Annotated in this window: 57 protein-coding genes (2 of these 57 cut by a window edge); 12 read left to right on the top strand and 45 right to left on the bottom strand. The window is 73.9% G+C overall.

Features of this window, described 5'->3' with window-relative positions; translation table 11 throughout:
• The 6 genes from VFG42_RS14285 to VFG42_RS14260 form a co-directional block, all read right to left on the bottom strand.
• Nucleotides 1–409, bottom strand: partial view of an amidase gene (locus VFG42_RS14285; RefSeq protein WP_324909407.1) — the 5' end (the start) only. 1,022 nt of this gene lie to the left of the window's left edge; 409 of the gene's 1,431 nt are visible here — the first part of the coding sequence; the start codon lies at nucleotides 407–409; its stop codon lies off the left edge, out of view.
• Nucleotides 406–1,638: an ABC transporter substrate-binding protein gene (locus VFG42_RS14280; RefSeq protein WP_324909406.1), complete on the bottom strand. Its 1,233-nt coding sequence runs from the start codon at nucleotides 1,636–1,638 to the stop codon at nucleotides 406–408. Before VFG42_RS14280 ends, VFG42_RS14285 begins: the two co-directional genes overlap by 4 nt.
• Before the next feature lie 109 nt (nucleotides 1,639–1,747).
• Nucleotides 1,748–2,437, bottom strand: a complete 690-nt coding sequence (locus VFG42_RS14275; protein WP_324909405.1) for a winged helix-turn-helix domain-containing protein — start codon at nucleotides 2,435–2,437, stop codon at nucleotides 1,748–1,750.
• A gap of 9 nt (nucleotides 2,438–2,446) precedes the next feature.
• Entirely contained in the window at nucleotides 2,447–3,262 is an 816-nt protein-coding gene (locus tag VFG42_RS14270) for a GntR family transcriptional regulator (RefSeq protein ID WP_324909404.1), read from the bottom strand.
• A gap of 73 nt (nucleotides 3,263–3,335) precedes the next feature.
• Nucleotides 3,336–3,950 (bottom strand): TetR/AcrR family transcriptional regulator, encoded by a 615-nt coding sequence (locus VFG42_RS14265; protein ID WP_324909403.1) that lies wholly within the window; start codon nucleotides 3,948–3,950, stop codon nucleotides 3,336–3,338.
• A 25-nt stretch (nucleotides 3,951–3,975) separates the two neighbouring features.
• A complete protein-coding gene (locus VFG42_RS14260; protein WP_324909402.1) occupies nucleotides 3,976–4,764 on the bottom strand; it encodes an enoyl-CoA hydratase/isomerase family protein in 789 nt (262 codons plus the stop codon).
• Nucleotides 4,765–4,955: 191 nt separating this feature from the next.
• Between VFG42_RS14260 and VFG42_RS14255 the strand changes: the two genes are divergently transcribed.
• On the top strand, nucleotides 4,956–6,179 hold the full coding sequence (locus VFG42_RS14255) for a LuxR C-terminal-related transcriptional regulator (RefSeq protein WP_324909401.1): 1,224 nt from the start codon (nucleotides 4,956–4,958) through the stop codon (nucleotides 6,177–6,179).
• On the opposite strand, the gene VFG42_RS14250 is transcribed toward VFG42_RS14255, so the two are convergent.
• From VFG42_RS14250 to VFG42_RS14235, 4 genes are read right to left on the bottom strand one after another with little or no spacing between them, the layout of a single operon-like run.
• On the bottom strand, nucleotides 6,176–7,420 hold the full coding sequence (locus tag VFG42_RS14250) for an acetyl-CoA hydrolase/transferase family protein (RefSeq protein WP_324909400.1): 1,245 nt from the start codon (nucleotides 7,418–7,420) through the stop codon (nucleotides 6,176–6,178). The two genes, VFG42_RS14255 and VFG42_RS14250, sit on opposite strands and share 4 nt — an antisense overlap.
• A gap of 4 nt (nucleotides 7,421–7,424) precedes the next feature.
• Nucleotides 7,425–8,603: a thiolase family protein gene (locus VFG42_RS14245; protein WP_349260423.1), complete on the bottom strand. Its 1,179-nt coding sequence runs from the start codon at nucleotides 8,601–8,603 to the stop codon at nucleotides 7,425–7,427.
• Nucleotides 8,604–8,644: 41 nt separating this feature from the next.
• Entirely contained in the window at nucleotides 8,645–9,388 is a 744-nt protein-coding gene (locus VFG42_RS14240; RefSeq protein ID WP_324909398.1) for an SDR family NAD(P)-dependent oxidoreductase, read from the bottom strand.
• A complete protein-coding gene (locus tag VFG42_RS14235; protein ID WP_324909397.1) occupies nucleotides 9,388–10,557 on the bottom strand; it encodes an acyl-CoA dehydrogenase family protein in 1,170 nt (389 codons plus the stop codon). The genes VFG42_RS14240 and VFG42_RS14235 overlap by 1 nt, the downstream gene beginning before the upstream one ends.
• Nucleotides 10,558–10,673: 116 nt before the next feature.
• Here VFG42_RS14235 and VFG42_RS14230 point away from each other — a divergent pair, with 116 nt between their 5' ends.
• From VFG42_RS14230 to VFG42_RS14220, 3 genes are read left to right on the top strand one after another with little or no spacing between them, the layout of a single operon-like run.
• A complete protein-coding gene (locus VFG42_RS14230; RefSeq protein ID WP_324909396.1) occupies nucleotides 10,674–11,810 on the top strand; it encodes an acyl-CoA dehydrogenase family protein in 1,137 nt (378 codons plus the stop codon).
• Nucleotides 11,811–11,842: 32 nt separating this feature from the next.
• The gene (locus VFG42_RS14225) at nucleotides 11,843–12,979 is read left to right on the top strand and encodes an acyl-CoA dehydrogenase family protein (RefSeq protein WP_324909395.1); all 1,137 of its coding nucleotides are present in this window, start codon (nucleotides 11,843–11,845) and stop codon (nucleotides 12,977–12,979) included.
• Between the two features lie 14 nt (nucleotides 12,980–12,993).
• Complete coding sequence (locus VFG42_RS14220; protein ID WP_324909394.1) at nucleotides 12,994–13,890, top strand: SDR family oxidoreductase; 897 nt, start codon at nucleotides 12,994–12,996, stop codon at nucleotides 13,888–13,890.
• Here the strand turns inward: VFG42_RS14220 and VFG42_RS14215 are convergent.
• The 4 genes from VFG42_RS14215 to VFG42_RS14200 all read right to left on the bottom strand — a co-directional run bounded on the left by VFG42_RS14215 (nucleotide 13,887) and on the right by VFG42_RS14200 (nucleotide 17,747).
• Nucleotides 13,887–15,518: a class I adenylate-forming enzyme family protein gene (locus tag VFG42_RS14215; protein ID WP_324909393.1), complete on the bottom strand. Its 1,632-nt coding sequence runs from the start codon at nucleotides 15,516–15,518 to the stop codon at nucleotides 13,887–13,889. The genes VFG42_RS14220 and VFG42_RS14215 overlap by 4 nt on opposite strands.
• 102 nt (nucleotides 15,519–15,620) lie before the next feature.
• On the bottom strand, nucleotides 15,621–16,043 hold the full coding sequence (locus tag VFG42_RS14210; protein WP_324909392.1) for an SDR family oxidoreductase: 423 nt from the start codon (nucleotides 16,041–16,043) through the stop codon (nucleotides 15,621–15,623).
• A 58-nt stretch (nucleotides 16,044–16,101) separates the two neighbouring features.
• Nucleotides 16,102–16,755, bottom strand: coding sequence for an AMP-binding protein (locus VFG42_RS14205; protein WP_324909391.1), 654 nt, complete (start codon nucleotides 16,753–16,755; stop codon nucleotides 16,102–16,104).
• Entirely contained in the window at nucleotides 16,752–17,747 is a 996-nt protein-coding gene (locus VFG42_RS14200) for an MBL fold metallo-hydrolase (protein WP_324909390.1), read from the bottom strand. The genes VFG42_RS14205 and VFG42_RS14200 overlap by 4 nt, the downstream gene beginning before the upstream one ends.
• Nucleotides 17,748–17,808: 61 nt before the next feature.
• Between VFG42_RS14200 and VFG42_RS14195 the strand changes: the two genes are divergently transcribed.
• Nucleotides 17,809–19,479 carry an AMP-dependent synthetase/ligase gene (locus tag VFG42_RS14195; protein ID WP_324909389.1) on the top strand — a complete coding sequence of 557 codons (1,671 nt, stop codon included), beginning with the start codon at nucleotides 17,809–17,811 and terminating at the stop codon, nucleotides 19,477–19,479.
• Here VFG42_RS14195 and VFG42_RS14190 read toward each other — a convergent pair.
• The 6 genes from VFG42_RS14190 to VFG42_RS14165 are packed head-to-tail and all read right to left on the bottom strand — an operon-like array spanning nucleotide 19,452 to nucleotide 24,868.
• A complete protein-coding gene (locus VFG42_RS14190; protein WP_414642395.1) occupies nucleotides 19,452–20,495 on the bottom strand; it encodes a phosphotransferase family protein in 1,044 nt (347 codons plus the stop codon). The two genes, VFG42_RS14195 and VFG42_RS14190, sit on opposite strands and share 28 nt — an antisense overlap.
• The gene (locus VFG42_RS14185; RefSeq protein ID WP_324909387.1) at nucleotides 20,492–21,310 is read right to left on the bottom strand and encodes an enoyl-CoA hydratase/isomerase family protein; all 819 of its coding nucleotides are present in this window, start codon (nucleotides 21,308–21,310) and stop codon (nucleotides 20,492–20,494) included. The genes VFG42_RS14190 and VFG42_RS14185 overlap by 4 nt, the downstream gene beginning before the upstream one ends.
• A 41-nt stretch (nucleotides 21,311–21,351) precedes the next feature.
• Nucleotides 21,352–22,164 (bottom strand): enoyl-CoA hydratase/isomerase family protein, encoded by an 813-nt coding sequence (locus VFG42_RS14180; RefSeq protein WP_324909386.1) that lies wholly within the window; start codon nucleotides 22,162–22,164, stop codon nucleotides 21,352–21,354.
• A gap of 21 nt (nucleotides 22,165–22,185) precedes the next feature.
• Nucleotides 22,186–23,229: an LLM class flavin-dependent oxidoreductase gene (locus VFG42_RS14175; protein ID WP_324909385.1), complete on the bottom strand. Its 1,044-nt coding sequence runs from the start codon at nucleotides 23,227–23,229 to the stop codon at nucleotides 22,186–22,188.
• Entirely contained in the window at nucleotides 23,226–24,401 is a 1,176-nt protein-coding gene (locus VFG42_RS14170; protein ID WP_324909384.1) for a CaiB/BaiF CoA-transferase family protein, read from the bottom strand. The genes VFG42_RS14175 and VFG42_RS14170 overlap by 4 nt, the downstream gene beginning before the upstream one ends.
• Complete coding sequence (locus tag VFG42_RS14165; RefSeq protein ID WP_324909383.1) at nucleotides 24,398–24,868, bottom strand: MaoC family dehydratase; 471 nt, start codon at nucleotides 24,866–24,868, stop codon at nucleotides 24,398–24,400. The genes VFG42_RS14170 and VFG42_RS14165 overlap by 4 nt, the downstream gene beginning before the upstream one ends.
• 115 nt (nucleotides 24,869–24,983) lie before the next feature.
• On the opposite strand from VFG42_RS14165, the gene VFG42_RS14160 reads away from it, so the two are divergent.
• From VFG42_RS14160 to VFG42_RS14150, 3 genes are read left to right on the top strand one after another with little or no spacing between them, the layout of a single operon-like run.
• Nucleotides 24,984–26,651, top strand: a complete 1,668-nt coding sequence (locus VFG42_RS14160; protein ID WP_324909382.1) for an AMP-dependent synthetase/ligase — start codon at nucleotides 24,984–24,986, stop codon at nucleotides 26,649–26,651.
• A 16-nt stretch (nucleotides 26,652–26,667) separates the two neighbouring features.
• Nucleotides 26,668–28,032, top strand: a complete 1,365-nt coding sequence (locus VFG42_RS14155; RefSeq protein WP_324909671.1) for an MFS transporter — start codon at nucleotides 26,668–26,670, stop codon at nucleotides 28,030–28,032.
• A gap of 10 nt (nucleotides 28,033–28,042) precedes the next feature.
• Nucleotides 28,043–29,356 (top strand): acyl-CoA dehydrogenase family protein, encoded by a 1,314-nt coding sequence (locus VFG42_RS14150; RefSeq protein WP_324909381.1) that lies wholly within the window; start codon nucleotides 28,043–28,045, stop codon nucleotides 29,354–29,356.
• Here the strand turns inward: VFG42_RS14150 and VFG42_RS14145 are convergent.
• The 3 genes from VFG42_RS14145 to VFG42_RS14135 are packed head-to-tail and all read right to left on the bottom strand — an operon-like array spanning nucleotide 29,340 to nucleotide 32,912.
• Nucleotides 29,340–30,362: a phosphotransferase family protein gene (locus tag VFG42_RS14145; protein WP_324909380.1), complete on the bottom strand. Its 1,023-nt coding sequence runs from the start codon at nucleotides 30,360–30,362 to the stop codon at nucleotides 29,340–29,342. The genes VFG42_RS14150 and VFG42_RS14145 overlap by 17 nt on opposite strands.
• Nucleotides 30,359–32,092 (bottom strand): AMP-dependent synthetase/ligase, encoded by a 1,734-nt coding sequence (locus tag VFG42_RS14140; protein ID WP_324909379.1) that lies wholly within the window; start codon nucleotides 32,090–32,092, stop codon nucleotides 30,359–30,361. The genes VFG42_RS14145 and VFG42_RS14140 overlap by 4 nt, the downstream gene beginning before the upstream one ends.
• A gap of 16 nt (nucleotides 32,093–32,108) precedes the next feature.
• A complete protein-coding gene (locus tag VFG42_RS14135) occupies nucleotides 32,109–32,912 on the bottom strand; it encodes an SDR family NAD(P)-dependent oxidoreductase (protein ID WP_324909378.1) in 804 nt (267 codons plus the stop codon).
• Between the two features lie 125 nt (nucleotides 32,913–33,037).
• On the opposite strand from VFG42_RS14135, the gene VFG42_RS14130 reads away from it, so the two are divergent.
• The 3 genes from VFG42_RS14130 (at nucleotide 33,038) to VFG42_RS14120 (ending at nucleotide 35,622) form a co-directional block, all read left to right on the top strand.
• Nucleotides 33,038–33,802: an SDR family NAD(P)-dependent oxidoreductase gene (locus VFG42_RS14130; protein ID WP_324909377.1), complete on the top strand. Its 765-nt coding sequence runs from the start codon at nucleotides 33,038–33,040 to the stop codon at nucleotides 33,800–33,802.
• 78 nt (nucleotides 33,803–33,880) lie between these two features.
• On the top strand, nucleotides 33,881–34,642 hold the full coding sequence (locus tag VFG42_RS14125) for a crotonase/enoyl-CoA hydratase family protein (protein ID WP_324909376.1): 762 nt from the start codon (nucleotides 33,881–33,883) through the stop codon (nucleotides 34,640–34,642).
• 5 nt (nucleotides 34,643–34,647) lie between these two features.
• Entirely contained in the window at nucleotides 34,648–35,622 is a 975-nt protein-coding gene (locus VFG42_RS14120; protein ID WP_324909375.1) for an NADPH:quinone oxidoreductase family protein, read from the top strand.
• 124 nt (nucleotides 35,623–35,746) lie between these two features.
• Here the strand turns inward: VFG42_RS14120 and VFG42_RS14115 are convergent, their stop codons facing one another.
• From VFG42_RS14115 to VFG42_RS14010, 22 genes are all read right to left on the bottom strand, one after another.
• Entirely contained in the window at nucleotides 35,747–36,736 is a 990-nt protein-coding gene (locus VFG42_RS14115; RefSeq protein ID WP_324909374.1) for an NADPH:quinone oxidoreductase family protein, read from the bottom strand.
• A 3-nt stretch (nucleotides 36,737–36,739) separates the two neighbouring features.
• Nucleotides 36,740–37,729 (bottom strand): NADPH:quinone oxidoreductase family protein, encoded by a 990-nt coding sequence (locus VFG42_RS14110; protein ID WP_324909373.1) that lies wholly within the window; start codon nucleotides 37,727–37,729, stop codon nucleotides 36,740–36,742.
• Entirely contained in the window at nucleotides 37,729–38,436 is a 708-nt protein-coding gene (locus tag VFG42_RS14105; protein ID WP_324909372.1) for an SDR family NAD(P)-dependent oxidoreductase, read from the bottom strand. Before VFG42_RS14105 ends, VFG42_RS14110 begins: the two co-directional genes overlap by 1 nt.
• Nucleotides 38,433–40,283: a helix-turn-helix domain-containing protein gene (locus VFG42_RS14100; RefSeq protein WP_324909371.1), complete on the bottom strand. Its 1,851-nt coding sequence runs from the start codon at nucleotides 40,281–40,283 to the stop codon at nucleotides 38,433–38,435. The genes VFG42_RS14105 and VFG42_RS14100 overlap by 4 nt, the downstream gene beginning before the upstream one ends.
• Nucleotides 40,280–40,744 carry a MaoC/PaaZ C-terminal domain-containing protein gene (locus tag VFG42_RS14095; RefSeq protein WP_324909370.1) on the bottom strand — a complete coding sequence of 155 codons (465 nt, stop codon included), beginning with the start codon at nucleotides 40,742–40,744 and terminating at the stop codon, nucleotides 40,280–40,282. The genes VFG42_RS14100 and VFG42_RS14095 overlap by 4 nt, the downstream gene beginning before the upstream one ends.
• A gap of 3 nt (nucleotides 40,745–40,747) precedes the next feature.
• Nucleotides 40,748–42,664 carry an AMP-binding protein gene (locus VFG42_RS14090; protein WP_324909369.1) on the bottom strand — a complete coding sequence of 639 codons (1,917 nt, stop codon included), beginning with the start codon at nucleotides 42,662–42,664 and terminating at the stop codon, nucleotides 40,748–40,750.
• Nucleotides 42,665–42,674: 10 nt separating this feature from the next.
• The gene (locus tag VFG42_RS14085; protein ID WP_324909368.1) at nucleotides 42,675–43,076 is read right to left on the bottom strand and encodes a MaoC/PaaZ C-terminal domain-containing protein; all 402 of its coding nucleotides are present in this window, start codon (nucleotides 43,074–43,076) and stop codon (nucleotides 42,675–42,677) included.
• Nucleotides 43,073–43,516 carry an FAS1-like dehydratase domain-containing protein gene (locus tag VFG42_RS14080; protein ID WP_324909367.1) on the bottom strand — a complete coding sequence of 148 codons (444 nt, stop codon included), beginning with the start codon at nucleotides 43,514–43,516 and terminating at the stop codon, nucleotides 43,073–43,075. The genes VFG42_RS14085 and VFG42_RS14080 overlap by 4 nt, the downstream gene beginning before the upstream one ends.
• Nucleotides 43,513–44,295 carry an enoyl-CoA hydratase/isomerase family protein gene (locus VFG42_RS14075; RefSeq protein WP_324909366.1) on the bottom strand — a complete coding sequence of 261 codons (783 nt, stop codon included), beginning with the start codon at nucleotides 44,293–44,295 and terminating at the stop codon, nucleotides 43,513–43,515. Before VFG42_RS14075 ends, VFG42_RS14080 begins: the two co-directional genes overlap by 4 nt.
• Nucleotides 44,296–44,305: 10 nt before the next feature.
• Nucleotides 44,306–44,998, bottom strand: a complete 693-nt coding sequence (locus VFG42_RS14070) for an ABC transporter ATP-binding protein (RefSeq protein ID WP_324909365.1) — start codon at nucleotides 44,996–44,998, stop codon at nucleotides 44,306–44,308.
• Nucleotides 44,995–45,702, bottom strand: coding sequence for an ABC transporter ATP-binding protein (locus VFG42_RS14065; RefSeq protein ID WP_324909364.1), 708 nt, complete (start codon nucleotides 45,700–45,702; stop codon nucleotides 44,995–44,997). Before VFG42_RS14065 ends, VFG42_RS14070 begins: the two co-directional genes overlap by 4 nt.
• Nucleotides 45,699–46,787, bottom strand: a complete 1,089-nt coding sequence (locus VFG42_RS14060; protein ID WP_324909363.1) for a branched-chain amino acid ABC transporter permease — start codon at nucleotides 46,785–46,787, stop codon at nucleotides 45,699–45,701. The genes VFG42_RS14065 and VFG42_RS14060 overlap by 4 nt, the downstream gene beginning before the upstream one ends.
• A 23-nt stretch (nucleotides 46,788–46,810) precedes the next feature.
• The gene (locus VFG42_RS14055; RefSeq protein ID WP_324909362.1) at nucleotides 46,811–47,665 is read right to left on the bottom strand and encodes a branched-chain amino acid ABC transporter permease; all 855 of its coding nucleotides are present in this window, start codon (nucleotides 47,663–47,665) and stop codon (nucleotides 46,811–46,813) included.
• Nucleotides 47,666–47,677: 12 nt separating this feature from the next.
• Nucleotides 47,678–48,931 carry an ABC transporter substrate-binding protein gene (locus tag VFG42_RS14050; RefSeq protein WP_324909361.1) on the bottom strand — a complete coding sequence of 418 codons (1,254 nt, stop codon included), beginning with the start codon at nucleotides 48,929–48,931 and terminating at the stop codon, nucleotides 47,678–47,680.
• Between the two features lie 155 nt (nucleotides 48,932–49,086).
• On the bottom strand, nucleotides 49,087–49,845 hold the full coding sequence (locus VFG42_RS14045; protein ID WP_324909360.1) for an SDR family NAD(P)-dependent oxidoreductase: 759 nt from the start codon (nucleotides 49,843–49,845) through the stop codon (nucleotides 49,087–49,089).
• 5 nt (nucleotides 49,846–49,850) lie between these two features.
• Nucleotides 49,851–50,588, bottom strand: a complete 738-nt coding sequence (locus VFG42_RS14040) for a VOC family protein (protein ID WP_324909359.1) — start codon at nucleotides 50,586–50,588, stop codon at nucleotides 49,851–49,853.
• A gap of 20 nt (nucleotides 50,589–50,608) precedes the next feature.
• Nucleotides 50,609–51,112: an aromatic-ring-hydroxylating dioxygenase subunit beta gene (locus VFG42_RS14035; RefSeq protein WP_324909358.1), complete on the bottom strand. Its 504-nt coding sequence runs from the start codon at nucleotides 51,110–51,112 to the stop codon at nucleotides 50,609–50,611.
• Nucleotides 51,109–52,434: an aromatic ring-hydroxylating dioxygenase subunit alpha gene (locus VFG42_RS14030; protein WP_349260418.1), complete on the bottom strand. Its 1,326-nt coding sequence runs from the start codon at nucleotides 52,432–52,434 to the stop codon at nucleotides 51,109–51,111. Before VFG42_RS14030 ends, VFG42_RS14035 begins: the two co-directional genes overlap by 4 nt.
• Nucleotides 52,431–52,604, bottom strand: a complete 174-nt coding sequence (locus VFG42_RS14025) for a hypothetical protein (protein ID WP_324909670.1) — start codon at nucleotides 52,602–52,604, stop codon at nucleotides 52,431–52,433. Before VFG42_RS14025 ends, VFG42_RS14030 begins: the two co-directional genes overlap by 4 nt.
• A complete protein-coding gene (locus tag VFG42_RS14020; RefSeq protein ID WP_324909356.1) occupies nucleotides 52,592–52,924 on the bottom strand; it encodes a hypothetical protein in 333 nt (110 codons plus the stop codon). The genes VFG42_RS14025 and VFG42_RS14020 overlap by 13 nt, the downstream gene beginning before the upstream one ends.
• 126 nt (nucleotides 52,925–53,050) lie before the next feature.
• Nucleotides 53,051–53,851, bottom strand: a complete 801-nt coding sequence (locus VFG42_RS14015; RefSeq protein ID WP_324909355.1) for an enoyl-CoA hydratase-related protein — start codon at nucleotides 53,849–53,851, stop codon at nucleotides 53,051–53,053.
• 47 nt (nucleotides 53,852–53,898) lie between these two features.
• Nucleotides 53,899–54,651: an SDR family NAD(P)-dependent oxidoreductase gene (locus VFG42_RS14010; protein ID WP_324909354.1), complete on the bottom strand. Its 753-nt coding sequence runs from the start codon at nucleotides 54,649–54,651 to the stop codon at nucleotides 53,899–53,901.
• Between the two features lie 137 nt (nucleotides 54,652–54,788).
• Between VFG42_RS14010 and VFG42_RS14005 the strand changes: the two genes are divergently transcribed.
• Nucleotides 54,789–55,435 carry the 5' portion of an acyl-CoA dehydrogenase family protein gene (locus VFG42_RS14005; protein ID WP_324909353.1) on the top strand. The gene runs 448 nt beyond the window's last position, so the window shows 647 of its 1,095 coding nt (coding positions 1–647); the start codon lies at nucleotides 54,789–54,791; its stop codon lies off the right edge, out of view.

Here is a 55,435-nt window from a genome sequence, read left to right as displayed (position 1 = left end):
CGTCGGGCAGCCCGACCGCGTACTCCATCGTCGAGGTCTTGCCCATGACGATCGCGCCGGCGTCGCGCAGCCGCGCCACCGCGACCGCGTCCTCGTCCACGCCCCACTCGGGGTCGGTCACGAGGCTCTGCGCGGTCGTCGGGCCCTCGCGCGTGGCGAGGATGTCCTTGACCGCCACCGGCACGCCGTGCAGCGGCCCGAGCGGGCGGCCCTCGGCCACCGCGGCGTCCGCCGCCCGCGCCGCCGCGCGCGCCGCGTCGTCGAAGCGCGAGATGTAGGTGCCGATGACGTCGTCCCACGCGTCGGCGGCCGCGATCGCCTCCTCGACCAGCCGCGCGCTGGTCACCGTCCCGTCGCGGACGGCGCCCGCCGCGTCGCTCAGCGTCCGCGCCGCGCTCGCCGCGCTCACGCCCGGCACTCCGGGCTGACGGCCGGCGTCGTGATCCTCGCCGGCGTCTCGGCGACGATCTTGAAGCCCAGCCCGCCCGGGCCGCCGGCCTTCTTGACGACCTGCCCGACGTAGGAGGACCGCAGCAGCTGGTGGTCCCGCGGGCGCACCGTCACCGTCCCGGCGATGCTGTCGTAGGACGCGCCGGAGAGCGCCTCGCGGACCTTGTTGGGGTCGGTGCTGTGGGCGCGCTCGATGCCCTCGAAGAGCATCTGCGCCGCGAGGTAGGTGTCGGCCGGGACGTAGTACGGCGCGCTGCCGTACTTCTTGGTCCACGCGGCGACGAACGCCTGGTTGTCCTTGTTGGTGGCGTCGACGTCGTAGTTGACCTGGTTGTAGAAGCCGAGGATCTTGTCCTTCAGCGCCGGGAAGAGCGGCTCGGAGACCTGGTTGAACCCCAACACGGTCTTCAGCGTGTCGAACAGCTTGAACTGCGCGCCCTGGTTGATGAGCGCGACCGCGTCGGCGCCGAAGGTCACGCTGAACAGCGCGTCCGCGCCGCTGTTCTTCAACTTGGTGATCTGGCTGCCGAAGTCCGTCGTGCCCAGCGGCGTGAACTGCGTGAAGACGACCTGCTTGCCCGCCTTCGCGGCCGCCGCCTTGAACGCGTCGGCGGCGCTGTGGCCGATCGAGTAGTCCACCGCCTGGATCGCCCAGCGCTTGCCCGGGAGCGACTTGAGGGTGTTGACGATCCCGTTCATGTCCATCTGCGCCGACTGCACGGCGCGGAACGCGTTGGGGCTGCACTCCGCCTCGCCGAGCACGTCGTCGTTGGCGGTGGCGTTGAACAGCAGCGCGTTCATCGCCGGCAGCTGCTTCTGCAGCGCGGAGTTCTCCGGCCCGGTCATCACCGCGCCGAGGAAGTGCGCGCCGTGCTTGCTGAGCGCCTGCCGGGCCAGCCGCACGGTCGTGGACGGCGAGCCGTCGGTCGCCGACGTCACGATCTTGACCGGGTGGCCGTCGACGCCACCGCGGGCGTTGGCCTCGTCGGCCGCGAACTGCCAGGCGCGGACGGTGTCCTTGCCGAACTCGCCCAGGGCACCGCTCAGCGGCGGGACGAGCGCGACGGTGATCGGGCCATGGTCGCCGCCCGACGAGCCGCCGGAGCCTCCGGACCCGCACGCCGTGGCCCCGAGGGCGAGGGTCAGCGCGGCCACCGTGCCGCCGATGCGCAAGTGCTTGCGGTTCATCTCGCCATCGTCCATCCGGTCGGAGGCAGGACCGGCTCCGCCCGTTTACGCCGCGGTTACGCCGCCGCGAGCCCTTGCGGCGCCTGGCCTCGCGTCGCGCTCCGCCGTCTCAGGACGCCAGGCGGTAGCCCACCGCGCGCACGGTCTCGATCCGCGCGCCGTACTCGGCCCCGAGCCGCGCGCGCAGGCGCCGCACCTGCACGTCGACCGTGCGGACGGCACCGTAGTGCGCGTGGCCCCAGACGCGGTCCAGCAGCGCCTCGCGCGTGAAGACCCGGTCGGGGTGCAGCAGCAGGAACCGCAGGAGCCGGTGCTCCATCGGCGTCAGCTCGACCACGCGGCCGTCGATCGTCGTCGTGTGCCGGGCGGGGTCCAGCCGCAGGCCGTCGAGCGCGAGCACCTCGCCCTCGACCGCCGCCCCCGCGCGCTGCCACGCCCGCGCGATCCGCAGCGCCAGCTCGTCGAGCGCGCCGCCGACGACCACGATCTCGTCGACCGTCCGCGGCGCGGGCCGCGCGGCGAGCGCGGCGCCCTCCACCGCCAGCACGAGCGGCAGCGCGCTCAGCGCGGTGCACCCCCGCAGCGCGTCGGCGACCGCGAGCGCGCGCTCCAGCGTCGCGACGTCGTCGGCGACCAGGAACGCGACGTCGGGCTCGGCCCGGGCGGCCAGCGCGGCCATCGCCGCGGCCGGATCGCCGTCCCGGGCCGCGTGGCGCGTCGCGTAGCCCAGCTCGGAGAGCCCGGCGGCCAGCGACGCCGTGGCCGGCCCCTCGCCGCCCCAGACCCACGCCTCGCGCACGCGGCTCCCCTACGCGCCCGGCACGGCGCGGCCGATCCGCAGCTGCGACGTGTCGCCCATCGCGAAGCGCCCGACGCTGGAGACGAACGTGTGGCGGTCGGCGCGGAAGTAGCAGATGGCGAAGTCGTAGATCCGCCCCGTGATGTCCCAGATGACCTCCTGGGCCAGCATCACGGGCGCGCCCGGCTCGACGTCCAGCAGCGAGGCGACGGAGGCGTCGGCGAGCGTCGCGTTGAGGAACCACTTCGAGCCGCCGAGCGTCAGCCCGGCGCGGTCGAGCAACCCGTACCACTCGGTCGTGAACGGCGTGCCGCGCAGCGCCTCGCCCTCGGGCAGCCGCACGTAGTTGGTGGCCAACCACACCACCAGGCCGTCGACCCAGCCGAGGTACTCCAACAACAACACCGGCTCGCCCGGCGCGACGCCCAGCCGCCACGCGACCGCGTCGGGCGCCGGCACGATCCGCGAGTCGATCACCTCGGGCCGCGCGCGGCGGCTCTCGGCCTCCTCGCCGACCTCGCCGTGCATCTCCTGCAGGGTGATCGCGTAGCGCTGCTCGCCGATCGCGAACGTCCCGACGCCGCGGACGCGCTCGACGACCCGCTCGGCGCAGAGCATCGCCAGCGCCTCGCGCACGACCGCGCGCGCCACGCCGTAGGTGGCCATCAGCTCGTTCTCGCCGGGCAGCAGCCCGTCGGCGTACACGCCGCCCAGCGTGTTGTCGCGCAGCACGTCCCGGAGACGGCGCGCCGTCCCGTCCTCGCGCCCGCGCCGCTGCGCCATCCGTCGCGCGACGGCGACCTGCCTGCGGTCCGGTCCGTTCACGGGCCAACGATATGCGGCCGCGGCGCGCCGCGCCGGCGACGGGTTGGAGGAACCTCCAACGCCGGGGCGCCGCTCAGCGACGGCGTGAGCGCGTGGCGACCGGCACGGCCTCGGCGGCATCGGCGTCGGCGTCGACCGGACGGCCGAGCGTCGCCAGCCCCTCGTCGACGAGCCGCGTGACGATGTCGGCGAGGTTGTCGGTCTTGAGCACCTGCGGCGGCCAGAAGGTCACCGAGTGGATGAGCCCGATCGCCGCCTGCGTCGCGACCGCGATGCGCTCGGACGACGCGTCCGGGAAGCTGCGCGTGATCGCGTCCTCCCAGCGGGAGGCGTACTGCTGCATGCGGCGCGTGTACTGGCGGCGCCACGGGTCGACCAGCGACCGGACCTCGCGCTGGTAGACGTTGACGAGGTGGCGATGCTCGATCGAGAACTCGACGTGATGGCGGATCAGCCGCTCGAGGTCCGCCCGCGGGTCGTCGTACATCGGCGCGGCCGCCGTGATCAGCTCGTCGAGCGTCTCGTTGAGCAGGGTCGCGAGGATCTCGTCCTTGCCGCTGAAGTGCCGGTACAGCGCCGGGCCGCTGATGCCCACGCGCTCGCCGATCTGGTCCACGCCGACGCCGTGAAACCCCTTCTCATAGAACAACGCCGCGGCGGCGTCGAGGATCTCCCGATCTCGGCTCACGCAGCGAAGCTAGCAGGGCCGGGGGTCATCGGCCGTTCCACACCGGCTCGCGCTTCTCGAAGAAGGCTGCGACACCTTCCTGCATGTCGTCGGTCGCGAACGCGATCGTCAGCTGCGCGCGCAGGAAGTCCCACGCGTCCTCGGCGGCGAGGTCGTTCTGACGCCAGAGCGCGTCGCGCCCGAGCTTCATGAGCAGCGGGGACTTCGCGGCGAGGCGGCCGGCCCACTCGCGCACCGTCGCGGCGTGGTCCTCGCGCGGCACGACGACGTTGACGATCCCGAGGCGCTCGGCCGCGCGCGCGTCGAGGCGGTCGCCCATCAACATCAACTCGGTCGCCTTCTTGCGCGGCAGGTTGCGGTAGATGAGCACGGCGATCATGAAGGGGAACACGCCGACGTTGATCTCGGGCGTCCCGAACGTCGCGGCGTCCGAGGCGATGATCAGGTCGCACGCGAGCGCGAGCCCGAACGCGCCGGCCAGGCAGTGCCCGTCGACCGCCGCGATCACCGGCTTGCCCAGCTCGCCGATCAGCGTGAACAGCTCGGGGAAGCGGCCGTTGGCCACGTGCTTGTGGGCGAGCGGGACGTCGGAGGCGAAGCCGCCGAGGTTGCCGCCCGCGCTGAAGGTCGTCGGGTGCGTGGACGCGAGCACGACGCAGCGCACCGCGTCGTCGTCCCGCGCGGCGGCGAACGCCGCCAGCAGGTCGGCCATGACCGCGTCCGACAGCGCGTTGCGGCTGTCGGGCTCGTCGAGCGCGATCGTGGCGACGCCGGCGTCGACGGTGAGGCGCAGCGTGTCGAAGGACGGGCTCACGCTCGGCGACGATAGCAGACCTCTGTGAACGTTGGTTAACACACGCGGTTGTCCACTCGACCTCAGCCATTGCGGCTAGACGCGGGGCGAATCGGGGATTAGACTGAGCGTTGGTTAACGTCACCAGGGTCGGTTACGGTCTACCGAAGGAGGAGAGAGCGCGCGCACCCGAGCGCGTGCTGGGTCACGCCATGAGCACCGTGGAACGTCCGCGCGCCCGCCCAGCGGCCGCCTTGCACACCGCCCTCGCCCGCCGTCGCGCGGGCCTCGTCCGCCGTGGCCGCCGGCTGCTGCGATCGACCGAGCGCCTGCTCGCCACCAGCGACCAGCACGCCTACGAGGACGCGGAGGACCTCGACGTCCTCGTCGCACAGCTCGACGTGCTGATCGCCGACGTCGTCGAGCGGCTCGCCGCCGGGCGGCCGGACCCCGACGGCGGCGCGACGCTCGGCGACCTGGGCAGCGCGCTGATCGAGCTGCAGAGCTTCCGGTCCGAGGTCCACGACCACGACGTCCACGAGCGCCTCGACCGCCTGTCGGCGATCGAGGCGGGCCTCGCCCCGCTGCGCTTCGTCCACGACCCCGACGAGCTGCTGGCCAAGGCCTGCGAGACGGTCGTCCACAGCTGCGGCTTCGACCGCGCGCTGCTCTCGCGCGTGGAGGACTCGACCTGGCGCCCGTGGAAGGCCTATGCCCTGAACGAGGGCGAGGGCGAGCGCGGGTTCCGCGAGTGGATGGCCACCAACCCGCAGATCGGGCTCGACCACCTCCTGCTGGAGAGCGAGATGGTCCGCCGCCACGCGCCGGCGCTCGTCGACGACCCCGAGTCCGACCCGCGCGTCTACCGGCCGCTGATCAAGGCCTCCGGGAACACGCCCTACGTCGCCGCGCCGATCATGCCGACCGGCCGCGTCATCGGCTTCCTGCACGCCGACCACGAGTCGGGCCTGGTCACCGAGCTGGACCGCGACATCCTCGGCGCGTTCGCCGACGGCTTCGGGCAGATCTTCGAGCGCGCGGTGCTGCTGCGGCGCCTGCGCTACCAGCGCGAGCAGGTCCGCGAGGCGATGACGACCGTCGAGCAGGTGCTGGAGGACCTGGCCAACGCCGAGATCGAGCTGGCGGCGCGCGCCAACCCCGACCGGACGACCGGCGCGCCGCCGCGGATCCCGCCCGGCCCCTCCCCCGCGCCCGGCTCGCGGATCGACTCGCTGCTGACCCCGCGCGAGCTGGAGGTGCTGGCGCTGATGGCGACCGGCGCGACCAACAGCCGCATCGCCGAGCAGCTGGTGATCACCGACGGGACCGTCAAGTCCCACGTCAAGCGGATCCTGCGCAAGCTGCGCTCGGCCAACCGCGCCGAGGCGATCGCGCGCTACCTGCGGCTGACGATGGCCTCGCCGCCGTCGCGCTAGGCGCCGGCGGCGGCGCGCCGCAGCGCCTCGCGGTGCTCGGGCGCGGCGATCGCGATCAGCGCGGCCGCCCGCTCCCGCAGGTCGAGCCCGCGCAGCCGCGCGACGCCGTGCTCGGTGACGACGACGCCGACGTCGGCGCGCGCGGTGGTCACCGGCCCGGACAGCCGCGCCACGATCCGCGTCGCGCCGGTCTTGGCGACCGTCGCCGGCAGCGCGACCACGCCCTCGCCGCCGGTCGCCGCCGCCCCGCGCAGGAAGTCGACCTGCCCGCCGACGGCGCCCACCGCGCGGCCGCCCGCGCGCTCGGCATTGACCTGGCCGGTGAGGTCGACCTCGACCGCGCCGTTGATCGCCACCAGGCGCCCGACGCCGGCGAGCGTCCGCGGCCGGTGGGTGTAGGACACGGGCCGCTGGACGACGGCGGCGTTGTTGTCCAGGAAGTCGAAGAGCCGCTCCGAGCCCAGCGCCGCGCCGGTCACGACGAGCCCCGTGTCGGCGGGCTTCTGCGCGCCGGTGATGACGCCGTCGGCCATCAGGTCGGCGATCGGGTCGCAGATCATCCCCGAGTGCACGCCGAGGTCGCGCGCGCCGCGCAGCCCGCGCAGGATCGCCTCCGGCAGCGCGCCGACGCCGACCTGCAGCGTGTCGCCGTCGCGCACCAGCTCGACGACGTGCGCGGCGATCGCGCGATCGACCGCGCTCTCGCGCGCGGGCGGCGCCTCCAGCAGCGGCCGGTCGGTGTGGACGGTCGCCGTCAGCGCGTCGTAGGCGATGGTCGCGCCGGGCACGCGCGGCATGCGCGCGTTGACCTCGGCGATCACCGTCCGGGCGTGCGCGACCGCGTCCGCGATGTAGGCCGTGTCGACGCCGAACGAGCACCGCCCGTCGGCGTCGGGCTCGGAGACCTGGATCAGCGCGACGTCGCCGGGCAGCTTGCGATGCGCGAACAGCTCGGGCAGCGCGGAGAAGTGCGACGGCACGATCCGGACCGGCCGCGCCGCCGCCACCTTGGCCAGCGCGCCGAGCACGCCGTAGGACACCACGTCGATCGACGCGGCCTCCGGCGCGGCCAGCACGGCGCGCCAGGTCAACCCCGAGTAGAGCGACAGGTCGGTCAGCTCGCCGGCGCCGGCCGCGCCGATCAGCGCGTCGACCAGCCCGACCGGCTCGGCGCAGCCCTGGGAGACGACCACGCCGTCGCCCGGCCGCACCCACCGCGCGAGGTCGAGCGCCGCGTCCACCGGCTCAGCCCTCGAGCCGCTGCAGGAGCGTCCCCGTCCCCAGGCCGCCGCCGCAGCACATCGTCACCAGGCCCAGCTCGCTGTCGCGCCGCTCCATCTCGTGCAGGATCGTGGCGACCAGCCGGGCGCCGGTCATCCCGACCGGATGGCCGAGCGCCATCGCGCCGCCGTTGACGTTGACGCGCTCCATGTCGGCGTCGAGCTCCTGCTGCCAGGCGAGCACGACCGAGGCGAAGGCCTCGTTGATCTCCACCAGGTCGACGTCGCCGAGCGTCAGGCCCGTGCGGTGCAGCAGCTTGCGCGTGGCCGGGATCGGCCCGGTGAGCATGATGATGGGGTCGACGCCGACCGTCACCTGGTCGACGATCCGGGCGCGGCCGCGCAGCCCCAGCTCCTCGGCCTTGCGCGGCGAGGCCAGCAGCACCGCGGAGGCGCCGTCGGAGATCTGCGACGACGTGCCCGCGGTGACCTTGCCGACGTCCGGCCGGAACGGCGTCTTGAGCGTCGCGAGCTTCTCCAGGCTCGTGTCCGGGCGGATGCCCTGGTCCTCGGTGACCGTGCCGTGCGGCGTGTCGACGGCGACGATCTCCTTGACGAAGCGCCCGTCCCGCTGCGCCGCGTGCGCGCGGCGGTGCGACTCGACGGCCAGCGCGTCCATCGCCTCGCGCGTGATGCCCCAGCGGTCGGCGATCAGCTCCGCGCTCTCGCCCTGGCCGACGAAGTCGAAGCGCTCCTGCAGCTCCGGCGGCCACGGCGACCCGTACAGCTCGGCCACCTTCAAGGGGGAGTCGATCGGCACGTGCTGCATGTGCTCGACGCCGGCGGCGATCACGAGGTCGTGCGTGCCCGACGCGATCAGCCCGGCCGCGTAGGAGACCGCCGACTGCGCGCTGCCGCAGCGGCGGTCGATCGTGATCGCGGGGACCTCGACCGGGAAGCCCGCCTGCAGCCAGGCGTTGCGCGCGATGTTGCGCGACTGCTCGCCGAACGGCGCGGTGCAGCCGGCGATGACGTCCTCGACCTCGCCCGGGTCGATGCCCGTGCGCCGGACCAGCTCGGTCAGGCACGTCGCGAGCAGCGTGTTGGGGTGCGTGTCGCGGAAGGCGCCCTTCTCGGGGTGCGAGCGCCCGATCGCGGTGCGGACCGCCTCGACCACGAGCGCCGGGCGACCGGACTCGATCATCGGCGAGGTGACCTTGCCGTTGCCGTCGGTGGTGGCCATCGTCACATCACCAGCCCGCCGTCGACGCACAGCACCTGGCCGGTGATGTACGCGGCGTCGTCGGAGGCCAGGAACGCGAACGTCCCGGCGATCTCCTCGGGCTCGGCCCAGCGTCCGAGCGGCACGCGCTCCAGCTGCTTCTCGGCGAAGCGCGGGTCGGTGCGCACGGTCTCGGTCATCGCCGTGGCCGCCAGCGGCGCGACCACGTTGGCGGTGATGCTCTTGCGCGCCAGCTCCTTGGCCAAGGACTTGGTCAGGCCGACGATCCCGGCCTTGGCCGCCGCGTAGTTGGCCTGGCCGATCGTGCCGACCAGGCCGGCGGCCGAGGTCGAGTTGATGATGCGGCCGGTGCCGTCGTCGGGCAGGTGCGCCAGGGCCTCCTGCGAGACGGCGTAGGTGCCCATGAGGTGGACGTCGATCACGGTCCGGAACTTCTCCTCGTCGAGCTTGGGGAACATCGCGGGGCGCGTCACGCCCGCGTTGTTGACGACGATGTGCACGACGCCGTCGCGCAGGCCCGCCGCCGCGGCGACCGCGGCCCGGACCTGCTCGCGGTCGCTGACGTCGGCGGCGACGCCGATCGCGCGGCCGTCGCCGATCTCCGCGGCCACGGCGGCCGCGGCGTCGCCGTCGCGGTCGGCGATCGCCACCGCGGCGCCCTCGGCGGCCAGCCGCCGCGCGACCGCCGCGCCGATGCCCGCGCCCGCGCCGGTGACCAGCGCGACCCGTCCGTCCAGGCGCGCCATCAGTACGACCTCGGCAGGCCGAGCACGTGCTCGCCCAGGTAGTTGAGGATCATCTCCTGGCTGATCGGCGCGATCCGCGTCAGGCGAGCCTCGCGGAAGTAGCGCTCCACGTGGTACTCGCTGGCGTAGCCCATGCCGCCGTGGACCTGCACGGCGCGATCGGCGGCCTGGAAGCCGGCGTCCGCGCACAGGTACTTGGCCATGTTGGCCTCGCGCGCGCACGGGAGCCCCTGGTCGTAGAGCCACGCGGCCTTGCGGACCATCAGCGTCGCGGCGTCCAGGCGCGCGAGCGCATCGGCCAGCGGGAACTGCAGGCCCTGGTTGGCGCCGATCGGCCGGCCGAAGACCACGCGCTCCTTGCCGTAGTTGACGGCGCGCCTCAGCGCCGCGCGGCCGATGCCCAGCGCCTCGACGGCGACCAGGATCCGCTCGGGGTTGAGGCCGTCCAAGATGTACTTGAAGCCCTTGCCCTCCTCGCCGACGCGGTGCTCCTCGGGGACCTCCAGGCCGTCGATGAACAGCTCGTTGGAGTCCACCGCCTTGCGCCCCATCTTCGGGATCGGCCGGATGTCGACCTTGTCGCGGTCGAGGTCGGTCAGGAAGAGCGTCATCCCGTCGGTCTTCTTGTCGACGTCCTCGAGCTTGGTGGTGCGCGTGAGCAGCAGCACCTTCTCGGACTCCAAGGCCTTGGAGATCCACACCTTGCGGCCGTTGACCACGTAGTCGCCGCTGCCGTTGCGCTTGGCGAACGTCGTGATCCGCGTGGTGTCGAGGCCGGCGTTGGGCTCGGTGACGCCGAAGCAGACGTGCAGCGAGCCGTCGACGATCCGCGGCAGCGTGCTCTGCCTGAGCGCGTCGGACCCGTGCTTGATCACCGGGTGCATCCCGAAGATCGACAGGTGCATCGAGCTGGCGCCGTTCATGCCGGCGCCGGAGGCGGCGACCTCCTCCAGCAGCAGCGAGGCCTCGAGGATGCCGAGGCCGCTGCCGCCGAACTCCTCGGGGGTCGTGATGCCGATCCACCCGGCGTCCGCGAACGCCTTGTAGAAGTCCCACGGGAACTCGTGCTTCTCGTCGCGCTCGGACCAGTACTCGTCGTCGAAGGTGGCCGCGAGATCCGCGACCGCGCGCTGGATCGACTTCTGGTCGTCGGTCAGCTCGAAGTCCACAGTCTCCTCCTACATTTCTTTGTGAACGATCGTTCACGACACTACCACGCCGCCGCGCCGCCGTGGGCCACGGTGGTGGCTAACGCTCGTTAACGGATCCTGGTAGCGTTGACGCCATGGACTTCCGCGACAGCCCGGCCGACGCCGAGTTCCGCGCCGCCGCGCGCGCCGTCCTGGAGGAGGCCGTCGCGGCGCTGCCCGGTGCCGAGCCGCCGACCGTCGAGGAGCGCCTGCCGTGGTTCCAGGGCTTCCAGCGCACGCTGCGCGACGCGGGCTACGCGGGCCTCGCGTGGCCGCGCGAGTACGGCGGCCGTGACGCGACGCTGACCGAGCAGGCGATCTTCCTGCAGGAGTACGACCGCGCCGGCGCGCCCGACCGCCTCAACCTGCTCGGCGAGGGCCTGGCGGGGCCGACGATCATCGACTTCGGCACCGAGGAGCACAGGCGGCGCTTCCTGGAGCCGATCCTCTCGGGCGAGGAGATCTGGTGCCAGCTGTTCTCCGAGCCCAACGCCGGATCGGACCTCGCCGCGCTGGAGACGCGCGCCGAGCGCGACGGCGACGGCTGGCGCGTGACCGGGCAGAAGGTGTGGACCTCGCGCGCCCAGGTCGCGTCCTTCGGGATGCTGCTGGCGCGCACCGGAGGCCCGCGGCACAAGGGCATCACGTACTTCCTGCTGCCGATGGACAGCGAGGGCGTCACCGTCCGGCCGCTGCGCCACATGCTCGGCGAGGCGGAGTTCAACGAGGTCTTCCTCGACGACGTCCACATCCCCGACGACCTGCGGATCGGCGAGGTCGACGGCGGCTGGCGCGTCGCGATGGCGACGCTGTCCTACGAGCGCGTCGCGCTGGCCACCGGGCGCGTGAACGTGCAGCGGCTGGTCAACGAGTTGGTGTCCCTGGTCGCCGCGTCGCCGTACGCGCAGGACACGGCGGTCCGCCGCAAGCTCGCCGACCTCTACGCGCGGGCGCAGGTCCAGCGCGTCAACGGCCTGCGCGCGCTGTCGTCGCTGGAGCGCGGGACGCCCGGCCCGGAGGCGTCGATCGGCAAGCTGCTGTCGGCGCCGCTGGTCGAGGACATCGCGGACTTCGCGCTGTCGCTCTCCGGCCTCGACGGGCAGCTCGACGAGGGCGAGCCGGACCCCTGGCTGAAGCTCTCCTACCAGGCGCGCGGCACGTCGATCGCGGGCGGCACGACGTTCATCCAGCGCAACATCGTGGCCGAGCGCGCACTCGGCCTCCCGCGTTAGCGATCGTTCATCCCCGGGTCGATTCGAGGGTCATGGTCTTCACCGACGAGCAGCAGGACTTCGCGGCGAGCATCCGGGCGTTCTGCGCCCGCGAGTGCGGCACGCGCGAGCGGCGGGCGGCGCTGACGGAGGGCTTCACCATCGCCAACTCGCACCCCCTGCTGGAGCGCCTCGGCGAGTTGGGGTGGTTGGGCGTGTCGGTCCCGACCGAGTACGGCGGGGCGGGCGCCGGGATGGTCGAGGAGTGCATCTTCCTGGAGGAGACCTGCCGCGGCCACGCGCCGATCCACGGGTACTCCACCGCGCTGACCGCCGGCCAGACCTACCTGCGCTGGGGCACCCCCGAGCAGAACCGCGAGATCATGGGCGGCGTCTGCCGCGGGCGGCTGGAGGCCATCGGGCTGTCGGAGCCGGGCGCGGGCTCCGACCTGGCGGGCGCGCGCTGCGCCGCGCGGCGCGAGGGCGACGAGTACGTCGTCAACGGCCAGAAGACCTGGATCTCGGTTGCCCACGAGGCCGACCACGTCCTGACGCTCGTGCGCACCGACGCCTCCGGCGCCAAGCACGAGGGCCTGACGTTCCTGATCGTGCCGACCGACGCGCCCGGCGTCGAGATCCGCGAGATCGAGGTCATGACCCCGCGCGTGGTCAACGACGTGTACCTCACCGACGTGCGCGTCCCGGCGAGCGCGGTGGTCGGCGCCGAGGGGCGCGCCTGGTCGCAGCTGACGCGTGGCCTGGCGATCGAGCGCCTGATCATCGCCGCGATGGCCGTCGGCTACGCGCAGCGGTCGCTGGACGACACGATCGCCTACCTGCGCGAGCGCGAGCAGTTCGGCCGCCCGCTGTCCAAGTTCCAGGCCTTGCGCCACCGCGTCGCGGACGTCGCGGCCGAGATCACGGCCTGCCGCGCGCTGGTCTACGACGTCGCCCAGAAGATCGACGCCGGCCAGGAGGACGCGCTGTCGACCGAGTCGTCGATCGCCAAGCTGAAGTGCACCGAGGCGGCCAAGCAGGCCGCGCTGGAGGGCATGCAGCTGATGGGCGGCTACGGCTACGCCGTCGAGTACGGCATGGAGGAGCAGGTGCGCATGGCGCTCGTGCCGCCGATCTACGGCGGCACCAACGAGATCCAGCGCGAGATCATCAGCAAGAACCTCGGGCTCTAGGAGGCCACTCGATCATGTCTCGGATCTACGACCCGCGGGTGCTGGCGGGCAAGCGCATCCTCGTCACCGGCGGCGGCACCGGCCTCGGCCGCGGCGTCGCCAAGCACCTCGTCGAGCACGGCGCGGAGGTCCACCTGTGGGGCCGGCGCGAGGCGGTGCTGGCCGAGGCGGCCGAGGAGGTCGGCGGCGCGCGGCCCGGCAGCGCCCACCACGCGACGGTCGACGTCCGCGACGCCGACGCGGTCGACGCCGCGATCCAGGCGATCTGGGACGAGCACGGGCCGCTGACCGGGTTGATCAACAACGCGGCCGCCAACTTCATCGCCCAGACCAAGGACATCAGCGCGCGCGCCTACCGCGCGGTGTCCTCGACGGTCATGGACGGCTCGTTCCACACCACCCACAGCGCCGGGCGGCGGTGGATCGCCGACGGGCTGCCGGGGTCGGTCGTCTCGACCCTGACCACGTGGGTGTGGTCGGGCTCGGCGTTCGTCGTGCCCAGCGCGATGGCCAAGACCGCGGTGCACGCCATGACCATGTCCCTGGCCGCCGAGTGGGGCCGCTACGGCATCCGACTCAACGCCATCGCCGCGGGCCCGATCCCGACCGAGTACGCGTGGTCGATGCTCAACCCGACCGAGGCGTCGTCGACCGGCGGCTCCACCTCCGCCGACAACGTCCCCATGAAGCGCTTCGGGACGATGGAGGAGCTGGCCAACCTGAACATCTTCCTGCTCAGCGACGCGTGCGGCTACCTGACCGGCACGACGATCGCCATGGACGGCGGCCAGCAGCTCGCCGGCCCGGGGACGTTCGCGTCGCTGTCGGCGATGTCCGAGCAGGAGTGGGCCGACGCGCGCGAGACGGCCAAGGCGGCCAGCGCCGCCAGCAAGGCGCAGCGGTCGGTCTAGCGGTCGCCCGCGGCGCGCGCCGCCTCGGCCTCGCGCTCGACCAGCTCCTTCAGCTCGCGGCGGCGGACCTTGCCCTGCGGCGAGAGCGGCAGCTCGTCGAGCGCGACGACCAGCTCGGGCCACATGTGCTTGGGCACGCCGCGGTCGGCGAGGTGGGCGCGGAGGTCGTGGAGCGAGATGGTGGTGTCGGGGTCCTTCGCGACGACGACCACCGCGCAGCGCTCGCCCAGCTCCGGGTCGGGGTAGCCCATCGCGACGACGTCGGCCAGCGTGTCCATCGCGCGGACGTGGTCCTCGACCTCGTTGACCGAGATCTTCTTGCCGCCACGGTTGACGATCTCCTTCAGCCGTCCGACGATCCGCAGGTAGCCGTCGGCGTCGACGCGGCCGAGGTCGCCGAAGTGGCCCCAGCCCGCGGCGTCGAAGAGCGCGGCGGTCGCCTCCGGGTCCTCGAAGTAGCCCAGCGCGGTGTTGGGCCCGCGCATGACGACCTCCCCCACCTCGCCGTCGGGCAGCGGCGTGCCGTCCTCGCCGAGGATCGCGAAGGTCGACGGCGAGTCATAGGCCTTGCCCACGGTCTCCTGCCGGTGCTCGGCGGTGTCGCCCTCGGCGGCGACCATCGCGGGCGTGCCGAGGTCGACGGCGCCGTAGGCCGAGATCACGTGGCCGCCGAAGCGCTCCTCGATCGTCGACGCGGTCTGCGGGTGCAGGTAGGAGCCGCCGGACTGGATGACGCGCAGGCTGTCGGCCCTGACCGCTCCGGGCCGGGCGTGCGCGGCCGCGGCCGCGAGGCGGAGCAGGATCGTCGGCACGGTCTGGATGACCGTGGCGCGGTGGCGGGCGACGAGCGCGAGCAGCCCGTCGACGGCCAGCGAGCCCGGGACCAGCAGCGTGCAGCCGGTCTCGGCCAGCGTGCAGACGCCGTTGAAGTAGCCGATGCCGCCGCTGAGCGGCGCGGCGACGAGCACGACGTCGTCGGCGCCGACGCCGGTGCGGCTGTTGACGTCGCGGATCATCGCCAGGGCGCAGTTGGCGGTGCGCAGGACGATCTTCGGCGTGCCGGTCGTGCCGGAGGTGCCGATGAGCAGCGCGATCGCGTCGGGGTCCTGGCCGGGGAGGTCGGCGGCGGGCGCGGCGCTCGCGAGGTCGGCGACGCGCCGGGCGGTGAGCGCGGGGGCGCGCAGGGCGGCCCGCTCGGCGTCGCTGACGGGCGCGTCGGAGAAGAACGCGACCGCGCGCGTCCGCGCCAGCGCCTGCTCGACCTGCACCGGCGTGCTGTCGGGCGGCAGCTCGAAGAGGACCGCGCCGACCGCCGCCACCGCGTAGACGACGACCACGTGGTCGACCGAGTTGCCCATGCGGGCGCCGACCACGGCGCCGGGCGCGACCCCGCCGTCGCGCAGGCCGGTGGCCAGCGCGCGGACGCGGGCGTCCAGCTCGGCCCAGGTCAGCGACTCGGCGTCGCCGACCACCGCGGGCTTGTCCGGATGCCGCGCGGCGTTGCGCGCGACCAGCGCGTCGAGGCCGTGCTCGGTCCAGATGCCGTGGTCGTAGTAGGTCTCGGCCTCGGCGTCGCTCCAGCGCATCGCGCGCAGGCGCGGCCAGGTCAAGGCGTCGTCGTCGCTCACCAGCGTCTCCCTCCGTTGCACACCAACATCTCTCCGGTCGTGGAGGACGCCGCCGGCGCGACCTTGCCGTCGAGGCGCGACGCCTCCGGTCCCACGCCCGGCTCAGCCATGCATGACCGTCCCCATCGACACGTTGACGTCCTCGCCGGTGATGCCCGCCGCCGCGCCGGAGCAGAGGAAGCGCGCGGTCGCCGCGACGTCCTCGGGCGTCGCGCAGCGGCGCAGCGGCGAGGCGGCGCGGAGCCGATCCCGCGCGTCGGCGTCGGCGACCGCGTCCAGGCGCGGCCCGGCGATCGGGCCGGGCGAGACCAGGTTGACGCGCACGCCGTGCGGTCCCGCGTCCCAGGCCAGCGCGCGGACGAGGCCCGACAGCCCCATCTTGCTCGCGCCGTAGGCGGCGCGGTGCGGCAGCGGCCGCTTGCCGGTCATCGAGCCGATGGCCCGCGCGCCATCGGCCGCGAACGCCAGCGCGACCGCCCGCCCGATCCCCTGCCCCGCGCCGGTGACGACGACGTTCCGGCTCACCGCTCGCGCAGCTCGCGTCGCCGACTGGAGCGCACCACCGAGATCGGCGCCAGGCCACTCACCTTCCACGCAGCTCCCGTCGCAAGATCTTGCCGCTCGCCGTTCGGCAGCTCCTCGAGCAGCTCGACCGCGCGCGGCGCCTCGTAGGCCGCCGGCCGTCGTCGTCGAGCACGCCGACGTCGCCGGTGCGCAGCTCGCCGTCGGGCAGGGCCGCCGCGGTCTCCTCGGGACGACCCCAGTAGCCGGGCACGACCTGCGGGCCGCGGATCGCGATCTCACCGGTGTCGGGCAGGATCCGCGTCGTCGTGCCGGCGACGTCGCGGCCGACGGCCGCCGCGCCCGACGCCGGGTCGACCGGCGGGCGCACGCCGAGCGGCGCCATGTGCGACGGCGAGGTCGTCTCGGTCAGCCCGTACACGGTGTGCAGCAGCGCGCCGGTCAGCTCCTCCCACGCCGCGGCGGTCGCCGGCGCGACCGGCGCGCCGCCGCTGTAGGCCTTGGTCAGGGACGACAGGTCGCGCGCCCGCGCCTCCGGCGCGTTCATCAGCGCGGTGTAGGCGGTGGCCGCGGCGACCGTGAACGTCGCTCCGTACCAGTCGACCAGCCGGGCGGCCTCGGCGGCGTCGAAGCGATGCGCGAGCAGCAGCGGCGCGCCGGTCAGCATCGGGCTGCACGCGACGACGTGCGCGCGGAACGCGTCGAGGACCGTCACGCCGCCACCGCGAAGCCCGCGCGCCCGTCGGTCTCGACCTCGACCACGGCGCCGGCGTCGATCAGCTCGTCGAGGTGCCCCAGCACGTCGCACAGCACGAAGAACGCGGCGTGGTCGGGCACGTCGCCCCCGCGCAGCCCCAGCGCGATCTCCATCGCCGTCCGCGGCCGGTCGCCCACCGCCTCCCCGACCCGCGCGGTCATCCGGTCGAAGCCGCGCAGCCGCCGGGCGATCACCGCGTCCGGGTCGGTGACCGGCTCGCCGTGGCCCGGCAGCACGACCGCCGCGCCGAGCGCCCGCGTGGCGTCCAGCGACGCGCGGTAGCGAGCCAGCGCGCGCGGCCGCGGCGGCTCGTCCGCGCCGGGCGGCGCCATGACCGCGACCGAGCGCTTGGCCATCACGTGGTCGGCGCCCAGCAGCAGCCCGCGGGCCTCGTCCCACAGCACGGTGTCGGTCGGCGAGTGCCCGGGCCGGTGCAGCACCCGCAGGTCGCCGCCGGCGAACCCCAGCACGTCGCCGTCGGCCAGCACGCGGTCGGTCCCCACCGATGCGGCGTAGTGCAGATCGCCGCGGTAGACGGCGGCGCCCGAGGCTGCGACGCTCGCGCCGTGCCGGGTCAGCAGGTCATCGGCGAACGCGTCCTCGGCGAAGAGCGACGCGGGGTACGCCGACATGTAGTCGTCGAGCCCACGCAGCGCGCAGACCTCCGCGTCGCTGCGGGCGACCAGCTCGGCGGCCATCCCCCAGTGGTCGGTGTGCTGGTGGCTGATCACGAGCCGCCCGAGGTCCTCGACGCGGCGCCCGTGCGCGGCCAGGCCGGCCTCGATCGCCGCCATCGCCTCGGGCGTGGCGGGGCCGGTGTCGACGAGCGTCAGCGGCTCGTCGTCCAAGACGTACACGTTGACCGGGCCGACCGGCCAGGGCGTCGGGACCACGATGCGCCACACGTCCGGCCCCTCCGGATGCGGCCGGTGCTTGAAAGACCCACGCACGGTCCGATACGTTAACGATCGTTATCACCTACGTCCACTCGTTCTGCAGGAGGAGCGCACCGTGACGAGCATCGACGACGCGCTGGCACAGACCAATCTCTGCGCGGCATTCCAGGTCACCGCCAACGCCCACCCCGATCGCGTCGCCCTGCGCACCTTCGGATCTGACGTAACGGTCACTTACCGACAGGCGGCCGACCGCGTCGCCGCGGTCGCCGGCGGCCTGGCCGCGCTCGGCGTCGGCCGCGACGACGCCGTCGCGCTGATGCTCGACACGCGCCCCGAGTTCCACCTCGTCGACCTCGCGGCGCTGCACCTCGGCGCGCTGCCGTTCTCGATCTACAACTCCAACCCGGCCGAGAAGATCGTCCCGCTGCTGGAGAACGCCGGCGCGCGGATCGCCGTCGCCGAGCCGCACTACGCGCCGGTGCTGGCGTCGATCGCCGCGCGGCGCCCCGACCTGCTGGAGACGATCGTCGTCGTCGGCGACGACCGCGGCGCGGGCACGACGACGCTCGCCGAGCTGGAGGGGCTCACGCCGCCCGAGGGCTTTGACTTCGAGGCCTCCTGGCGCGCCGTCGGGCCCGAGACGATGGGCATGTTGATCTACACCTCGGGCACCACCGGCGAGCCGAAGGGCGCCGAGTGGACCCACGGGGCGATGATGCGCAACCTGCGCGGCTTCCACCACCTGATCCCGGTCAGCGAGGGCGGCCGGATGGTCTCCTACCTGCCGATGGCGCACCTGGCCGAGCGCTTCATGACCCACCAGGGGATGACGGTCTACGGGTACACGGTCACCAGCGTGCCCGACGCCGGCGACCTCGCCGCCGCGCTGCGCGAGGTCCGCCCCACGCGCTTCTTCGGCGTCCCGCGCATCTACGAGAAGCTCGCCGAGCCGGCCCGCAGGCTCGTCGCGGATCCGGCCGCCGCGCGCGCCGCGCTGGGCTTCGACCACGCCGAGTACCTCGGCTCCGCCGCCGCGCCCGCGCGCGTCGACATCCTCGCGCTGTTCGACTCGATCGGCCTGCCGCTGATCGAGAACTGGGGCATGTCGGAGACCGGCCTGACGCTGATCAACCCGCCCGACGCCGTCAAGGCGGGAACGGTCGGCCGGCCGACGCCGGGCGTCGAGGCCCGCCTGGCCGACGACGGCGAGCTGATGGTCCGCGGCCCGATCTTCACCCGCTACCGCAACGAGCCCCAGCGCACGCGCGACGCCTTCGACGCCGACGGCTGGCTGCACACCGGCGACGTCGCGGTCGTCGACGCCGACGGCTACTACAGGATCGTCGACCGCAAGAAGGACATCATCATCAACTCGGCGGGCAAGAACATGGCCCCGGTGATGATCGAGAACGCGGTCAAGACGCACGCCCCGCTGGTCGGGTTCGTGATCGCGATCGGCGACGCGCGCAAGTACGTCACCGCGCTGATCACGCTCGACGAGGTCGCGCTCGCCGCCTACGCCGCCGAGCACCACCTGTCCGGCGGCTACGCCGAGCTGAGCCGGCGGCCCGAGGTGCGCGCGGAGGTCGAGCGCGGCGTCGCCAAGGCCAACGAGATGCTCGCGCGCGTCGAGCAGATCAAGCGCTTCACGATCCTCGACGAGCCGTGGGTGCCGGGCACCGACGAGGTGACCGGCACGATGAAGCTGCGCCGCCGCGCGATCGGCGAGAAGTACGCCGAGGCGATCGACGGGCTCTACGCGGAGGCGGCCGTCGGCGCGTAGCCGGCGGCCCGCGCCCCGGCGGCCAGGAAGCGCGCCACCAGCTCGGCGTCGGCGTAGTACGGGTCGCCGACGCCGGCGACCGCGCGCCGGTGCGAGTGCTCGTACAGCGCGGCGAGCTTGTACTGGACCAGCGCCGTGTGCCAGCGCAGGCCGGACAGGTCGCGGCCGGTGGCGCGCGCGTAGCGCTCGGCCAGCTCCTCGCGCGTCGGGTAGCCGTCCTCCAGGAGCGCGGTCGCGAGGTCCTCGGTCGGCGTGCGCGGCCCGTCGCCCTGCGGGTAGGAGGCCAGGAAGTAGGCGACGTCCAGCAGCGGGTCGCCGATCGTCGCCAGCTCCCAGTCCAGCACGGCCTCGACGCGGCCGGGCGGCGCGGCGGCGAGCATGACGTTGCCCAGGCGGAAGTCGTTGTGGAGGATCGCGGCGCCCGACTCGGCGGGGACGTTGGACGTCAGCCACTCGGCCAGCGGCGCGAAGGCGGGCGGCGGCGCGCCGTCCTCGCCGGCGACCAGGCGCGTCATCCGCGCGAGGTGGCGCGCGTTGAAGTCCTCGGGGCGGCCGAAGTCCTCCAGCCCCCGCGCGCGCCAGTCGACGGCGTGCAGCGCGGCGAGCGTGTCGATCAGCGCCTCGGCCAGCTCGCGCCGCACGGGCGGCGTCGCCAGCGCGGGCGGCGTGGCGTCGGTGAAGACGACGCCCTTCATGTAGGACATGACGTAGAACGGGACGTCGAGGACGTCGCCCTCCTGCCCGACCGCGAGCACGGCGGGCACCGGCACGCCGGTCCCGGCCAGGGCCTCGATCAGCCGCGCCTCGCGCAGCATGTCGTTGGCGCCGCGCGGGATCGGCGGCGGCGGCGGACGGCGGACGACCATCGCCCGCCCGGCGTCGTCGGTCACCAGGAACGTCAGGTTGGCGTGGCCGTCGCCGATCGGCCGCGCGGCGACCGGCCCCGAGACGAGGTCGCGGTCGCCGAGGAACGTCGCCAGCCGCGCGAGGGCGTCCTCGCCCCAGCTCCACATCAGCGGCCGGTGAAGCGCGGCGCGCGCTTCTCCTTGAAGGCCCGCAGCGCCTCGGGCATGTCCTCGCCGCGCGTCAGCAGCGCCTGCCCGCGGTTCTCCAGCTCCAGCGCCGCCGCGTACGGCGTCTCCAGGTTGGCCTGCAGCGCGCGCTTGGACAGCTGCACGCCGCCCGGCGAGTTGGCGGCGATCTGGTCGGCCAGCTCCAGCGCGGCGGCCAGCAGCGCCTCGCGGTCGCCCTCGACCACGCGGTTGACGAGGCCGATGCGCTCGGCCTCCGCGGCGTCGACGAAGCGGCCGGTGTAGCAGATCTCCGCGGCGCGGCCGGGACCGATCAGCCGCTGCAGCGTCCACGACGTGCCCAGCTCGCCGCACGACAGGCCGATCTTCACGAACGCCGCGTTGAACTTGGCCTCGGGCGACGCGAGGCGGATGTCGGCGACCAGCGACAGCGCCAGCCCGCCGCCCGCCGCGGCGCCGTTGACGGCCGCGATCACCGGGACCTGGAGGCTGCGGATCGCCGCCAGGCCGCCGGTCGCCAGCTCCTGGAACTTCAGGAACTCGCGGACGCCCAGCTCGGTGATCTCGTGGATGTTGTCGAGGTCGTAGCCCGCGCAGAAGCCGCGGCCGGCGCCGATGATCACCAGCGCCCGGAGGTCCTGGTCCTCCTTGAGCGCCAGCGGGACGGCCATCAGCTCGTCGAACATCCGCATGGTCATGGCGTTGAGCCGGTCCGGGCGGTTGAGCGTCAGGACCGCGATCCCGGGCGCGGGCCGCTCCAGCGTCATCGTCTCGAGATCAAGGGCTTGCGCTACCGACATGGCGTCTCCTCGCAGGTCATGAACGATCGTTAACTAAGACTTCAGCGGCCCGTGAACCGCGGCGGCCGCTTCTCCTTGAAGGCCGCGAGGGCCTCGGGCATGTCGGAGCCGCGGGTCAGCAGCGCCTGCCCGCGGTTCTCCAGCTCCTGGAGCGCCGCGTAGGACGACATCTCCAGCCCGGCCTGCAGCGCGGTCTTGGACAGCTGCACGCCGCCCGGCGAGTTGGCGGCGATCTGCCCGGCCAGGTCGAGCGCCGCGTCGAGCAGCTCGTCCGCCGGCACGACGCGGTTGACCAGCCCGGTGCGCTCGGCCTCCTCGGCGTCGACGATGCGGCCGGTGTAGACGAACTCGGCCGCCCGCCCGGGACCGATCAGGCGCGGCACGATCCACGACGTCCCGAGGTCGCCGGCCGACAGGCCGATCTTCACGAACGCGGCGTTGAACTTCGCCTCGGGCGCCGCCAGGCGGATGTCGGCGGCCAGCGCCAGCGCCAGCCCGCCGCCCGCCGCCGGGCCGTTGACCGCCGCGATCACCGGCATCGGCGCGCCGCGGATCGCCTGCATCGCGCGCGCGGCCAGCTCCTGCTGGCGCAGCATCCCCATCGCGCCGAGGTGCGGCAGCTCGTCGGCGGCGTCGAGGTCGAAGCCCGCGCAGAAGCCGCGCCCGGCGCCGGTGAGGATCAGCGCGCGGACGTCGTGGCGGTCGCGCAGGTCGAGGCCGAGCCGCTCCAGCTCGGAGAACATCGCGTTGGTCTGGGCGTTGAGCCGGTCGGGCCGGTTGAGCGTGACGAGCAGGACGCCGGGCGCCGCCTCGTCCACCAGCATCGTCTCGAAATCCGCCGCGGTTGCCGCCATCTCGTCCTCCTTCGACCAGGTCTACGCGGATGTTAGCGATCGTTCACTCATCCCGTCGATGAGCGTCACGGTGGCCGCCTCGGCGGCCTCGGGCGTCAGCCCCCACGGCGGCGGGGTGAGGACGAGGTGGTCGTAGTCGGCGGCGTGCCGGGCCACCGCGGCGGCCAGGTCGCCGGGCCGGCAGACGACGCCGACCGCGTCGAGGATCTCGTCGGTCATCGCCGCGAGGATCGCGGGCTCGTCGCCCGCGCGGACCGCGTCGCGGATCGCCGCCTGCTCGGCCGTCCAGCCGTGCAGCGCGAAGAGCCGGTCGTAGACGCGCGAGGCCGCGTACTGGGCGGCCGCGAAGGCCAGCCGCGCCCGCGCGGCGTCGAGGTCGTCGTCGACCGAGCACATCAACACCCCGCACACCGCGATCTCGGAGACGTCGCGCCCGGCGTGCGCGGCGCCCTTGGCCAGCGCCGGGCGCACGAGGTCGTCGATGTAGGCCTTGGTGAACATCGGATGGCCGACCAGGCCGTCGGATACCCGGCCCGCGGCCTCGACCATGCGCGGGTTGACGCCCGCGACGTAGATCGGCAGGCGCTCGCGAAACGGCGGCGGCGTGTCGGCCGTCGGCCGGACGTCGAGGCGGTAGAAGCGGCCCTCGTGCGACACCGGTCCCTCGTGCAGCCGCCACAGCTTGCGCAGGACCGTGACCAGCTCCTCCATCCGCACCGCGGGCGAGGAGCCGTCCACCCCGTGCCAGCGCTCCATCATGGTGGTGGTGCCGTTGCCCAGGCCGAGGATGACGCGGCCGCCCGACAGCTCGTCGAGGTCGCGCGCCTCCGCCGCCCACATCAGCGGCGTGCGGCCGACGCCGTAGGCGATGTTCGTCCCGACCGCGACCCGCCGCGTCGCGGCGGCGAGCATCGCCATCGGCACCGGCGCGGAGCGGCTGTACAGCTCGCCGACCCAGACCGAGTCGAAGCCCGCCGCCTCGGCGCGCCGCGCCAGCGCCTGGCCGCGCGTGAAGCGCTCGGGCCCGAAGCCGGCGCCGAAGGTGTTGACGCCGATCGCGGTCATGCCGCGACCCGCCCGCCGCGGTCGGCGACCGCGCCCGCCTCGCGCAGCGCGGCGATCCGCTCGTCGTCCAGCCCCCAGTCGGCCAGCGCCGCGCCGGTGTGCTCGCCGGGCAGCGGCGGGCGCAGGCCCAGGGCGGTCGGCGTGCGGTCGAAGCGCGGGGCGGGCGCGGGCTGGAGCAGGCCCTCGTGGCGGACGAACGTCCCGCGCGCCGCGTTGTGCTCGTCGTGCTCGACCTCGTCGGGCCCGAGCACCGGCGCGACGCACGCCTCGACGCCCTCCGCCGCCGCGCACCACTCGTCGCGCGTGCGCGTGGCGACGATCGCGGCGAAGCGCTCCTTCATCGCCGGCCACGCGGCGCGGTCGTGCTGGTCGGGCAGGTCGGGGTCGTCGCCCAGCCCCAACAACGACAACAACGCCGCGTAGAACTGCGGCTCCATCGCCGCGACCGACAGCCAGCGCCCGTCGCGGGTCTCGTAGACGTCGTAGAACGGCGCGCCCGAGTCCACGATGTTGGTCCCGCGCTGCGTCGACCAGGTGCCGTTCTGCACGTAGCCGAAGAACGGCGTGGCCAGCAGCGCGGCGCCCTCGACCATCGCGGCGTCGATCACCTGGCCGCGCCCGGAGGTCTGGCGCTCGACCAGCGCGGCGCAGATCCCGAGCGCGAGGACCATCCCGCCGCCGCCGAAGTCGCCGACCAGCGAGAGCGGCGGGGTCGGCGGCTGGCCGGCGCGGCCGATCATCGACAGCGCGCCGGACTGCGCGACGTAGTTGAGGTCATGACCTACGGCCTGGGCCATCGGGCCGTCCTGGCCGTAGCCGGTCATGCGCCCGTAGACCAGCCGCGGGTTGCGCTCCAGGCAGACGTCGGGGCCGATGCCCAGGCGCTCGGTGACGCCGGGCCGGAAGCCCTCCATCAGCACGTCGGCCCGCTCGACCAGCGACAGCACCACGCCGGGGCCGTCGGAGTGCTTGAGGTCGACGGCGATCGAGCGCCGGCCGCGGTTGAGCAGCTCGGTGGCGTGGTCCTCGCTGGGGCCGACGAGCCCGCCGCCGCTGACGCGGTCCACGCGCAGGACGTCGGCGCCGAGGTCGGCGAGCAACATGGCGCAGAACGGGCCGGGGCCGATCCCGCCGATCTCGACGACGCGGACGCCGCTCAGCGGCCCGCTCATGCGGCGACCGGGTCGCGCTCGAAGTACAGGACGATCGACTCGGCGACGCAGGCGGGCTTGTCGTGGCCCTCGATCTCGAAGCGCTGCTCCACGCGGGCGCGGATGCCGTTGCCCGCCTCCTCGACGCCCAGCAGCGTGGCCGTCATCCGGACGCGCGAGCCGACCGGCACGGGCGAGATGAAGCGGACGCGGTCGAAGCCGTAGTTGAGGGCCAGCGGCACGTCCTCGACGGCCATGATCTCGTACAGGAACTTCGGGCCGAGCGACAGCGTGTAGAGGCCGTGCGCGATCGTCACCCCGAACGGCGTGCGCGCGGCGCGCTCGGGATCGACGTGGATGCGCTCGTAGTCGTCGGTCGCCGCGGCGAAGGCGTCGATGTGCGCCTGGGTGACCGTGTGCCAGGCGCTGACGCCCAGCTCCTGCCCGGACCGCTCCCGCAGCCCGGCGACCCCGCTGATGGTGAGCATGGCCCGACCGTATGGCCCGCCACCGGGCGTTTGCGAGGGCTTGTCCTCCCTTGGGGGGACGAAGTGCCCTCCTTGTGGCGATGGCGCGCGGGCGGCGGTCGGCGAGCATCGCCCCATGTCCGAGCCCGCGACGGTCCTGTCCCCTGAGGAAGCGCTCGAGCACGCGCTCGCGCAGCCCACCCTGGTCCACGCCTTCCAGGCCACCGCGGCCGCCAACGCCGACCGTCCCGCGCTGCGGACGCTGGGCTCCGAGGACGTCCTGACGTTCGCCGACTACGCGGCGCGGGTCCGCGCCGTCGCCACCGGCCTGGCCGCCCTCGGCGTGCGCGCCGGCGACGCGGTCGGGTTGATGTACACCAACCGCCCGGACTTCTTCCTGGCCGACACGGCCGTCCAGCACCTCGGCGCGACGCCGTTCTCGATCTACCACACCAACCCGGCCGAGCAGATCGTGCCGCTGATGCGCAACGCGGGCGCGCGCGTCGTCCTCGCCCAGCCGGAGTACGCCGAGACGCTGGCGGCGGTCGCCGAGCAGATCGGCACGCCGGAGCGGATCGTCACGGACCTGACCGAGTTGGAGGCCCTGCCGGCGCCGGAGGGCTTCGACTTCGACGCCGCGTGGCGCGCGGTGGCACCCGACGACCTCGCGCTGTTGATCTACACCTCGGGCACGACCGGCGAGCCCAAGGGCGTCGAGTGGAGCCACCGCGCGCTGCTGGCCAACGTGGTCAACGTCCATCGCCTGCTGCCCGCCTCGCCGCACGGGCGCGTGCTCAGCTACCTGCCGATGGCGCACCTGTTCGAGCGCTGGTTCTCGCACTACGGGCAGATCGGCCTCGGCTACACGGTCACCTGCGTGCCCGACGCCGCGCGGCTGGCGGAGGCGATCGCCGCGGTCCACCCCACGCGCTTCTGCGCGGTCCCGCGCATCTACGAGAAGCTCGCCGCCGCGATCGGCGCGCGGCGCGACGCGGGCGCCACCACCGACGAGGTCCGCGACGCGCTCGGCTTCGACGCGATCGAGTACCTGGGCTCGGCGGCCGCGCCCGCGCGGCCCGACACGCTGGAGGCCTTCGAGTCGCTCGGCCTGCGGATCGCCGAGATCTGGGGGATGTCGGAGACCGCGATGTCGCTGTCCAACCCGGTGGACAGGATCAAGATCGGCACGGTCGGCCGGCCGATGCCCGGCTTCGAGGCGCGGCTGGAGCCCGACGGCGAGCTGTGCGTGCGCGGCCCGATCTTCTCCGGCTACCGCAACGAGCCGCAGCGCACGGCCGAGGCCGTCGACGCCGACGGCTGGATGCACTCGGGCGACATCGCCACGGTCGACGAGGACGGCTACTACAAGATCGTCGACCGCAAGAAGGAGATCATCATCAACTCGGCGGGCAAGAACATCCCGCCGGCGATGGTCGAGGCGCGGATCAAGCAGCACACGCCGCTGGTCGCGCACGCGGTCGCGATCGGCGACGCCAAGCCGTACCTGACCGCGCTGCTGTGCCTGGACGAGGACGCGCTGAAGGCGTTCGCCGCCGAGCACGGCCTGGACGCCGACGCGACGCACGCGCGGCTGACCGCCGACCCCGCCGTGCGCGAGGCGGTCGCCGCCGGGATCGACGCGGCCAACGCGACGCTCGCGCGCATCGAGCAGGTCAAGCGCTTCGCGATCCTGCCCGACGTCTGGGCGCCCGGCGGCGACGAGGTCACGCCGTCGCTGAAGGTCAAGCGCCGCAACGTGATCGCGCGCTACGCCGACGACGTCGAGGCCCTGTACGCCGGCTGAGCGCCACGAGCGGAGCCTGCTCGCGGCGCTGGCCGCCGCGTCGCTGACCTACTCGATGATGCAGTCGCTGGTCGTGCCGGCCGTGCCGGCGATCCAGCGGGCGCTGCACGTCCCGGCCGACCGGGCGAGCTGGGCGGTCACCGCGTTCCTGCTCAGCTCCGCGGTGGCGACGCCGATCGCGGGCCGGCTCGGGGACCTGCTCGGCAAGCGGCGCGTGCTGGTCGCGATCCTGGTGGTCGTGGCGCTCGGCAGCGCGCTCTGCGCGATCCCCTCGCTGGGCGCGCTGGTCGCGGGGCGCGTCGTCCAGGGCGCCAGCGGCGGCGTGCTGCCGTTGGCCTATGCCATCGTGCGCGACGAGCTGCCGCCGGGGCGCCGACCGTCGGCGATCGCGCTGCTGGCGACGATGCTCGGCGTCGGCGGCGGGCTGGGCGTGATCGGCGCCGGCCTGCTGGTGGAGTGGTGGTCCTACACCTCGATCTTCTGGCTGCAGGTGCCGGCCTTCGCGGCGGTGACCTGGGCGGTGTGGCGCCACGTGCCCGCGGGCGACGCGACCCGGGCCGACGTCCGGATCGACTGGGCCGGCGCGGCGCTGGTGTCCGGCGGGCTGGTCGCGCTGTTGGTGACGATCACGCAGGCGCGCGCGTGGGGCGGGTCCTCGCCGCGGACCGCGGCGGGCGCCGGCGCCGCGGCGCTGCTGCTCGCGACCTGGGCGTGGTGGGCGCTGCGCGCGCCCGCGCCGCTGCTGGACCTGCGGATGATGCGCCGCCGTCCGATCTGGACGACGAACGTCGCGGCGTTCCTCGTCGGCGTCGGGCAGTTCGCGGGCTTCGTGTTGATCCCGCAGTACGTGCAGGACCCCGACGACGGCTTCGGCGTCGGCCCGCTGGTCTCCGGCCTGTACCTCGTGCCGATGACGTTCGGCGTCCTGCTCGGCGGGCTGGCGACCGAGCCGTTCGAGCGCCGCGGCGGCGCGCGGGCGCTGCTGCTGGCCGGCGCCGGGTCGCTGGCGGCGTCGATGGCGCTGCTGGCCTTCGCGCGCTCGACGCCGTTGGAGGTGTGCACAGCGAGCCTCCTCGTCGGCACCGGCGCGGGCGCGACGATGTCGGCGCTGGCGACGCTGATCGTCACGTTCGCGCCGTCGGGCGAGACCGGGGCGGCGTCGGGCGTCAACAACGTCGCCCGGACGCTCGGAGGCGCGCTGGGCACGCAGATCGGAGCCGCGCTGCTGGCCGGCGGGGCGGCGGGCTTCACGCCCGCGTTCGCCGTCGCCCTCGGGACGTCGGTGCTCGCGCTGACGCTCGCGCCGCTGCTGCCGAGGCCGTTGGAGGAGTCGACACCGGCGGCCGCCGTGCCGGGCGCCACGACGCGGGAGCCGGTCTAACGTCGCCGGCATGGACTGGACCGGCATCCCCGACGACGTCGCCTCCCTGCTGCGGGACATCGACGCGTTCATCGACGACAAGCTGGCGCCGATCGAGGCGGCCAACCCGGAGTACTTCGACCACCGGCGGGAGTTCACGCGCACCGACGTGGAGCGCGGCGGCATCCCGACGCAGCGGTGGCGCGAGCTGCTGTTCGAGGCGCGCCGCCTCTCGATCGAGGCCGGGTTCTACCGGTACCCGTTCCCGGAGGCCCTGGGCGGCCAGGACGGGTCGAACCTCGCGATGGCGATCGTCCGCGAGCACCTCGCCCACCGCGGCCCCGGCCTGCACGCCGAGCTGTCGCACGAGGCGTCGGTCGTGGCCAACGAGCCGCTGGCGCTCGTGCTGCACGAGTACGGCACGGCCGAGCAGAAGGCCGAGTACCTGGAACCGCTCATCAACGGCGAGACCTACCTCGCCTTCGGGCTGACCGAGCCCGGCCACGGCTCCGACGCGACGTGGCTGGAGACGACCGCGCGCCGCGACGGCGACGACTGGATCATCGACGGCGCCAAGCGCTTCAACTCGGTCATCGACGTGGCCGTGGCCAACATCGTCTTCGCGCGCACCTCCGGGCAGCCGGGCAAGGCCGACGGCATCACGGCGTTCATCGTGCCGCGCGACGCGCCGGGCATGACCGTGCCCTACTACCACTGGTGCTTCAACATGCCCACCGACCACGCGGAGACGCTGCTGGAGGGCGTGCGGGTGCCGTCGTCGGCGATCCTCGGGCAGGAGGGCCGCGGGCTGGACTGCGCGCAGCTGTTCGTGCACGAGAACCGCATCCGCCAGGCGGCGTCGTCGCTGGGCGCGGCGCAGTTCTGCATCGACCGGTCGGTCGCCTACGCGAGCGAGCGGCTGATCTTCAACCGGCCGCTGGCCGACTACCAGGGCATCCAGTGGCAGCTCGTCGAGCTGCAGACCGACGCCGAGTTGTTGCGCAACACGATCCGCAAGACCGCGTGGGAGATGGACCAGGCCGGCGACGGCTCCTCGACCGAGGCCAAGGTCGCGGTCACCGACAAGGTGTCGATGGTCAACTACCGCGGCAACCAGCTGGCCTGCCGCGCGGCCGACCGCGCGATCCAGGTCCACGGCGGCGTCGGCTACACGCGCCACGTGCCGTTCGAGCACATCTACCGCCACCACCGCCGCTACCGGATCACCGAGGGCTCCGACGAGCTGCAGATGCGGCGCATCGCGAGCAAGATGTTCGACTTCAAGGACCTCAAGGCCAAGGCCGACGAGGCCGCCGCGGCGCGCGGCGTCAGCGCAGCTCGCTGAGGCCGCGCGCGACGATCGCGGGAAGGGTCGTCGCGGCGACCTCGAGGCGCGGGTCGGGGTCGGGGCGACGGCGGGACTGCTTGACCAGGACCGCCGTCGTCGAGGCCATCTTGTAGCGCGTGTAGGCCGCGAACCACCCCATGTCGGGCAGGTCGATGGGGTTGATCGCGCGGTACTCCTCCAGCAGCTCGGCAGCGCTCGGCATCCCGTCGCCGGCCGCGGTGTTGGCGGCGTCGCGCTCGCGGTGGAAGAGCTGGACCGGGTCGCACCAGGTCATCAGCCAGGCCAGGTCGCTGCGCGGGTCGCCGACCGACCAGATCTCCCAGTCGATGATCGCCGCCACGTCGGGGCCGTCGAACTGCATGTTGCCGACGCGGTAGTCGCCGTGCAGGACGCGCGGGGCCAGCGGCTCCGGGACGCGAGCGCGCAAGGCCTCCAACAGCTCGGCCTGCCCGTGGTGCAGCTCCTCGGGCACGGTCGCGAACAGCGCCGCCCAGCGGTCCAGCTCCTCGCGCACGCCGACGACCGGCTCGTCGCCGAGGCCGATCGCCGCCGGGTCGACCTGCTGCAGGGCCGCGAGCATCCGTGCCGCGGCCCGTGCGCGCGCGTCGACGACCGCCGGTCCCGGCGGCCGGTCGTCGACGTCCTTGAGCGGCTCGTAGGCGTCGCCCGCGACGAACGACATGATGAAGAACGGCGGCGTGCCGCCGTCCTCCACCAGCACCTCCGGCACGCGCACGCCGGGCGCGCCGCTCAAGGCCTTCAACACGCGCGCCTGGCGCAGCACGTCGCGGTTGCGCACCGGCTCCAGGCCGGGCGGCGCGACCTTCACCACCACCTTGCGATCGCGCAGCGTGGTCGCGAACGTGAGGCTGGAGACGCCGCCGTGCAGGACCTCCAGGTCGCCGATCGGCGCGCCGGCGGCGGCGGTGGCGCGCGCCCGCAGGTCGGCCTCGTCGAGCGCCACGCGCCCGCCGCGCGCGACCGGCGCCGTGCCGCCGCTCACCGGTAGTGCTCCTCGATGACCGTGGCGTACTTCTCGTCGATCACGCGGCGGCGCAGCTTGTGGGTGTTGGTGACCTCGTCGTCGCCCGCGCGCCAGTGGGTCGGCAGGACCGTCCACGCGCGCACCTGCTCGACGCGCGCCAGATGCGCGTTGCCGGCCGCGATCGCCCGCCGCACCTCGGCGGCCACGTCGGGATGCGCCGCCAGCGCGGCGACGTCGCCGTCCAGGCCGCGCTCGCGGGCGAAGGCCTCCAGCGCGGCGTCGTCGAGCACGATCAGCGCCGAGACGAACCGCCGCCGGTCGCCGATCGCCACGACCCAGCCCAGCAGCGGCGAGGCCTCCAGGATCGCGGCCTCGATCTTGGCCGGCGTCATGTTCTTGCCCGAGGAGTTGATCATCTGCTCCTTCTTGCGCCCGACGATGCGGACGTACCCGTCCTCGTCGACGGCGGCCAGGTCGCCGGAGTGCACCCAGCCGTCGGCGTCGAGCATCTCGGCGGTCTTGCGCGGGTCGTCGCGGTAGCCCGCGCAGGCGTTGGGCCCGCGCAGCAGCAGCTCGCCGTCCTCGGCCACGCGCGCCTCGACCTGGGGCAGCGGCACGCCGACCGTCCCGAGCTTGATCCGCGCGGGCGGGTTCATGATCGCCATCATGAACTCGGTCATCCCCCACAGCTCGGCCAGCGGCAGCCCGAGCGCGTGGTGGTACTCGAGCACCGCGTAGGAGCTGGGCGCCGCGGCGACCGACAGCCACTGCACCGCGTCCAGGCCGAGCCGCTCGCGCACGACGGCCAGCGCGGCGTCGGCGGCGCGTGCCGCCTCGGCGTCGACGACCGCCTCGCCCGACTGCTGCGCGCGCACGCGCGCCAGCCCGACGTCGACCGCGGCGGCCAGCTCCGGGCGCTCGGAGGAGATGTAGGCCTTGGCCTGCTCGGCGAGCTTCTCGAACGTCCGCGGCACGCCGTGGAAGCGCGTCGGCCGCGTGGCGGCGATCGCGTCCCAGAGGTGCTCGTGGTCGGCCACGCACACGGTCGTCCCGCCGAGGACCATCGTCATGTAGTGGCACATGAAGCGGTCCGAGATGTGGGCGTTGGGCAGGAACGAGACCGTCGTCTGCCCGGGCGTCGAGGGCGCCAGCGCCTCGGCGCCCGAGGCGCCGCTCATGATCGCGCGGTGCGGGATCTGCACGGCCTTCGACGCGCCGGTCGTCCCCGACGTGTGCACGAGCGTCGCGACGTGCTCGGGCGTCACCGCGCGCCAGGCCGCCTCGAAGTCGAGGTCGTCGCCGTCCCCGCGCGCCTCCAGCTCGCGCTCGGCGTCGAGCACCAGGTGCTCGACGGACACCGCGCGCAGCCGCTCGCCGAAGTGCTCCTCGCCGACCAGCACGCGCGCGCCGGCGTTGGCCACCAACTCGGTCAGCTGCTCGGCGGGCTCGGTGTGGTAGAGGCTGAAGGGGATCGCGCCGAGGTGCAGCGCGGCCAGGTCCACGACGTGGAACAGCGGCCGGTTGCGCAGCAGCAGCGCGACGGGATCGCCCGGGCGCACCCCGAGCGCGTGCAGGCCGCGCGCGGCCGCCTCGACGCGCCGCGCGTACCGCGCCCACGTCACCACCTCGTCGGTGTCGAAGCCGCGCAGCGCCACGCGGTCGCCGTAGGCCGGCGCGATCGTCTGGAAGGCGGCGACGAGCGTCGGCGCGCGCAGCGCCGCGTCGATCGCGGGTCGCAGGTCGCTCATGGGCAAGTCCTCCACATCAACTCGGGTTCAGGACCCAGCCGCCGTCCACGGGGATGCAGCGGCCGGTGACGAAGCCGGACAGGTCGGTGGCCAGGAACTCGACGACGCGCGCGACGTCGTCGGGCTGCCCGAGGCGCCGCAGCGGCACCTCGGAGATCGCGCGGTCGGCGTGCCCGGTCTGCGCGGACTCCTCGACGACGCGGCCGGTCAGCGTGATCCCCGGCGCGATCATGTTCACGCGGATGCCGTCGGGGCCCAGCTCGGCGGCCAGGTGGCGGCTCCAGTGCGCGACCGCCGCCTTGGTCATCGCGTAGGCCGAGTTCGACCCGTCCGGGAAGACCGTGAACGCCGCGGTCGACGCCGTGTTGACGATCGCGCCGCCGCCCGCGGCCCGCAGGTGCGGCACCGCCGCCTGGCAGACGTGGATCGTCGACATCAGGTTGACGTCGATCAGCGTCTTGAAGTCCTCGGCGGTCGTGAGCGTCGGCGTGCTGCGCGCGTAGGGCGTGATCGCGCCGCCCGCCACGTTGACCACCACGTCGATCCGGCCCAGCTCGGCCGCCGCGCGGTCGACGGCCGCGTGGGTGGCGTCGCGATCGGTGAGGTCGACCTGGACGCCCAGCGCGCGCCGGCCGGCGGCCTCGACGTCCTCGGTCGTGACACCGTCGGGCTCGCCCTCGTACCGCGCGCCGGAGCGCAGGTCGAGGTCGAGCACCGCGACGTCGAAGCCGGCGGCCGCCAGCCGCACCGCGCACGCGCGGCCGATGCCGCGTCCCGCGCCGGTGACGACCGCGACCCTGTCCTGCGACGGTTCGCTCATCCCGGCAAGCATCGCGCCGCTCGTCGCGGCGCTCGTCGCCCCGGGCCGGACGCGCTGTCGATCTCTCCAACGCCGCGCCGCGCGGCCGTCCGGGCCCGCGCCGGGCCGCTGGTAGAAGCGAGGGCATGGGTCTTCTGGAGCGGTTCGATCTCAACGGCAAGGTGGCGGTCGTCACCGGCGCGTCCTCCGGCCTCGGCGTCGCGTTCGCGAAGGGGCTGGCGGAGGCGGGCGCCGACGTGGCGATCGGCGCGCGCCGCGTCGAGAAGCTCGAGGAGACCAAGCGGATCGTGGAGGCCGCCGGCCGGCGCTGCGTCGCCGTGTGCACCGACGTCACGGTCGTCGAAGACTGCCAGGCGCTGGTCGACACCGCCGTGCGCGAGCTGGGCCGCGTCGACATCCTGGTCAACAACGCCGGCGACGGCGGCGAGTACCACCCGGCGACCGACGACCCTCCGGAGCAGTTCCGCCGGGTCGTCGACCTCAACCTGATGGGGTCCTACTGGATGGCCCAGGCCGTCGGGCGCGTGATGGAGCCCGGCAGCGCGGTCGTCAACGTCTCCAGCGTGATGGCGCTGACGACGGCCAAGATGCCGGCCGCCGGCTACAGCGCCGCGAAGGCCGGCGTGCTCGGGCTGACGCGCGACCTCGCCGCGCAGTGGGGCGAGAAGGGCATCCGCGTCAACGCGATCCTGCCCGGGACGTTCATCACCGAGCAGACCGAGCACTACTCCGACAACTACCGCAAGGCCATCATCCGCGCGCGCGTGCCGATCGGCCGGCTCGGCAACCTGGAGGACGCGGCGGCGGCCGTCGTGTTCCTGGCGGGCGACGGCGCGGCGTACATCACCGGCGTCGGCGTCCCGGTCGACGGCGGCGTGCTGCTGACGTAGCGACGTCGTTGTGGCGGCCTCCAACCGGACTCGCGCGCGCCCGCGCGCGCGTGCGAGGAGCCGCTTAGGGTCGTCGACATGATCGACCTCGACGTCCGCGGGCGGATCGCCCTCATCACGATCGACCGCCCGGAGGCGCGCAACGCCGTCAACGGCGAGGTCGCCGCCGGGCTGGAGGAGGCGGTCACGCGCCTGGAGTCCGACGACGACCTGTGGGCCGGCGTCATCGCGGGCCGCGGTCCGGTCTTCTGCGCGGGCGCCGACCTCAAGGAGATCGCCGCCGGCCGCGCCGACGCGCTGCACACCGAGCGCGGCGGCTTCGCGGGCATCACGCGCCTGCCGCGGACCAAGCCGCTGATCGCCGCCGTCGACGCGCCCGCGCTGGCCGGCGGCTGCGAGATCGTCCTGACCTGCGACCTCGTCGTCGCCTCGACGGCGGCGCGGTTCGGCATCCCGGAGGTCAAGCGCGCGCTGGTCGCGGGCGCCGGCGGCCTGTTCCGCCTGCCGCGCGTGCTGCCGCGGACGATCGCGCTGGAGCTGGCGTTGACCGGCGACCCGATCTCCGCCGAGCGGGCGTACGCCTTGGGCATGGTCAACGAGCTGGTCGAGCCGGGCGCGGCGGTCGACGCGGCGCTCGCGCTGGCACAGCGGATCTGCGCCAACGCGCCGCGCGCGGTGCAGGCCTCGCGCGACCTGATCCTGCGCGGCCTGCTGGCCGACGACGAGGAGAACTGGGCGCTGACCGACGCCGCGCTGCCGGTGGTCATGCAGGGCGAGGACTTCGCCGAGGGCCCGCGCGCGTTCATCGAGAAGCGCGAGCCGGTCTGGACGGGGCGGTAGGGGCCGTGCGCGCCGTCGTCGTCGAGGCGCTCGTCGGGCCGGACGGCGCGGTCCTGCGCGAGGACGTGCCCGAGCCGGAGGGCGCGCACTGGCTGAGCCCGGACGAGCGGATGCTCGTCGACGTCCACGCCGCCGCGATCTGTTTCCCCGACCTGCTGCAGACACGCGGGCAGTACCAGCACAGCGTGCCGGCGCCGTTCATCGCCGGCGGCGAGGTGGCGGGCGTGGTCGTCGAGGCGCCGGCCGCCTCCGGCTTCGCGCCCGGCGACCGCGTGCTCGGGCTGGCCCGTCGCGGTGCGATGGCCGAGCGCGCGCTCGTCCCGCCCGGCTACGTCCTGCGGCTGCCCGAGACGCTGAGCTTCGCCGAGGGCGCGGCCGTGTACATCAACTACTGCACGGCCTGGTACGCGCTGCACCGCGCGGGCGCGAAGGCGGGCGAGACCGTGCTCGTCACCGGCGCGGCGGGCGGCGTCGGCACCGCGCTGCTGCAGATCGCGCCGGCCTTCGGCGTGCGCACGATCGCGCTGGTCTCCGGGCCGGCCAAGGCGGCCGCCGCGCGCGAGCTGGGCGCCGACGAGGTCCTGCTGACCTCCGAGCCGTGGGCCGAGGCGGCCCGCGGCCGCGCGCACGTCGTGGTCGACATGGTCGGCGGCGACGGCTTCCTGGACGCCGTACGCGCGCTGCGCGTCGGCGGGCGCCTGGTCGTCGTCGGCTTCGCGGGCGGCGGCATCCCCACCATCAAGGTCAACCGCCTGCTGTTGCGCAACCTGACGCTGGTGGGGATCTCCATGGACATCATGGAGGAGGAGCACCCTGGGACGGTCGCGACCATCAACGCCGCCGTCCAGCGGCTCCTCGACGACGGCACCATCCGGCCCGTGATCGGCGCGCGCGTCCCGCTGGCCGACGGCGCCGAGGCGCTGGCGCTGATGGAGCGCCGGGCCGCGCCGGGCAAGATCGTGGTCGACGTGCGGGACTAGCCTCGCCGGAGAGCGTGAGCAGGGACTGACGACGCCACCGGGGTCGCGCTCCGTCGACGACCAACGGCGTCTTCGTGTTGGCATGGAACATCAAGGCGCCGTTGGTGGCGGCGCGGCGGCGACGCTAGGTCCGGACGTCCACGACCACGTTGCCGATCGCCGCGCGGCGCTCGAGGACGCGCAGCGCGTCGGCGCCGCGCTCCAGCGGCAGCCGCGTCCCGATCCGCGGGCGGATCACGCCGCGCGCGGCGAGGTCGACGACCGCGTCGCGGACGCGCGCGACCGTGCCGGGGAAGCGCCGCTCCATCGGGTCCAGGCCGATGCCGGTGACGGTCAGGTTGCGCAGCAGCAGGCGGTTGACCTTGACCTCGGGGATGCCGCCGCCGGCGAAGCCGATGACGACCAGGCGCCCGGCGACGTCCAGCGCGCGCAGCGAGTCGGTGAAGCGGTCGCCGCCGACCGGGTCGAGCACGACCTCGACGCCGTGGCCGTCGGTCAGCTCGCGCACGTCGGCCAGCCAGTCGCCGGTCGAGCGCACGACCGCGTCGGCGCCCAGCTCGCGCGCGACGCGCTCCTTCTCGTCGCTGGAGACGACCGCGATCGAGCGCGCGCCCATGGCCTTCAACATCTCCAGCGCCGCCGTCCCGACGCCGCCGGCCGCGCCGTGGACGAGCACGGTCTCCCCCGCGCGCACGCCGGCGCGGTCGATCGCGAACCACGCCGTCGCCGAGTTCAGGAACAGCGCGGCGCCCTCGGCGTAGTCCACCGTGTCGGGCAGCTTCAAGGTGTAGGTCGGCAGCGCGAGCGCGCGCTCGCCGAGCGCGCCCCAGATCGACATCCCGGCGACGCGGTCGCCCGCGACGAACCCGCTGCCCGCCGGCGCCTCCACGACGACGCCCGCGAACTCGCCGCCGGAGACGAACGGCGGCGGCGTGGCGATCTGGTACTCGCCGCGGCTCTGCAGCAGGTCGGGGAACGAGACGCTCGCGGCGTGGACGTCGACCAGCAGCCGCTGCCCGTCGGCGCGCGGGTGGGCGCCCTCGGGCTCGGGCACGTCGTCGCGCAGCACCGCCCCGTCGGGGCCGATCAGCTCCTCGACGACGACCGCGCGCATCCGCTAGCCCCGCACCGTGACGACGACCTTGCCGATCGCGTCGCGCCGGTCCAGCACGCGCAGCGCCTCGGCCGCGTCGTCGAGCGGCAGCTGCGCGCCGACGAGCGTCCGGACCTTCCCCGCGTCGACCAGCGCCTGGACGCCGTCGTTGACCATCTGGACGGTGCCGGGCTCCTCGGCGTCCATGGCCACCATCTCGACGCCGCAGACCATCAGGTTGCGCAGCAGCAGGCGGTTGACCTTCAGCTCGGGGATCGAGCCGCCGGTGAAGCCGACGACCGCCAGGCGCCCGCCGATGGCCAGCGCGCGCAGCGAGTCGGTGAAGCGGTCGCCGCCGACGGGATCGACGACCGCCTGGACCCCGCGCCCGTCGGTCAGCGCGCGCACGGCGGCGAGCCAGTCGCCGGTCGAGCGCACGACCTCGTCGGCGCCCAGCGCGCGGGCGGCGTGCTCCTTGGCCTCGTTGGACACGACCGCGATCGACCGCGCGCCGAGCGCCGCGACGATCTCCAGCGCGGCCGTGCCGACGCCGCCGGCCGCGCCCTGGACGAGCACGGTCTCCCCCGCCGTCACGCCGACGCGGTGCAGGGCGTAGTACGCCGTGCAGTAGTTGAGGTACAACGCCGCGCCCTGCGCGTAGGACAGGTGGTCGGGCAGCCGCAGCGCATGCTGGGGCATCGCCAGCGCGTACTCCGCCACGGCGCCCCAGTGCGTCAGCGCGGCGATCCGGTCGCCGACGGCCAGCGGCGAGCCCTCGGGCGCCTCGGCCACCACGCCGGCGACCTCGGCGCCGATCGCGAACGGCAGCTCGGGCCGCATCTGGTACTCGCCGCGCGAGCGCAGCAGGTCGGGGAACGACACGCCGGCCGCGTGGACCTCGACGAGCAGCCGCCCGCCGACGCCCATCGGGTGCGCGCCGACCGGCGCGGGCGCGTCGGCGGCGATCCGGACGGCGTCCGGGCCGCCGAGCGCGTCCAGCAGCGCGGCGCGCATCAGGCCGGCGCCTGCCTGGACGCGGCGCTGGAGGTCACCGACATGGTGTTCAACGCGTGGCCGCCGTCGACGGTCAGCGCCTGGCCGGTCACGCGCCCGGCGGCCTCGCCGCAGAAGAACGCGACCGCCTCGGCGATGTCGGCGGGCTCCACCAGCGACCCCATCGGCATCGTGTCGACCCACGCGTCGACGATGTCCTTCGGCATGCCGAGGATCCCCGAGCTGGCGGTCATCCCCGGGAGCACCGCGTTGCAGGTGACGCCGAGCGCGGCGTTCTCGGCCGCGACCGTGCGCATGAACCCCAACAACCCCGCCTTGCTGGTGGAGTAGGCGATCTGCGCGGGCATCCCGTGCACCGCGGCGGTGCTGGAGATCACCACGACGCGGCCGAGGCGCCGCTCGCGCATGCCGGGCAGGACCGCCTGGAGGACGCGGAACGTGCCGGTGAGGTTGACGTCGAGGTCGCGCCGCCAGCGCTCGGGGCGCATCGAGTGCGCGGCGCCGAACATGGTGGTCAACGCGGCGTTGAGCACCAGCACGTCGAAGTGGCCCAGGTCGGGCAGGTCCCCGTCGACCACGTCGACCTGGTGGGTGCACCCCGGCTCGACGTCGAGCGTCTCGACCGCGAGGCCGTCGCGCTCCAGCCGCGCGACGATCGCCGCGCCGATCCCGCCGGGCCGCGCGGCGCCGGTGACGAGCGCCTTCACGCGGCCTCCTGGTCGTCGTCGATCGGAGCCAGGCCCTCGTGCCCGCGCAGGCGCAGGACGAGCAGCGCCATCTGGACGCTGAGCTGGTCGTCGGCGTCGCCGGCGACGTCCAGGCCGGTGATGTCGCGCACGCGCGCCAGCCGGTAGCGAATCGTGTTCTCGTGGACCCCCAACCGCTGCGCGGAGGCGCGGACCGAGCGCCCGGTGGCGTAGAAGGCGTCGAGCGTGCCGAGCAGGTCGCCGGCGCCGTCGGCGCCGGCCAGCAGCGGGCCGAGGACGTCGTCGACGAACTGGCCGAGCGCCGCCGCGTCGCCGTGGGCGACGAACAGCCGCCCCGGGCCGAGGTCGTCGGCCGCGAGGATCCGCCGCGGGCCGTCGAGCCCGTCGATGCAGCGCGTGACCTCGCAGGCCTCGCGGTAGGCGCGCGGCACCGCGCGCGGGTCGCGGCTGACGGTCGAGACGCCGGCGATCGCCTCTGGCAGGCCGGCCGCCGCGCACGCGTCGGCCAGCGCGGCCTTGACCGCGCGCACCGCGTGGACCGGCGCCGCCGCCGGGTCGACGTCGACCAGCAGCGCGACGCCCTGCGGGCCCTTGGTGGCGAGCACCTCGCCGCCCCCGCGCGCGGCCAGCGCGTCGACCAGCCGCGTCGCGTCGATCCCGCCGCCGCGGTGGGCGGGCAGCGTGACGAACGCGACGACGCGCGGGGCCTGGAGGTCGACGCCGAGGTGCTCGGCGCCGCGACGCACGTCCTCGTCCTGCGTGCCGCGGATCAGCTGGCGGGCCAGCAGCGAGCGCGCGTCCCAGGCCGTCGAGGCGGCGCGGGCCTGCGCGGTCAGCTCGAGCGCGACGTGGCGCGCGGCGCGCCGCGCGACCAGCTCGTCGAAGGCGCCCAGGCGGCGCGGGTGCTCCATCATGACCAGCCAGCCCCAGCGGTCCTCGGCGACGTCGACCGGCGCGACGAGGTGCCGGTGCCGGACGCCGCCGGCGAGCATCGGCGCGACCGTGGTCGACGAGCCGGGCGCCGCGTCGGCCAGCAGCGCGCCGACCGATCCCGGCGCGTCCTCCAGCAGCCGGACGTGCAGGCCGTCGTCCTGGCCGGGCGGCTCGGCGGCCGCGACGCGGTGGCCGGTCGCGTCGTAGAGCGCGGTCGGCTTGCCGCACAGCTCGGCGACGGCGACGACGATCGCGCGCAGCCCGCCGCCGTCCAGGAGCACCTGCGACAACTTGAAGTCCGCGGTCGCCGCGCCGCGCAGCAGGCGGTTCTGGCGCCGCGCGGTGTCGAGCTGGACGCGCTGGCGCAGCGCCGCGAGCGCCCCGCCGGCCAGCCGCCCGATCGCGGCGCCGAGGACGACCTCGCGCTCGGCGTGCTCGTGCGGCGCCTCGCCGGGGTCGAAGACCATGACGCCCAGCGGCGGTTCCTCCTCGCCGCCCGCCAGCAGCGGCACGGCGATCAGCGAGCGGACGCCCCAGATGCGCACCGGCAGGCCGCCCGCGCGCGGGTCGGCCTCGACGTCGGCGACGACGACCGGCGCGCGCGCGTCCAGCGCGGCGCGCGTGATCGCGTCGCCGGGACCGCCGATCCGCAGGTCGCGCACGGCGGTGCCGATCTCCTCCGCGGGGTGCCCGACGCGCCCGACCAGGCCCTCGCGCCGCTCCTCGCGCAGGTAGACCCCGCAGCGGCGCAGGCCGAGCAGCGCGCTGCCCTGGGCGGCGGCGGCCTCCAGCAGCGCGTCGGGGTCGGTCGCGGCGGCCAGCGTGGAGGCCAGATGGGACAGGGCGGCGACGTCGCCCCGCTCGCCTTGCCGGACGCGCGGCCGCGCGCGGTCCTCGGTCGTCGTGGCCGTCATCGCGCCACCGCCTCCTCCTCGTGGGCCCGCAGCCGGGCGTGGCTGCGCGCGAGCATCGTCATCACCGGGCGGCCGTCGTCGTCGAGCAGCTCGCCGCGCAGGCGCAGCGTGCCGCGCCCCTTGGCGGGATCGGGCACGTAGGCCTCCAGGATCGTCGTCCGCCCGTGCAGCCGCATGCCGGGCCGGACCGGCGTCAGCCAGCGCAGCTCCTCGACGCCGGGGGCCGCGAGCATCGCCGAGCGGCTGAGCACGTGGTCGACGTGCATCCGCATCCACACGCACGCGGTCTGCCAACCGCTGGCGATCACGCCGCCGAACGGCGCGGCGTCGGCCGAGGCGCCGTCGAGGTGGAAGGCCTGCGGGTCCCAGTCGCCGGCGAAGGCCAGGATCTCGGCCTCGGTCAGCGTGCGCTCCCCGAGGTCGAACACCCGTCCGGCGGTGAAGTCCTCGAAGAACAGCATGTCCTACGCCTCGACCGCCGGGCCGGCGAGCGCCGCGCGGACGACGTCCAGCGCGCCGGGGTTCTCGGCCCCCGACAGGTCGCCGGGGTCCTCGCCGATCGCGACCGCCCGCACCGCGCGGCGCAGGATCTTGGCCGAGCGCGTGCGCGGCAGCTCGCTGACCCGGACCACGCGCGAGGGCTTGAACGGCTTGCCCATCCGCTCGGCGACCAGCGCGGTCAGCGCCGCCGACACGTCCTCGCCGTCGGGGTCGACCGGCGTCCAGAAGCACCAGATCGCCTCGCCCTTGGTGCCGTCGGGCACGCCGATCGTCGCCGCCTCGGCGACCGCCGGGTGCGACAGCAGCTCGGTCTCGACCTCGGCCGGCCCGACGCGCTTGCCCGCGACGTTGAGCGCCTCGTCGGAGCGCCCGAGCAGGAACCACTGGCCGTCGTCGTCGACGCGCGCCCAGTCGCCGTGGCGCCAGACGTGCGGGTACATCGACCAGTAGGACTCGATGTAGCGCGCCGGGTCGCCGTGGACGCCGCGCGTCATCGCGGGCCAGGGCTGCTTGCAGACCAGCTCGCCGACCGCGCCGCGCAGCGAGCGGCCCTGCGGGTCGAAGACGTCGACGTCCATGCCCAGCGACGGGCCGCCGAGCGAGCACGAGCGCAGCGGCTCGATCGGGTAGGGCGCCAGGAACGCGCCGCCGACCTCGGTGCCACCGGAGAAGTTGATGATCGGCCGCGCGCGCTTGCCGACCGCGTCGGCGAGCCACATGTAGGCGTCGTGGTCCCACGGCTCGCCCGAGGAGCCGAACGTGCGCAGCGCGCCGAGGTCGACGTCGTCGCCGGGCGGCGGGCCGGCGGCCTTCAGCGCCCGGATCAGCGTCGGCGAGACGCCGAGCATCGTCACGCGGTGGCGCTCCACCAGCCGCCAGACGCGGTCGGGCGCGGGCGTGTCGGGCGCGCCCTCGTAGAGCAGCAGCGTCGCGCCGAGCGCGCCGACGCCCATCACCGACAGCGGGCCCATGATCCACCCCATGTCGGTGATCCACGTGTACACGTCGCCCGGGTGGACGTCGAACTCGTAGGCGACCTCGGAGGCCACCTTGGTCACGAAGCCCGCGTGCGTGTGGACCGCGCCCTTGGGCCGGCCGGTGGTCCCCGACGTGTAGCCGATCAGCAGCGGCGCCTCGGCGTCGGTGTCGGCGTATGTGAACGATCGTTCATCCTCGACGCGTGCCTCGGCCTCGAAGGCCGCGAGGTCGGCGACGACGTGGCGGACCGTCGGGCACGACGCGAGCGCCTCGTCGAGCACCGGCCGCAGCGGCGTCTCGCGCCCGCGCCGCCAGGTCAGCTCGGAGGTGAAGACGACCTTCGCCTCGCCGTCCCGCAGGCGCGCGGCGATCGCCGAGGCGGCGAAGCCCGAGAACAGCGGCAGCACGACGGCGCCGATGGCCGCCGCGGCGTAGAGCGCGATCGCGGCCTCGGGCACCATCGGCATGTAGATCGCGACGACGTCGCCCGCGCCGATCCCGCGCCCGCGCAGCGCCAGCGCCGTGCGCCGCACGCGCGCGTCCAGCTCCCGGTAGGACAGCGTGGTGACCTCGCCGGGCTCGGACTCGTGGACGATCGCCGGCGTGTCGGCGCGCTCGGGGTCGCCCGCCCAGCGCCCGACGCAGGCGTGCGCGGCGTTGAAGCGCCCGCCCGGGAACCAGGTCGTCCACTCGATCCCGCGGCTGCTGTCGCGCACGGCCGCGTAGGGCGTGGTGAACGGGAGGCCGAGGTCCCGCACCACCGCGTCCCAGTACCAGTCGACGTCGGCGACCGAGCGCGCCCGCATCGCCTCCAGGTCGGCGACGCCGTGGCGCCGCATGAGCCGCGTGACGTTCGCGCGCTCGACGACCTCATCCGTGGGCACCCAGGCGTAGTCGCTCATGGTCATCATGTTAACGATCGTTCATTCCCTTTGCACGCACCCAGGCGCGCACGGCGACCTCGCCGTCCTGGCGGACCGCCTCCAGGACGGCCTCGACGGCGTCGCCGTCGCGCTCCTGCTCGGCCACCCGCAGCGTCAGCACGTCGCCGGGCCAGACCTTGGCCGCGAAGCGCACCTTGTAGGACTCGATCGCCGCCAGGCCGAGCCAGTCGGTGGCCAGCCGCGACAGCATCCCCGCCTGCATCTGCCCCATCGCGAACACGCTCGGGAAGCCCGCGGCCCGCGCGTACTCCTCGTCGTGGTGCAGCGGGTTGAAGTCCCCGCCGGCGCCGGCGAAGCGCACGATGTCGGTCCGCGTGATCGGGCCGACGGTCAGCTCCGGCGGCTCCGGCTCCGGCACGGGCGCGCTCACGACGACGCCTTCGCGGTCTCGATCAGCACCTCGCGCTGACGCACGACGACCTCCTCGGCCGCGTCGCGGAACTCGGTCGCCAGCGTGACGAACGTCATCGTCCCGCCGCGCGCGCCGTCCTTGCGCTGGACGTCGGCGACCGTGCGCCGCCCGTGCAGGACGTCGCCGACGACCGGCGGCCGCTCGTACTCCCAGCCGACCTCGCCGACGACCACGCGCCGGATGTCCAGCCCCAGCAGCGCGACCGCCGCGGCCGCGTCGCGGTGGTGGCCGGCGATCACCGTGAAGGTCAGCGGCGCCGGGATCGCGGCGAAGCCCTCGTCGCGCGCGGCCTCGGCGTCGACGTAGCGCGCCGCCGGGTCCTTGATGGCGCGCGCAAACTCCATCACCTTGCCTTCCTCGACGGCGAAGGCGTACTCGTCGACCAGCGTCCCGATCATGCGAAGTCCGGCGGTCGCTTGTCCAGGAAGGCGGCGATCCCCTCGTGGGCCTCGCCGTGCTCGAAGAGCGCGAGCGCCTCGCGCGCCTCGACGGCCATGCCCTCCGGGAACGACCGGACGGCCGCCGCCTCGGCCGCGCGGCGCACCGCGCTGACCGCCGGCACCGAGACCGCGGCGATCGCGCGCGCCAGCTCCAGCGCGACGGCCAGGCCCTGGCCCTCCGACGCGCGGCGGTCGACGAGCCCGATCTCGTAGGCCTCCCGCACCCGCACGGTCCGGCCGGTCACCAGCAGGTCGAGCGCCTTGCCGTGTCCGACCAGCCGCGGCAGCCGCTGCGTGCCGCCCGCCGCCGGGATCACGCCGAGCTTGATCTGCGGCAGCCCGAAGCGCGAGCCCTCGCCCGCGACGCGCAGCGTGCACGCCAGCGCCAGCTCCAGCCCGCCGCCGTAGGCCGCGCCGTCGATCGCGGCGATCGACGGCACGCGCAGGCCCGCGATGCGGTCCAGCGCCTCGCGGATGGCGTGCATGTAGGCCACGAAGCCCGCGGAGTCGCTGCGGCTGAGGTGCTCGACGTCGCCGCCGGAGGCGAAGACGCCCGGCAGCGCCGAGGCGATCACCAGGGCCTTCGCGGCCCGCGCCTCGAAGCCGTCCAAGGCCACCATGAACGCGCGCAGCAGCTGCGGGCTGAGGACGTTGCTGGGGCCGGCGTCGAGGTAGACGATGCCGATCCCGTCGTCCTCGACGAAGGCCAGCTCCGCCTGCACGGGCGCCGTGATCATCCGCGCCCGTTCACAGCGCGATCAGCTCCTGCACGGCCCGGGTCTGCAGCTCGGCGACCGGGCCCTGGGAGACGACGCGGCCCTTGCCCAGGGCGACGAACCGCGTCGCCAGCGCCTGGACCATGTGGATGTGCTGCTCGACCAGGACGAGCGCGGTGCCCGCCTCCTGGATCACCCGCAGCGCCGCGTTGAGCTCGTCGATGATGACCGGGGCCAGGCCCTCGGTCGGCTCGTCGAGCAGCAGCACCTGCGGCTCGGCCATCAGCGCCCGCGCGATCGCGAGCATCTGCTGCTCGCCGCCGGAGAGCTGGTTGCCGGGCCGCCCCGACGCGCGCGCCAGGTTGGGGAACAGCTCCATCAGCCGGGGCACGGTCCAGGCGCCCTTGCGCCGGGACGCCTTGCCCAACATGATGTTCTCCTCGACCGTCAGGTTGGGGTAGATCCGCTTGCCCTGCGGCACGAGGCTGACGCCGCGCGCGGCCGGCTCGTACTGCCGCCGGCCGAGCGCCTTGCCGCCGACGCGGATCTCGCCGCGCACCGTCGGCACGCCGTAGATCGAGAGCAGGGTGGTGGACTTGCCCGCGCCGTTGCGGCCGATCAGCCCGACGGTCTCGCCCTCCTCGACGGTCAGCGAGACGCCGTCGAGGACGCGCGCGCCCCCGTACGAGGCCGAGATGTCGTCGATCTCCAGCAGCGGGGTCATGCCTGGCTCCCGAGGTAGGCCTCGATCACGGCGGGGTTCGCGCGGACCTCGGCGGGCTTGCCGGTGGCCAGGACCTTGCCCAGCGACAGGACGGTGATCTCGTCGCAGACGCGGAACACGCCGTCGACGTCGTGCTCGACCAGCACCGCCGCGACGTCGCGCTCGCTGCACAGCCCGCGGATGTGGTCGAGCATCCGCACCGACTCCTCCTGCGAGAGGCCGGCACCGGGCTCGTCGAGCAGCACGACGTGCGGCTTGCCGATCAAGGCCATGGCGATGTCGACCGAGCGCTGCAACCCGTAGGAGATCGAGATGCACGGCTCGTCGAGGTAGGGCTCCAGCCCGAAGGCCGAGACGATGCCGGCGAGGTCGTCCTCGCGGTTGCGCCGCGCGACCATCTCCAGCTGGGTGCGCACGGTCATCGAGTTGAAGACGCTGGTCTTCTGGAACGACCGCGCCATGCCGTTCTTCCGGCGCCAGGCGACGTTGCGCTTGGTGATGTCCTCGCCGTCGAGGTGGACCGTGCCGCCGCTCAGCCGGCGCCGCCCGCTGAGCGCGTCCATGAACGAGGACTTGCCCGCCCCGTTGGGACCGATCACGCCGTGCAGGACGCCCGGCGCGACCGCGATGTCGACGTGGTCGACGGCGACGACGGCGCCGTAGCGCAGCGTCACGCCCTCGGCCCGCAGGACCGGCCCGCTCACGACCCCGCCCCCTTTCGGCCGCGCCACAGCCTGGCGCGCAGGCGGACGACGCGGTCGGTGACGAAGCCGACGACGCCGCCGGGCAGGAAGATCACCACGACGATGAGCGCCAGGCCCATGTACAGCTCGAGGTTGCCGGTGTCGCCGAAGCGGCCCTGCGCGTAGATGTACAACAGGGCGCCGACGACCGGGCCGATGAGGATCGTGAAGCCGCCGACGATCGTCGCGACCAGCGAGTCGCCGGCCAGCTGGAAGCCGAGCACGTCGGGCGAGACATAGGAGGCCTTCAGCGCGAACAGGACGCCGGCGATCGAGGCGCAGAAGCCCGAGATCGCGAACGCGCCGAGCCGCGGCAGGTACGTGTTGTAGCCCGAGAACCGCGCGCGCTCCTCGTTCTCGCGGATCGCCTCCAGCGTGACGCCGAAGCGCGACCGGCCGACCAGCCACAGGCCGAGGACGACCAGCACGAGGCACACCCAGGCCAGCGGCCAGAACGTGTCGGGCGCGCCGAGCTGGGCCTGCGTCAGCCCGGCGACCTTCTGGCTCTCGCCGGAGAAGACCACCGAGATGCCGTCGAAGGCGCCGGTCACGTCGCGCAGGCTGGTCAGCGTGCTCAGCGCGTACAGCGCCTGGCCGAAGGCGAGCGTCAACATCAAGAAGCCGAAGCCGGTGATGCGGATGACCAGCGAGCCGATCGCCACCGCCAGCAGCGTGCCGCCGATCACCGCGACGACGGCGGCCGTCGTCGGCGACCAGCCCCAGTGCGTGGTGAAGATCGCCACGCCGTAGGCCGAGCCGCCGTAGAACGCGGTGTGGCCGAGGCTGATCAGCCCCGAGCGGTGGGCCAGGAAGCCGATGCCGGCGGCCATGATCCCGAGCACGACGCCGTCGGCGGCCACGCCCATGTAGTAGGAGCTGGTGATCAGGTCGGGGACGAACAGCCCGGCGACCAGGATCACGACCGCGACGGCCAGCGCGCGCAGGACCGCGCGCCGCTCGAGGCCGACGGCGACGCGACCCTCGCGTCGCCCGGGCGCTCCGTCGCCGCGCGGCGGGGCGACGGCCGGGTCGTCGGTGGTGGTCACGACGGTAGGAGCGGTGGAGCTCATCAGACTCGCTTCCCGGCGATCCCGGTGGGACGCCACAGCAGGACGGCGATCAGCAGCGCGTAGGGGACGAGGACGGCGACGCTGGGCAGCCAGACGTTGCCCATGATCTGGACCAGGCCGAGCAGCAGCGCGGCGATCATGGCCCCGCCGACCGAGCCGATCCCGCCGACCACGACGACGATCAGCACGGTGATCAGGATCGACTGGCCCATGCCCGGCGACACGGAGAAGTAGGGCGCGGCGAGCACGCCGGCCAGCCCGGCCAGCGCGGCGCCGAGGCAGACCACGATCAGGCTGACGCGGTCGACGTTGATGCCGAGGATGCCGGAGGTCTCGGTGTCGTGGCTGGCGGCGCGGATGTGCAGGCCGACGCGGCTGTTGCGCAGCCACAGGACGAGCGCGACGGCCATGACCGCGGCGGCGCCGATGATCAGCAGGCGGTAGGTCGGGTACGCGGTCCCGAACACGCTCGTCGTGCCGTCGATCGCCTTGGGCGCCGACACCGGGTGGGTGTCGTCGCCCCAGACGATGATGATCAGGCGGTTGAGCACGAGCGCGATGCCGAACGTCACCAGGCCCGTCTCGATGTGCGAGCGCTGCTGGAGGTTGCGGAAGAAGCCGAGCTCCAGCATCGCGCCGACGACCGCGAGGCCGAGCGGGGCGAGGATCAGCGCGAGCCAGAAGGAGAGGCCGCTGCTCGTCGCCTCATAGGCCAGGTAGGCGCCCAGCATGTAGAGGGCGCCGTGCGAGAAGTTCATCACGCCGCGCAGGCCGTAGATGAGGGCCAGGCCCGAGCTCAGGATCATGAGCAGGGCGCCGAGGGCGAGGCCGTTGAGCACTTGGGCGAAGTTCACGTCTGCTCCGTCCTACATCTTGCAGTCGGGGCTCACGGACGGGTGGGTGACCGAGGCCGGGGTGGTCGAGACGATCTTGAAGCCGAGGCCGCCGGGGCCGCCCGCCTTCGCGACGACCTGGCCGACGTGGGACGGGCGCATGGCCTGCCCATCGGGGCCGATCGTGATGTTCTGGCCGCTGAGGTCCGGCACCGACAGGTCCTTCATCGCGGCCTTGACCTTCTGGGGGTCGACGCTGCCGGCCTTCTTGACGGCGGCGAACAGGATCTGCGCGGCCATGTAGGTGTCGGCGGGCACGTAGTACGGGTCGGTCCCGTTGGCCTTCTTGTAGTCCGCCACGAACGTCTGGTTGAGGGCGTTGTCGGCGTCGACGTCGTAGCCGACGTTGTTGTAGAAGCCGGTGACCTTCTTGCCGAGCGTCTTGAACAGCGGCTCGGAGACCATGTTGAAGCCGAGGACCGTCTTGTACTGGTCGAAGAGCTTGAACTGCGCGCCCTGGTTGACGAACGCGACGCCGTCGGCGCCGTACTCGACGGCGAACAGGCCGTCGGCCTTGGCCGACTTGAGCTTGGAGATGTAGGACCCGAAGTCGCTCGTGTTCAGCGGCGCGTACTGCGTGAGGACGATCTTCTTGCCCGCCTTCTCGGCCGCGGCCTTGAACGCCGCCGCGGCGGAGTGGCCGGTGCTGTAGTCGACCGCCTGGATCGCCCAGGTCTTGGCGGGCAGCTTCGACATCGAGGCGGCGATCGCGTTGACGTCCATCGCCGAGCCGGTGACCGAGCGGAACGCGTCGGGGCTGCAGTCGGCGCCGATCAGCCCGTCGTCCTTGCCGGTCGAGTTGAAGTTCAACGCGCCGAGCGCGGGAAGCTGCTTGGCCAGCGCCGCGGCCTCGGGCGAGGTCATGATCGCGCCGATGAACTTCGCGCCCTGCTGGGTCGCGAGCTTGCGCGCCGCGCGGATCGTCGACGCCGGCTGGCCGTCCGTCGACGCCTTGATCAGCTCGACCTTGTGGCCGTCGACGCCGCCCTGGGCGTTGGCCTGGTCGGCCGCGACCTGCCAGCCCTTCATCTCGTCCGTGCCGAACACCGCCAGCGCGCCGCTGGTCGGAGGGATCAGCCCGATCTTCAACGGCTTGGCGTCGGACTTCGCCGACGACGACCCGGAGCCCGACGCGCTGCCGCTCGCGCTGTCGTTGTCCGACCCGCAGGCGGCGAGACCGCCGCTCACCAGCAGCGCGAGCAGCGCTGCACTGACCTTGGCCCTCACACTCATCTCTCTCTCCTCCAGGGACTCCCTGAGCCCCATCCCACGGTTGGTCCGGGTGCAGATGTAGGTCTAACGCCCGCGATCGGCCCTGGCGTCCCCCCAGGGGGGAGTCCTTGTGCCCCCTTTGGGGGCACCGCGCCGTGAGCGGCGTTGTCCTAGTTCATGGTGCTGCCGCCGTTGACGCCGAGGACCTGCCCGGTGACGAACGACGCCTCCTCGGACGCCAGGTAGGCGACGGCCGACGCGACCTCCTCCAGCGCGGCCGGGCGGCCCATCGGGATCACGCGCGTGAACGCCTCCCCCACCTCCGGCGAGCGCGCGACGATCGCCGCCAGCTCGGGCGTCGCCGTCGCGCACGGGGCGACCGTGTTGACGGTGATCCCCGCCCGCGCGTACTCGCGCGCCAGGCCGGCCGCGAACGCGTGCACGCCGCCCTTGGCCGCGTTGTAGACCGCGTGGCGGTCGAGGCCGTTGCGGACCGAGTCGGCGCCGATCATCACGATCCGGCCGTAGCCCGCCGCGCGCATGACCGGCAGCGTCGCGAGCGTCGTGCGCAGCACCGTCCAGATGTTGCGGTCCAACGTGGCGTGCAGCGTGTCCTCGGTCTGCTCCTCGGTGGGCAGGATCACACCGCCGCCGGCGTTGTTGACCAGGACGTCGATCCGCCCGAAGCGCTCGCGCGCGGCGGCGATCAGCGCGTCGGCGACCGCCGCCTCGCCGAGGTCGCCGGCGACCGTGACGACCTCGACGCCGTGGTCGTCGCGCAGCGCCCGCGCCGTCGCCTCGACCGTCGCGCCGTCGAGGTCGGCGAGCGCCAGCCGCGCGCCCTCCCGGCCCAGGCGCCCGGCGATCGCGGCGCCGATCGCGCCGCCCGCGCCGGTGACCAGCGCGACCCGGCCCTCGAAGCGCCGCACGCCGGTCAGGCTCCCGCGGCGGCGGGCTCGCCCGGCCCGATCCGCTTGAGGAAGTGCGGCGGCGGCATGACGCCCCAGACGTTCCACGTCGTCGGCTGCGCCGGGTCGTAGACCTCGGGGACGTAGCTGCCGTCGTCGGCGATCTGCTTGATCGAGTTGACCCACTCGATCCGGTTGCCGTCGGCGTCGTCGAAGTACATGAAGTAGTTGCGGCTCGGCGCGTGGTGGTCGGGGTTGCAGCGCAGGAACACGACCTGCTCGCCGATCCAGTCGCTGAGGCGGAAGCCGATCGTCTCGGTGAAGAACCGCGCCTGCGCGGCGGGGTCCTGGGCGCGCACGCCGACGTGCCCCACCTTGGAGGGGCGGAACGTGCGGTCGCCGGGCGCGATGGCGTCGCCGGCGTGCGCGCCGGAGACCAGCTTGATGGTGTTGCCCTCCGGGTCGTCGAAGGCGACGGCGCGGTCGTAGCCGACGGCGTCGTCGGTGCGCACCGCGACGGCGCCCGCCGCGTCCAGCGCCGCGCCCGCCGCGGCGGCGTCGCGGACCTCGAAGGCGATGTGGTCCAGGCCGGGCGCGGCGCCGCGGTGGATCTCCAGGCAGTGGTGGTGGGCGTCGGTCGTCAGCCGGCGCACGCCGTCGGGGCCGTCGCCGACGTCGGCGACGTAGTGGGCGGCCAGGGCAGCCGGGTCGGCGCTGATCAGGGCGACGTGCGCGAGGCGCAGCAGCCCGAGGTCGGGGGTCATCGAGGTCTCTCCTCCTTCGCCTACAAGATGATGCTGAGCGTGCCGTGGGGCCGCAGCGCCTCGGCGGTCAGCACGATGTGCTTGGCCTGGATGGCGAACGTGTCGTCCCGGCGCGCGAGCACGTAGCCCAGGCGGCCGACCAGGGTCTGCTCGTCGCCCTTGCGGTAGCGCCACGCCGCGACGTTGGCGGTCGCCTCGAGGCGGTCGCCGTGGTCGGCGAGCACGCGCACGTTGGTGACCAGCCGCGTCGTGCGCGACCACGGGAACTCGCGGTAGGCCTTGGCGCTGTTGAGGCGGTCGACGCGACCCCGCAGCCGGGTGCGGTCGTCGTCGATCAGCCCGAGCGTCGCGCGCGGGTCGCCGTCGGGCAGGTCGGTGGCCGGGACGTAGTAGCGGCAGTCCGCGGTGAACAGCGCCAGCCAGTCGTCCAGGCGCCACGCGTCCAGCAGCGCGGCCTCGGCGTAGAGGAAGTCCTCGACGGCCAGGCGCGTCAGTAGCGCGTCGGAGACCGCGGCGGCGCTCACGACGCCGCCCCGGCCGGCGCCGGCTTCGGCCCTTCGTCGTGCGCGCCGTGGCCCGACCCCAGCATGTTGGCCTGCCACTCGCGCCAGAACGCGCGCATCTGCAGCTCGTCGACGGTCGCGGCGTCGCGGTGCATGCCGCGCGAGATGTCCGAGTAGTCCTCGGCCGTGGCGGCGAAGCCCTCCTGGCAGGCCTCCAGCGCCTCGACGTCGTCGGGCGTCGCCAGGCCGCCCGGCCCCAGGAACAGGTTGAAGCCCTCCAGCCGGCGCCGCGTCTGGGCGTCGCTCTCGCCGCGTGGGGCCAGCGCGTAGCCGGTCAGCTCCATGTGGTCGGGGCGCACGGGCCAGACCGTCCGCAGCGTCAGCCCGGCGACGTCGAGCAGGAGCAGGTTGGGGTAGATGAGCAGGTTGCGGCACGTCTCGGCCATCCGGTGGGCGCGCTCCTCCCCGCAGCGCTCGGCCAGCTCGTCGCGGATGCCCCGCAGCTCGTCCTTGGCGTCCTCGCCGTAGATCGGGTGCCAGCGGGCGACCGCGCGCGGGAACGGCGCCGGGTAGTCGACGACCGCGTGGCCGTTGCCGAGGTCGTAGGCGCGCGCCTCGGTGCTGCGCAGCTGCTTGGCGCCGTCGTCGTCGCCCTGGCCGGCCAGGAACGCGAAGTAGGTGTGGTGCAGCGGCGCGCCGTGGTAGCCGTCGACCGAGTTCTCCACCATCAGCTTCCAGTTGGCGTTGCACGCGTACTGGTGGGTGCCGGGCAGCACGCGCATCCCGTCGGCGCCCTGGTCGGCAACGAGGTCGATGTACTCCTTGGCCCCGGCGAGGTAGTCCTCCAGCGACTCGACGTCGGGGGCGAACGACACGAACCAGAAGTCGCGGTAGCAGGCCAGCCGCGCCACCGGGCGCAGCCCCAGCTCCTCCGCGTCCACGGCGGGCGCGTAGCCCTCCTTGTCCGGGATCCCCACCAGCTTGCCCTCGGTCGAGAACGTCCACGCGTGGTAGAAGCACTGGAAGGACTTGGCATGGCCTCGGTCCTGGCGGCAGACGCGGGCACCGCGGTGCGTGCACGAGTTGTAGAACGCGCGCGGCCGCCCGTCCTTGCCGCGGACGAAGACCAGCGGCCGGCCCGCGACCTTGCGGCGCACGAAGTCGCCCGGCCGCTCGATCTCGGAGTCGTGGCCGAGGTACAGCCAGCAGCGGTCGAAGATCCGCTTGCGCTCCGCCTGCCACACGGCGTCGGCGGTCATCGTCGTGCGCTTGACGCGGAACAGCCCGCGCTCGCGGTCGTCGATGACGGCGTCCCGCAGGTCCTGGGGGTCGATCACGCTCATCCCTTCTCGTCGACGACGCGGTTCTCGATCGCGCCGACCCGGTCGATCTCGACCCGGACGACGTCGCCCGCCACCAGGAAGCGCGGCGGGTCCATCACCATGCCCACGCCCGCCGACGGCGCGTCGGCCGCCGCGACGTGACGGCAGCGGCGGCCGATCACCACGCCCAGCTCGCCCTCGTAGTCGAGCTGGTCGGAGACGCGCGGCGCTCCACGTCGCCGAACGGGGCGTTGACGCAGGACCCCAACTTGGCGAAGACGACCGGGACCTCCGGCGTCGGCAGGCCCGCCTCGGCGGCGTGGTCGGCGTAGTTGAGGCCGATGGCGAAGAACTTGCCCGGCCGCGCGATCGGCGCGTGCAGCGTGGCGTCGGCCAGCGGCGTGGCCGGCGCGCCGGGCGGGGGCTCGGCGCCCCCGTCGGCCAGCAGCTCCACGGGCGGCGTGGTCCCGAGGTCGACGATCTCCCGATCGCGCAGGACCCCTGACCGCACCTCTCCGTCCCCTACGGAATAGCGCACGACCCTCACGAGCCGAACGTACGCCGACCGGGGCCCGCGTGGGGCCGCTCTTCCCCCCTCCGAGAGAGGAAGAGCTACCCCAGGGGGGATGTCGCGGCGCTAGTGGGCGCCGCGGTAGGGGGCGAAGTCGGGCGTGCGCTTCTCGTTGAACGCGTTGATGCCCTCCTGTGCCTCCTCGCTCGGGGTGAAGAGCGTGAGGCTGGAGTAGGCCATCTGGCCGACCGACGCGAAGTGCTCCGTGTCGGTGTTGAACGACTGCTTGAGGACCTTGAGCGCCGTCGGCGAGAGCCGCAGGATCTCGTCGGCCCACTGGCGGACCTCCTGGTAGAGGTCGTCGTGGGGCACGACCTTGTTGACCAGGCCCCACTCCTGGGCCTGCTGCGGCGAGTACTGGCGGCAGAGGAACCAGATCTCGCGCGCGCGCTTCTCGCCCAGGACGCGGGCGAGGTAGCCGGTGCCGAAGCCCGCGTCGAACGAGCCGACCTTCGGGCCGACCTGGCCGAAGGTCGCCTTGTCGGAGGCGATCGTCAGGTCGCAGAGGACGTGCAGCACGTGGCCGCCGCCGATCGCGTAGCCGTTGACCGCGGCGATCACCGGCTTGGGGATGTCGCGCAGCGTGTGGTGCAGCGCGTCGATCTCGAAGAGGCCGTGCTGGGACGGGCCGTAGTCGCCGGTCTCCTGGCGCTGCTTCTGGTCGCCGCCCGTGCAGAACGCGCGGTCGCCGGCGCCCGTCAGGCAGACCACGCCGACCTCGCTGCTGGCCCACGCGCGCTTCAGGCACGCGATCAGCTCGTCGACGGTCTTGGCCCGGAACGCGTTGAAGCGGTCGGGGCGGTTGATCGTGATGGTGGCGAGGCCGTTGTCGACCTCGTAGGTGACGTCGGTGAGCTCGTCGGTCATGCTTCCCTCCTGCGGTTCGCTGCTGGACGTTGTTGGTGGTGTTGCCGCTAGGCCATCGTCAGGCCGCCGCTGACCGACAGCGTCTGGCCCGTCACGTAGCCGGCGCTCTCGCCGGCGAAGAAGCAGACCGCGGCGGCGATGTCCTCGGGCGCGCCGAGGCGCTTCATCGGCACCGCGCGGACCATGGCCTTCAACACGGCGTCGGCGTCGTCGGCGGCGGCCATCGTCTCCTGGAGCATCGGCGTGTCGGTCGGCCCCGGGCAGACGACGTTGGCGGTGACGCCCTTGCGGGCGACCTCGCGCGCGATCGTCTTGGTGAAGGCGATGAGCCCGCCCTTGGCGCCGGAGTACACGGACTCCATCGACGAGCCGACGCGGCCCGCGTCGGACCCGATGTTGACGATGCGGCCGTAGCCGCGCTGGGTCATGCCGGGCAGCAGCAGGCGCGTGAAGCGCAGCGGCCCCTTGAAGTTGATGTCGATGACGCGGTCCCAGAACGCCTCGTCGGTGGCCATGAACGGCATCAGGTCGTCCCAGCCCGCGCAGTTGACCAACACGTCGACGTGGCCGAAGCGCTCCTCGGCCGCACGGACCGCGGCCTCGACGCTCGCGGAGTCCGCGACGTCGGCCTCGACCGCCAGGGCGACGCCCCCGCCCTCCTCGATCGCGCTGACCGTCTCCTCGGCCTCGGCCTGCCGGAGATCTACGATGACGACCTGGAAGCCGTCGGTGGCGAGCCCCGCCGCGATGGCGCGGCCGATGCCGCGTCCCCCACCGGTGACCAAGGCTGTGCGCGCCACTGCGCCTGCGCCGTTTCCGCTCATGCGGCGGACTCTACAGCATCCGTTAACGATCGTTTTGTCATCCGGCTATCACCGCGCAGTGAAAGGCCATTCGGACTAGCACGGCATGTGAACGGTCGTTTATAGTCGGCGTCATGAGGGTCGAGCTTTCCGACGAGCAGGAGTTCCTCCGCGACGCCGTCGCCGGGGTCGTCGCGCGCGACGCCGCGCCGAGCGCGGTGCGCGCGTGGGCGCAGGCGCGCGCGAGCGACGCGGCGCACGCGCTGGCCGTCCGGCAGGGCTGGACGGGCATCGGCGTCGACGAGGATCGCGGCGGCCAGGGCGGCGGCGTGATCGAGCTGGCCGTGCTCGCCGAGCAGCTCGGCCGCGGCGCCGTGCCGTGGGATCGGACGCTGGCCGCGATCCTCGCGGCGCGGCTGCTGTCGGCGAGCGACGCGGAGGCGGCGACCGCCCTGGCGGAGATCGCCGCCGAGGGCGCGCGCGGCGTGGCGCCGGCGATCGACGGCCGCGTGCCGCTGACCGCCGCGTCCCCGTCCCTGCGCGTCGCCGGCGGGCGGGTGACGGGCGCGCTGCGCCATGTCCTCGCGGCAGGCGAGGCGGACACGCTGGTGCTCGCGGTCGCGGGCGACGAGGACGGCGCGGTCGCGCTGTACGCGGTCGCGACGGAGGCGGACGGCGTCACGGTCACGCCGCGTGCGCTGGTCGACGGCACGCGCTCGCTCGCCGACGTCGTCTTCGCGGACGCGCCGGCGGAGGCGCTCGGGACGATCCCGGCGGAGGC

Origin of the sequence: Baekduia sp. (genome assembly GCF_035685985.1) — a bacterium.
Lineage (GTDB): Bacteria > Actinomycetota > Thermoleophilia > Solirubrobacterales > Solirubrobacteraceae > Baekduia.
This window is presented reverse-complemented; position numbering and strand designations above follow the sequence as displayed.

What these genes read in the sequence shown, in the direction of transcription:
- VFG42_RS14280 (WP_324909406.1), bottom strand. Translation starts at nt 1,638, where the DNA reads ATGAACCGCAAGCACTTGCGCATCGGCGGCACGGTGGCCGCGCTGACC.
- VFG42_RS14255 (WP_324909401.1), top strand. Translation starts at nt 4,956, where the DNA reads ATGAGCACCGTGGAACGTCCGCGCGCCCGCCCAGCGGCCGCCTTGCAC.
- VFG42_RS14245 (WP_349260423.1), bottom strand. Translation starts at nt 8,603, where the DNA reads ATGATCGAGTCCGGTCGCCCGGCGCTCGTGGTCGAGGCGGTCCGCACC.
- VFG42_RS14240 (WP_324909398.1), bottom strand. Translation starts at nt 9,388, where the DNA reads ATGGCGCGCCTGGACGGACGGGTCGCGCTGGTCACCGGCGCGGGCGCG.
- VFG42_RS14230 (WP_324909396.1), top strand. Translation starts at nt 10,674, where the DNA reads ATGGACTTCCGCGACAGCCCGGCCGACGCCGAGTTCCGCGCCGCCGCG.
- VFG42_RS14225 (WP_324909395.1), top strand. Translation starts at nt 11,843, where the DNA reads ATGGTCTTCACCGACGAGCAGCAGGACTTCGCGGCGAGCATCCGGGCG.
- VFG42_RS14220 (WP_324909394.1), top strand. Translation starts at nt 12,994, where the DNA reads ATGTCTCGGATCTACGACCCGCGGGTGCTGGCGGGCAAGCGCATCCTC.
- VFG42_RS14185 (WP_324909387.1), bottom strand. Translation starts at nt 21,310, where the DNA reads ATGTCGGTAGCGCAAGCCCTTGATCTCGAGACGATGACGCTGGAGCGG.
- VFG42_RS14180 (WP_324909386.1), bottom strand. Translation starts at nt 22,164, where the DNA reads ATGGCGGCAACCGCGGCGGATTTCGAGACGATGCTGGTGGACGAGGCG.
- VFG42_RS14175 (WP_324909385.1), bottom strand. Translation starts at nt 23,229, where the DNA reads ATGACCGCGATCGGCGTCAACACCTTCGGCGCCGGCTTCGGGCCCGAG.
- VFG42_RS14170 (WP_324909384.1), bottom strand. Translation starts at nt 24,401, where the DNA reads ATGAGCGGGCCGCTGAGCGGCGTCCGCGTCGTCGAGATCGGCGGGATC.
- VFG42_RS14165 (WP_324909383.1), bottom strand. Translation starts at nt 24,868, where the DNA reads ATGCTCACCATCAGCGGGGTCGCCGGGCTGCGGGAGCGGTCCGGGCAG.
- VFG42_RS14160 (WP_324909382.1), top strand. Translation starts at nt 24,984, where the DNA reads ATGTCCGAGCCCGCGACGGTCCTGTCCCCTGAGGAAGCGCTCGAGCAC.
- VFG42_RS14150 (WP_324909381.1), top strand. Translation starts at nt 28,043, where the DNA reads ATGGACTGGACCGGCATCCCCGACGACGTCGCCTCCCTGCTGCGGGAC.
- VFG42_RS14140 (WP_324909379.1), bottom strand. Translation starts at nt 32,092, where the DNA reads ATGAGCGACCTGCGACCCGCGATCGACGCGGCGCTGCGCGCGCCGACG.
- VFG42_RS14135 (WP_324909378.1), bottom strand. Translation starts at nt 32,912, where the DNA reads ATGAGCGAACCGTCGCAGGACAGGGTCGCGGTCGTCACCGGCGCGGGA.
- VFG42_RS14130 (WP_324909377.1), top strand. Translation starts at nt 33,038, where the DNA reads ATGGGTCTTCTGGAGCGGTTCGATCTCAACGGCAAGGTGGCGGTCGTC.
- VFG42_RS14125 (WP_324909376.1), top strand. Translation starts at nt 33,881, where the DNA reads ATGATCGACCTCGACGTCCGCGGGCGGATCGCCCTCATCACGATCGAC.
- VFG42_RS14115 (WP_324909374.1), bottom strand. Translation starts at nt 36,736, where the DNA reads ATGCGCGCGGTCGTCGTCGAGGAGCTGATCGGCCCCGACGGGGCGGTG.
- VFG42_RS14110 (WP_324909373.1), bottom strand. Translation starts at nt 37,729, where the DNA reads ATGCGCGCCGCGCTGCTGGACGCGCTCGGCGGCCCGGACGCCGTCCGG.
- VFG42_RS14100 (WP_324909371.1), bottom strand. Translation starts at nt 40,283, where the DNA reads ATGACGGCCACGACGACCGAGGACCGCGCGCGGCCGCGCGTCCGGCAA.
- VFG42_RS14095 (WP_324909370.1), bottom strand. Translation starts at nt 40,744, where the DNA reads ATGCTGTTCTTCGAGGACTTCACCGCCGGACGGGTGTTCGACCTCGGG.
- VFG42_RS14090 (WP_324909369.1), bottom strand. Translation starts at nt 42,664, where the DNA reads ATGAGCGACTACGCCTGGGTGCCCACGGATGAGGTCGTCGAGCGCGCG.
- VFG42_RS14080 (WP_324909367.1), bottom strand. Translation starts at nt 43,516, where the DNA reads ATGATCGGGACGCTGGTCGACGAGTACGCCTTCGCCGTCGAGGAAGGC.
- VFG42_RS14075 (WP_324909366.1), bottom strand. Translation starts at nt 44,295, where the DNA reads ATGATCACGGCGCCCGTGCAGGCGGAGCTGGCCTTCGTCGAGGACGAC.
- VFG42_RS14070 (WP_324909365.1), bottom strand. Translation starts at nt 44,998, where the DNA reads ATGACCCCGCTGCTGGAGATCGACGACATCTCGGCCTCGTACGGGGGC.
- VFG42_RS14040 (WP_324909359.1), bottom strand. Translation starts at nt 50,588, where the DNA reads ATGACCCCCGACCTCGGGCTGCTGCGCCTCGCGCACGTCGCCCTGATC.
- VFG42_RS14030 (WP_349260418.1), bottom strand. Translation starts at nt 52,434, where the DNA reads ATGAGCGTGATCGACCCCCAGGACCTGCGGGACGCCGTCATCGACGAC.
- VFG42_RS14015 (WP_324909355.1), bottom strand. Translation starts at nt 53,851, where the DNA reads ATGACCGACGAGCTCACCGACGTCACCTACGAGGTCGACAACGGCCTC.